The 57,671-nt window shown below is 53.0% G+C and carries 54 protein-coding genes (2 of these 54 cut by a window edge); 22 read left to right on the top strand and 32 right to left on the bottom strand.

Going from position 1 to position 57,671, the window contains the following annotated elements:
- A protein-coding gene (locus IE076_RS16230; RefSeq protein ID WP_189437836.1) for a serine hydrolase crosses the window boundary here: on the bottom strand, positions 1 to 382 show its 5' end (the start). It extends 833 nt beyond the left edge of the window; the window shows 382 of its 1,215 coding nt (coding positions 1-382); the start codon lies at positions 380 to 382; its stop codon lies off the left edge, out of view.
- A 281-nt stretch (positions 383 to 663) separates the two neighbouring features.
- Between IE076_RS16230 and IE076_RS16235 the strand changes: the two genes are divergently transcribed.
- Positions 664 to 1,761, top strand: a complete 1,098-nt coding sequence (locus IE076_RS16235) for a glycosyltransferase family 2 protein (RefSeq protein WP_189437837.1) — start codon at positions 664 to 666, stop codon at positions 1,759 to 1,761.
- 18 nt (positions 1,762 to 1,779) lie between these two features.
- On the opposite strand, the gene IE076_RS16240 is transcribed toward IE076_RS16235, so the two are convergent.
- The 12 genes from IE076_RS16240 to IE076_RS16295 form a co-directional block, all read right to left on the bottom strand.
- Positions 1,780 to 2,880, bottom strand: coding sequence for a DUF1217 domain-containing protein (locus IE076_RS16240; RefSeq protein ID WP_189437838.1), 1,101 nt, complete (start codon positions 2,878 to 2,880; stop codon positions 1,780 to 1,782).
- A gap of 201 nt (positions 2,881 to 3,081) precedes the next feature.
- The gene (locus IE076_RS16245; protein WP_189437839.1) at positions 3,082 to 4,413 is read right to left on the bottom strand and encodes a globin-coupled sensor protein; all 1,332 of its coding nucleotides are present in this window, start codon (positions 4,411 to 4,413) and stop codon (positions 3,082 to 3,084) included.
- 452 nt (positions 4,414 to 4,865) lie between these two features.
- A complete protein-coding gene (locus tag IE076_RS16250; RefSeq protein ID WP_189437840.1) occupies positions 4,866 to 5,774 on the bottom strand; it encodes an aminoglycoside phosphotransferase family protein in 909 nt (302 codons plus the stop codon).
- Between the two features lie 134 nt (positions 5,775 to 5,908).
- On the bottom strand, positions 5,909 to 6,505 hold the full coding sequence (locus tag IE076_RS16255; protein ID WP_189437841.1) for a HupE/UreJ family protein: 597 nt from the start codon (positions 6,503 to 6,505) through the stop codon (positions 5,909 to 5,911).
- Between the two features lie 234 nt (positions 6,506 to 6,739).
- Positions 6,740 to 7,570 (bottom strand): universal stress protein, encoded by an 831-nt coding sequence (locus tag IE076_RS16260; protein WP_189437842.1) that lies wholly within the window; start codon positions 7,568 to 7,570, stop codon positions 6,740 to 6,742.
- A 219-nt stretch (positions 7,571 to 7,789) separates the two neighbouring features.
- A complete protein-coding gene (locus IE076_RS16265; protein ID WP_189437843.1) occupies positions 7,790 to 9,031 on the bottom strand; it encodes an MFS transporter in 1,242 nt (413 codons plus the stop codon).
- Between the two features lie 312 nt (positions 9,032 to 9,343).
- Positions 9,344 to 11,374 (bottom strand): methyl-accepting chemotaxis protein, encoded by a 2,031-nt coding sequence (locus tag IE076_RS16270; protein WP_209009192.1) that lies wholly within the window; start codon positions 11,372 to 11,374, stop codon positions 9,344 to 9,346.
- A 522-nt stretch (positions 11,375 to 11,896) separates the two neighbouring features.
- Entirely contained in the window at positions 11,897 to 15,337 is a 3,441-nt protein-coding gene (locus tag IE076_RS16275; protein ID WP_189437845.1) for an indolepyruvate ferredoxin oxidoreductase family protein, read from the bottom strand.
- Between the two features lie 201 nt (positions 15,338 to 15,538).
- Positions 15,539 to 16,918, bottom strand: coding sequence for a glutamine synthetase family protein (locus tag IE076_RS16280; RefSeq protein WP_189437846.1), 1,380 nt, complete (start codon positions 16,916 to 16,918; stop codon positions 15,539 to 15,541).
- 209 nt (positions 16,919 to 17,127) lie between these two features.
- On the bottom strand, positions 17,128 to 17,355 hold the full coding sequence (locus IE076_RS16285) for a hexameric tyrosine-coordinated heme protein (protein ID WP_189437847.1): 228 nt from the start codon (positions 17,353 to 17,355) through the stop codon (positions 17,128 to 17,130).
- Positions 17,356 to 17,675: 320 nt separating this feature from the next.
- Positions 17,676 to 18,149 (bottom strand): DUF411 domain-containing protein, encoded by a 474-nt coding sequence (locus IE076_RS16290; RefSeq protein ID WP_189437848.1) that lies wholly within the window; start codon positions 18,147 to 18,149, stop codon positions 17,676 to 17,678.
- Positions 18,150 to 18,205: 56 nt separating this feature from the next.
- The gene (locus IE076_RS16295) at positions 18,206 to 18,559 is read right to left on the bottom strand and encodes a hypothetical protein (RefSeq protein WP_189437849.1); all 354 of its coding nucleotides are present in this window, start codon (positions 18,557 to 18,559) and stop codon (positions 18,206 to 18,208) included.
- A gap of 241 nt (positions 18,560 to 18,800) precedes the next feature.
- Here IE076_RS16295 and IE076_RS16300 point away from each other — a divergent pair, with 241 nt between their 5' ends.
- The 5 genes from IE076_RS16300 (at position 18,801) to IE076_RS16320 (ending at position 23,179) form a co-directional block, all read left to right on the top strand.
- The gene (locus IE076_RS16300) at positions 18,801 to 19,121 is read left to right on the top strand and encodes a DUF1330 domain-containing protein (protein WP_189437850.1); all 321 of its coding nucleotides are present in this window, start codon (positions 18,801 to 18,803) and stop codon (positions 19,119 to 19,121) included.
- A 230-nt stretch (positions 19,122 to 19,351) separates the two neighbouring features.
- Complete coding sequence (locus IE076_RS16305) at positions 19,352 to 20,947, top strand: ABC-F family ATP-binding cassette domain-containing protein (RefSeq protein WP_189437851.1); 1,596 nt, start codon at positions 19,352 to 19,354, stop codon at positions 20,945 to 20,947.
- A 177-nt stretch (positions 20,948 to 21,124) separates the two neighbouring features.
- Positions 21,125 to 22,225: an Ldh family oxidoreductase gene (locus IE076_RS16310; protein ID WP_189437852.1), complete on the top strand. Its 1,101-nt coding sequence runs from the start codon at positions 21,125 to 21,127 to the stop codon at positions 22,223 to 22,225.
- Positions 22,226 to 22,323: 98 nt separating this feature from the next.
- Complete coding sequence (locus tag IE076_RS16315) at positions 22,324 to 22,881, top strand: NAD-dependent epimerase/dehydratase family protein (RefSeq protein WP_189437853.1); 558 nt, start codon at positions 22,324 to 22,326, stop codon at positions 22,879 to 22,881.
- Positions 22,856 to 23,179 carry an NAD-dependent epimerase/dehydratase family protein gene (locus IE076_RS16320; RefSeq protein WP_189437854.1) on the top strand — a complete coding sequence of 108 codons (324 nt, stop codon included), beginning with the start codon at positions 22,856 to 22,858 and terminating at the stop codon, positions 23,177 to 23,179. The genes IE076_RS16315 and IE076_RS16320 overlap by 26 nt, the downstream gene beginning before the upstream one ends.
- Here IE076_RS16320 and IE076_RS16325 read toward each other — a convergent pair.
- Positions 23,165 to 23,743, bottom strand: coding sequence for a histidine phosphatase family protein (locus tag IE076_RS16325; RefSeq protein WP_209009194.1), 579 nt, complete (start codon positions 23,741 to 23,743; stop codon positions 23,165 to 23,167). The genes IE076_RS16320 and IE076_RS16325 overlap by 15 nt on opposite strands.
- Positions 23,744 to 24,004: 261 nt before the next feature.
- On the opposite strand from IE076_RS16325, the gene IE076_RS16330 reads away from it, so the two are divergent.
- Together IE076_RS16330 and IE076_RS16335 are read left to right on the top strand one after the other, a co-directional pair.
- The gene (locus IE076_RS16330; RefSeq protein ID WP_209009195.1) at positions 24,005 to 24,301 is read left to right on the top strand and encodes a winged helix-turn-helix transcriptional regulator; all 297 of its coding nucleotides are present in this window, start codon (positions 24,005 to 24,007) and stop codon (positions 24,299 to 24,301) included.
- A 96-nt stretch (positions 24,302 to 24,397) separates the two neighbouring features.
- The gene (locus IE076_RS16335; RefSeq protein WP_189437856.1) at positions 24,398 to 25,363 is read left to right on the top strand and encodes a D-2-hydroxyacid dehydrogenase; all 966 of its coding nucleotides are present in this window, start codon (positions 24,398 to 24,400) and stop codon (positions 25,361 to 25,363) included.
- Between the two features lie 12 nt (positions 25,364 to 25,375).
- Here IE076_RS16335 and IE076_RS16340 read toward each other — a convergent pair whose 3' ends face one another.
- Positions 25,376 to 26,284, bottom strand: a complete 909-nt coding sequence (locus IE076_RS16340; protein ID WP_189437857.1) for an EamA family transporter — start codon at positions 26,282 to 26,284, stop codon at positions 25,376 to 25,378.
- A 381-nt stretch (positions 26,285 to 26,665) separates the two neighbouring features.
- Here IE076_RS16340 and IE076_RS16345 point away from each other — a divergent pair, with 381 nt between their 5' ends.
- The 7 genes from IE076_RS16345 (at position 26,666) to IE076_RS16375 (ending at position 33,485) form a co-directional block, all read left to right on the top strand.
- On the top strand, positions 26,666 to 27,052 hold the full coding sequence (locus IE076_RS16345) for a hypothetical protein (protein WP_209009196.1): 387 nt from the start codon (positions 26,666 to 26,668) through the stop codon (positions 27,050 to 27,052).
- Between the two features lie 32 nt (positions 27,053 to 27,084).
- The gene (locus IE076_RS16350) at positions 27,085 to 27,810 is read left to right on the top strand and encodes a HupE/UreJ family protein (protein WP_189437858.1); all 726 of its coding nucleotides are present in this window, start codon (positions 27,085 to 27,087) and stop codon (positions 27,808 to 27,810) included.
- Positions 27,811 to 27,821: 11 nt separating this feature from the next.
- The gene (locus IE076_RS16355) at positions 27,822 to 28,586 is read left to right on the top strand and encodes a hypothetical protein (RefSeq protein WP_189437859.1); all 765 of its coding nucleotides are present in this window, start codon (positions 27,822 to 27,824) and stop codon (positions 28,584 to 28,586) included.
- Positions 28,587 to 29,174: 588 nt separating this feature from the next.
- Complete coding sequence (gene fbaA / locus IE076_RS16360) at positions 29,175 to 30,245, top strand: class II fructose-bisphosphate aldolase (RefSeq protein ID WP_054667114.1); 1,071 nt, start codon at positions 29,175 to 29,177, stop codon at positions 30,243 to 30,245.
- Positions 30,246 to 30,302: 57 nt separating this feature from the next.
- Positions 30,303 to 31,196, top strand: a complete 894-nt coding sequence (locus IE076_RS16365) for a sugar kinase (RefSeq protein ID WP_189437860.1) — start codon at positions 30,303 to 30,305, stop codon at positions 31,194 to 31,196.
- A 576-nt stretch (positions 31,197 to 31,772) separates the two neighbouring features.
- Positions 31,773 to 32,969: a YadA C-terminal domain-containing protein gene (locus IE076_RS16370; protein ID WP_189437861.1), complete on the top strand. Its 1,197-nt coding sequence runs from the start codon at positions 31,773 to 31,775 to the stop codon at positions 32,967 to 32,969.
- An 18-nt stretch (positions 32,970 to 32,987) separates the two neighbouring features.
- Complete coding sequence (locus tag IE076_RS16375) at positions 32,988 to 33,485, top strand: invasion associated locus B family protein (RefSeq protein ID WP_209009197.1); 498 nt, start codon at positions 32,988 to 32,990, stop codon at positions 33,483 to 33,485.
- 48 nt (positions 33,486 to 33,533) lie between these two features.
- Here IE076_RS16375 and IE076_RS16380 read toward each other — a convergent pair whose 3' ends face one another.
- Positions 33,534 to 34,316, bottom strand: coding sequence for an alpha/beta hydrolase (locus IE076_RS16380; protein ID WP_189437862.1), 783 nt, complete (start codon positions 34,314 to 34,316; stop codon positions 33,534 to 33,536).
- A 410-nt stretch (positions 34,317 to 34,726) separates the two neighbouring features.
- Here IE076_RS16380 and eat point away from each other — a divergent pair, with 410 nt between their 5' ends.
- From eat to IE076_RS22720, 3 genes are all read left to right on the top strand, one after another.
- Entirely contained in the window at positions 34,727 to 36,049 is a 1,323-nt protein-coding gene (gene eat / locus IE076_RS16385; protein WP_189437863.1) for an ethanolamine permease, read from the top strand.
- 357 nt (positions 36,050 to 36,406) lie between these two features.
- Complete coding sequence (locus IE076_RS16390) at positions 36,407 to 36,793, top strand: VOC family protein (RefSeq protein ID WP_244649707.1); 387 nt, start codon at positions 36,407 to 36,409, stop codon at positions 36,791 to 36,793.
- A 43-nt stretch (positions 36,794 to 36,836) separates the two neighbouring features.
- Positions 36,837 to 37,034 carry a hypothetical protein gene (locus tag IE076_RS22720; protein ID WP_209009198.1) on the top strand — a complete coding sequence of 66 codons (198 nt, stop codon included), beginning with the start codon at positions 36,837 to 36,839 and terminating at the stop codon, positions 37,032 to 37,034.
- 295 nt (positions 37,035 to 37,329) lie between these two features.
- Here IE076_RS22720 and IE076_RS16400 read toward each other — a convergent pair whose 3' ends face one another.
- Complete coding sequence (locus IE076_RS16400) at positions 37,330 to 39,339, bottom strand: acyltransferase family protein (RefSeq protein ID WP_189437865.1); 2,010 nt, start codon at positions 39,337 to 39,339, stop codon at positions 37,330 to 37,332.
- Positions 39,340 to 40,062: 723 nt separating this feature from the next.
- Between IE076_RS16400 and IE076_RS16405 the strand changes: the two genes are divergently transcribed.
- Positions 40,063 to 40,722: a hypothetical protein gene (locus tag IE076_RS16405; protein WP_189437866.1), complete on the top strand. Its 660-nt coding sequence runs from the start codon at positions 40,063 to 40,065 to the stop codon at positions 40,720 to 40,722.
- A 327-nt stretch (positions 40,723 to 41,049) separates the two neighbouring features.
- Here the strand turns inward: IE076_RS16405 and IE076_RS16410 are convergent, their stop codons facing one another.
- From IE076_RS16410 to IE076_RS16470, 13 genes are all read right to left on the bottom strand, one after another.
- Positions 41,050 to 41,640, bottom strand: a complete 591-nt coding sequence (locus IE076_RS16410; RefSeq protein ID WP_189437867.1) for a cytochrome c3 family protein — start codon at positions 41,638 to 41,640, stop codon at positions 41,050 to 41,052.
- 11 nt (positions 41,641 to 41,651) lie between these two features.
- Complete coding sequence (locus tag IE076_RS16415) at positions 41,652 to 42,113, bottom strand: nitrate reductase cytochrome c-type subunit (protein ID WP_189437868.1); 462 nt, start codon at positions 42,111 to 42,113, stop codon at positions 41,652 to 41,654.
- An 8-nt stretch (positions 42,114 to 42,121) separates the two neighbouring features.
- The gene (napA, locus tag IE076_RS16420; protein WP_189437869.1) at positions 42,122 to 44,620 is read right to left on the bottom strand and encodes a nitrate reductase catalytic subunit NapA; all 2,499 of its coding nucleotides are present in this window, start codon (positions 44,618 to 44,620) and stop codon (positions 42,122 to 42,124) included.
- Positions 44,617 to 44,955, bottom strand: a complete 339-nt coding sequence (locus IE076_RS16425) for a chaperone NapD (protein ID WP_189437870.1) — start codon at positions 44,953 to 44,955, stop codon at positions 44,617 to 44,619. The genes napA and IE076_RS16425 overlap by 4 nt, the downstream gene beginning before the upstream one ends.
- A complete protein-coding gene (gene napF / locus IE076_RS16430) occupies positions 44,948 to 45,466 on the bottom strand; it encodes a ferredoxin-type protein NapF (RefSeq protein ID WP_189437871.1) in 519 nt (172 codons plus the stop codon). Before napF ends, IE076_RS16425 begins: the two co-directional genes overlap by 8 nt.
- Before the next feature lie 9 nt (positions 45,467 to 45,475).
- Positions 45,476 to 45,655, bottom strand: coding sequence for a periplasmic nitrate reductase, NapE protein (locus tag IE076_RS16435; protein ID WP_189437872.1), 180 nt, complete (start codon positions 45,653 to 45,655; stop codon positions 45,476 to 45,478).
- Positions 45,656 to 46,319: 664 nt separating this feature from the next.
- The gene (locus tag IE076_RS16440; RefSeq protein ID WP_189437873.1) at positions 46,320 to 48,068 is read right to left on the bottom strand and encodes a SulP family inorganic anion transporter; all 1,749 of its coding nucleotides are present in this window, start codon (positions 48,066 to 48,068) and stop codon (positions 46,320 to 46,322) included.
- A gap of 146 nt (positions 48,069 to 48,214) precedes the next feature.
- A complete protein-coding gene (locus IE076_RS16445) occupies positions 48,215 to 49,099 on the bottom strand; it encodes an MBL fold metallo-hydrolase (RefSeq protein WP_189437874.1) in 885 nt (294 codons plus the stop codon).
- A 145-nt stretch (positions 49,100 to 49,244) separates the two neighbouring features.
- Positions 49,245 to 49,457, bottom strand: a complete 213-nt coding sequence (locus IE076_RS16450) for a YgaP family membrane protein (protein WP_189437875.1) — start codon at positions 49,455 to 49,457, stop codon at positions 49,245 to 49,247.
- A 236-nt stretch (positions 49,458 to 49,693) separates the two neighbouring features.
- Entirely contained in the window at positions 49,694 to 50,362 is a 669-nt protein-coding gene (locus tag IE076_RS16455) for a Crp/Fnr family transcriptional regulator (protein ID WP_189437876.1), read from the bottom strand.
- Positions 50,363 to 50,582: 220 nt separating this feature from the next.
- Positions 50,583 to 51,356: a crotonase/enoyl-CoA hydratase family protein gene (locus tag IE076_RS16460; RefSeq protein ID WP_189437877.1), complete on the bottom strand. Its 774-nt coding sequence runs from the start codon at positions 51,354 to 51,356 to the stop codon at positions 50,583 to 50,585.
- 81 nt (positions 51,357 to 51,437) lie between these two features.
- Positions 51,438 to 52,193 carry a transporter substrate-binding domain-containing protein gene (locus tag IE076_RS16465; RefSeq protein ID WP_189437878.1) on the bottom strand — a complete coding sequence of 252 codons (756 nt, stop codon included), beginning with the start codon at positions 52,191 to 52,193 and terminating at the stop codon, positions 51,438 to 51,440.
- 337 nt (positions 52,194 to 52,530) lie between these two features.
- Complete coding sequence (locus IE076_RS16470; protein WP_209009199.1) at positions 52,531 to 53,538, bottom strand: MFS transporter; 1,008 nt, start codon at positions 53,536 to 53,538, stop codon at positions 52,531 to 52,533.
- 242 nt (positions 53,539 to 53,780) lie between these two features.
- On the opposite strand from IE076_RS16470, the gene IE076_RS16475 reads away from it, so the two are divergent.
- Together IE076_RS16475 and IE076_RS16480 are read left to right on the top strand one after the other, a co-directional pair.
- Positions 53,781 to 54,635 carry a LysR family transcriptional regulator gene (locus tag IE076_RS16475; protein ID WP_189437879.1) on the top strand — a complete coding sequence of 285 codons (855 nt, stop codon included), beginning with the start codon at positions 53,781 to 53,783 and terminating at the stop codon, positions 54,633 to 54,635.
- Positions 54,636 to 54,881: 246 nt separating this feature from the next.
- Positions 54,882 to 55,568: a fumarylacetoacetate hydrolase family protein gene (locus IE076_RS16480; RefSeq protein WP_189437880.1), complete on the top strand. Its 687-nt coding sequence runs from the start codon at positions 54,882 to 54,884 to the stop codon at positions 55,566 to 55,568.
- A gap of 153 nt (positions 55,569 to 55,721) precedes the next feature.
- Here the strand turns inward: IE076_RS16480 and IE076_RS16485 are convergent, their stop codons facing one another.
- Both IE076_RS16485 and IE076_RS16490 read right to left on the bottom strand, forming a co-directional pair.
- Positions 55,722 to 55,946, bottom strand: coding sequence for a hypothetical protein (locus IE076_RS16485; protein WP_189437881.1), 225 nt, complete (start codon positions 55,944 to 55,946; stop codon positions 55,722 to 55,724).
- Between the two features lie 43 nt (positions 55,947 to 55,989).
- Positions 55,990 to 57,420, bottom strand: coding sequence for a C69 family dipeptidase (locus tag IE076_RS16490; RefSeq protein WP_189437882.1), 1,431 nt, complete (start codon positions 57,418 to 57,420; stop codon positions 55,990 to 55,992).
- 165 nt (positions 57,421 to 57,585) lie between these two features.
- Here IE076_RS16490 and IE076_RS16495 point away from each other — a divergent pair, with 165 nt between their 5' ends.
- Positions 57,586 to 57,671 carry the 5' portion of a GSU2403 family nucleotidyltransferase fold protein gene (locus IE076_RS16495; RefSeq protein WP_189437883.1) on the top strand. It continues 937 nt past the right edge of the window, so the window shows 86 of its 1,023 coding nt (coding positions 1-86); its start codon is at positions 57,586 to 57,588; its stop codon lies beyond the right edge, outside the window.

Genomic DNA, 57,671 nt, shown 5'->3' on the forward strand with positions numbered 1-57,671 from the left:
ACAGTGCAGGCTTGATAAGCAAGCTTGTGATCTTGCCGGATCTTTCCCGCTCCAGCAGCACGGTCATTTCAAACTGCGCTGTTTTGAGAAATAAGGCGTTCTTTTGCGTTTCTTCGCTGATTTCCTGCGCTGATCCGTAAGCCTCCAGCGCATCTTTCAGGGACTGGCGCAGAGCCTGCTCTCCGATCAAAGCGATGTACCTTTGCGTGAACATGGAAAGGTCCTCACCTTTCCCGTTCCAAACCTGAAAGAGAAGATCCGTATCCGATGTATTGCGCAGAGCTTCCATGTCCGGTGTGACCCGTTTGCCGGAGGAGAAGTTCTCCAGCGTGTCCTTCACGCTCAGGATCGGATCAAGGACCATCTGTTTAAAGATACGCATTTCAAATTGCCTCAATTCAGCAAGCAGTAAATCTTACCCCTCTCATAATGCGAGCGACCCGGATTGGCAAAGGTTGACTTCCTCTCCAGACAGAAAGCCACATGCAGTTTGCTACTGAATAGCCGTCAATGCTCGTTCAGGGCAAACGGGACTTTCTCTGAATAAGTCATACCTTGCGCAATAACCAAGCAGATCTGCCGGAATAAACCGGGATCGGAAGCTGGTAGATTTGACGCGCGTGCCCCATTGCAGATTCACGAATACTCGAAGAGGTTGGTATTGTGGAGATCAGTGTCGTTCTTCCGGTTCAAAATTGCAGCAAATATCTTCTGCCCGCCTTGCAGAGCATAAAGTACCAGAACTATCCGCATTTTGAGGTCCTGATGGTGAACGACCATTCCTCCGATGGTTCCGATCAGGTATGCGCTGGTATCGCCGCAGTTGATGAACGCTTCAAGCTACTGCAATCACCTCATCTCGGAATAGCTGCGGCGCTGAACTATGGCATATCGCAGGCCAGTGGCGTCTACATCGCTTGTATGGATGGCAGCGACCTATGCATGCAAAATCGCTTTGCCAGACAAATCGGATTCCTCAAGGAGAATCCGGATATCTCGTTTCTTGGCACGTTCGCCCACCACATCAATGAGACGGGAGAGATCGGCACATCCATTGAGTTTCCGGAGGATGATCTTGAGATCAAGGCCCATCTTGACCGCGGCCAGATCTCCTTCCTACATCCCTCCATGATGATCCGCCGCCGGGCACTTCTGGATCTGGGCGGATACCGAGTAATCTTCAGTATCTGTCAGGATTATGATCTTTGGCTGCGGGCGCAGGACAGATACTCCTTCGCCAACTTGCCCGAACATCTGGTGGCCTGCCGCAACTTCCCCCCAAAAGACAATCTGACCGACAGTTTCTGGAAGTATTTTTACGCAACCGAACTGGCGGAAATCAGCGTGCAGCAATGTCGGGCCGGGAAACGCGATCCGCTGGAGCAAATGCATGACGAGTTTGACCTGGATGCCATCGAGGATCAGTTCGTTCGCGATCGCTTGATGCCAATACGACAGGATTACTACTGCAACAAAAAGGCCTTTGTTGACCGTAAACCATTGAACTCCATGGATATCGAGCAGATCAAGGTATTCCTGCTGAAGCATAGGGAGAAGTTCAACAAAAAGGCGCTGGCCCATGCCTTCGGTGTGCTCTTTGATCAGGCCATGCGCATTGATGACACCGAAAGCGCCGCAACCCTTTTTGAGCTGCAACGCGACATCTCAAAGAGCCGTCACCTAAAATCCCTCCTCGCCAAGCCCAACAGGCTCGTCCAATACGCCGTTAGAAAGGGTCTGGAAGACGTTTGGGACCGATAGGAACTGTGTCGCGAGGGCCTAGCCGCCAAATTTGAGCGCGTTAACAGCAGTCAGAACACTTTCAGAGATTCCAGCAGCGGGATTGCCAGCAAAAAGTTGCACAGTCGGGACGTCAGCTGCGCCATTCAGGCCATCATACAAAACAACAAACTTTTTGACGAACTTCTCAACCTCTTCCGGATCCTGAAACTTCTCGATATCAAATTTCTCATTAATGACAGCAGCTTGCCTGTCGATATCTGTTCCAACCATTGATTCAGACATGCCAAGCACTGTCCGAACAACCTGATACAGCGCGGGAGATCCAAGAATATCAAAGGCGCTTGTGATATCTCCAGCCGTCCGTTGGAAGTTGAGCGCCATCCGGACACCTTCGTTCTGCTCCCCCTCCTCCGCTTCAAAATTCACCTGAATATATCGCTCAATAATATCCTTAGTGTTTTCTTCCGCGCGCGTTTCTACATTGTCCCGGTACTTGGCAATTGTATCCTTCAATTCTGCCGGCTTTTTTAATTCATCAAGATCGATGTTCTCTTCAAACCAAGCGATGCGTTCTTCTTTTGGACCATCAATAATCTCGGAGGGAACATCAAACGCGGACGCTACGACTTTATAGAGCGCGGGGTCTGCCAGGAGCTGTACGTGGAAGATCACATCTTTTCTCGGCATCTTTTGCTGAAAATAGTCCGCCAGCCGGTCGACGTCGTCTATCTCTTCACCCGGAACGTTGGTGTAGCGGACAATCTTTTCATCAAGGTTTTCATCGGTCCAATCCATCTTACCCTTGATGGTGCCATCCTTGTTGAAAGGGAAGGTCTCAGCCAACTCCTTGAAGCGACCATCATCCAACGTGTTTGCAAGTGCTTCGGGATCTTCCGTGCCTTCCACTAGAGCTTTTCGAACCATGCCCTTTGCATAGGCCATGTCTTCCATGCCCATGGTTTTCATCATGAAAGTATAAAGGCGGTAATCGTCGAGCAGATCGTCTACAGTCTCAACCTTACTGAAGTTCTCTTGGTAATATTGAACCTCGCGCGCAACCATTGGGTCTTTGCCCTTCCGGTCAATTGCGGCAGGAAGGTCGCGATTGAGCATTGAGAAACGAAGGTTGGTATCCATTGGTTTGCACCCGATTACACAGAAACAGTTCCGTACAGTCTGACTCAACTGTCTTGTCCGAAACTGGCATGGTGCTTTGGTCTGCCCCGCTTATGTGATGTGGGAAGGGAATGCCGTCATGAGTTGGTCATTCCCCTTCGCAGCAAGAAAGACCTATCGGTACACCACCTCAGGGCAGCGGTGTACCGATAGCATCATTTTCTACGCCGCTTTGATGTTTTCGAAGAAGCTGGAAATTTCCTGCCGTATGCTTTGCGCTTCGCGGTGGATTTCATCTGTCACTTCAACGGTGGCACTCACAACTTTGAGGGAGGAGTTGGTGTTGTTGAAGATACCAGTCACTTCCTCGGTGGTTCCTGAAGCACTCGTTGAGGCGGCCTGAATATTGTAGGAAATCTCGTTGGTTGCGGCGCCTTGCTGCTCGACTGCTCCGGCGATTGCACTTGCGATATTGCTTACTGCATCAATCTTGCTGACAATGGAGGAGATTTCATCCACGCACAGGGCTGTTTCATTCTGAATGGCGCCGATCTTGTTTGCGATTTCGTTGGTGGCCTGACTTGTCTGGCTGGCCAGCTCTTTTACTTCGCTCGCCACAACGGCAAACCCGCGACCAGCGTTGCCAGCACGTGCCGCTTCGATCGTGGCGTTGAGGGCCAACAAGTTGGTCTGCTCTGCGATGGCGCTGATCAGCTCGGTCACCGCTCCAATTTCGTTCACCGCTCCCTGAAGACCGAGCACAGTCTCGTTGGTGCGTTCTGCATCGGTTGAAACGGATTGCGCAGTTTCTGCTGAGTGGTTTGCCTGCATGCCAACATTGGAAACCGTGGCAGCCATTTCCTCAACGGCGGCAGCGCCATTTTGCATGTTGTTTGCGGTGTCAGAGGCGGACTGGTTTGCCGCTTGTGCGGAAACACAACTCTGCTCGGAGGTCTCCTTCAGCGATTTCATATGTGAAACCAGCTGGTCACTCAGCTCGCCGGAAAGTTCCAGATGCTGCGTGATGCGGTCTTCAAACTGCTTAATGGCCTGTTCCAGGTGCTGCCTGCGTTGCTCGCGCTCTTCCAGAATCGCTTCTTCATAGGCAGAAACGGCAAAGCTCATGTCGAGCAGGATCACTTTTTGCACTGCAGCCAGATCTCTCGCCAGTTTGGCAGAAGACCAACGGTGTTTCTTCGCAAGAAGCTGAGTGACTTCACTCATGACAAAGTTGTAGCCGCCAATATGCCAATCCGGTGGCAGGCCAATCTTGACGTGGACCTTACCAATGCGATCGATACTCTCAAAATATGCGTTGTCCAGATCACCTTTGAAGATCATCTTCCAGTGATTGGTCTGGGTTTTGCGGAGGTTGTCGGTTTTACCTACAATAAGCGGAGCGAGTCGGGGCGTTTTCTCGATATGCTTGTAAAATCGCGTTAAGATATCAGGGAAGTGTTCTTCCAGCAGTGGCCAGACTGCTTTCACCTGTGCCTTGGTCTCATCATCCCAACGGGAAAACTCGGCAATATCTTTAATATTCTGGATGTCCATCGCGTTTTTCGCTCCGCCCTTAATTATTGATCTTGTTGGCTTTTTATTGGGTTACGCTCGATAATCGGTATATTGCCTGCCAAGCGCCACACAGGCGAATGCCAGCCCCATGGTAAACCTCATATCAGCAGTATTCCTACCAGCAACAACCTCTTTTTACTCTACAACCCCGGTGTCCAATTGAAGCCTCCAGCCCGACATATCTGACTGTCCGCGGAAATTTCCGGACGAGATATACTTTAGCTATCTGAATGAATCGGACAAGTTAATTATATATCTTACATACATGTTAAGAGATCGTTCAGATCTGAAGGCCAGTCCCCATATAAATGTGGAGTAACGTGCGCAAAGAATTGCCAGCTTCAATTTCAGGCAGGTTCAGACCGAGGTAAGTTCAACTGCTACGTGTTTGACATAGCCTCTTCCGCCAACGCTTGCCTCAACACTCAGTCTCAGGTCAGCATGCCAAGATGCCGCGCATCACAAAAAACAGCCTCAATTACGGTTCTGGCTGCACGCTGTTGATGAGGGATATTCGCCTTTTTGGAATAGTAGAGAGACCGAGCTGCCTTCCAGAGAGACCACCCCATTGCGCGGTTCCAGGTTGCCTGATCCAAATCTATTGCGGTTTTGAAAACCTCACGATCATCGGCACTAAAGAACTTCCAGGCGATAACCAGATCACAGGCCGGATCACCGACTGCGCATAAGCCGAAATCAATAGCTGCACACAAGGCTCCGTTTTTGACGAGCAAATTGCCCGCGGAAACATCGCCATGTACCCATCTGGCAGGCTGATTCCATTTGGATTGCAGCGCTTGTTCCCAGATCAGCAACGCCGCCGCTGCATCAATTTCATCAGTTAAGCCAGACAGGCAGAATCGGGTCTCATCATCATAGATGATGAGACCACCACCGCGATGAAAGCTGTGTTTGCCAGCAAGCGGTGCACCCGTCACATCCGCGCTCCAGAGCGCTTGTAGATACGCCGCAACATCCCTCGCAAACTGATTAAGGTCGCGGATGGAACTATAGGAAGCAGGCTCTCCGTCAATCCAGCGATAGACGGACCACGGCCACGGATAGTCTGCAGACGGCCTACCAAGAGCAACAGGCGCGGGAACCATAATGGGCAGCTGATTTGCCAGCTTGGGCAGCCAGTTAAATTCCTTCTCTACCTGCGGAACATAACGCTCATCAGAGGGCAAACGCACCTTCAGGTCATCCCCCAAACGGAACGTGTTGTTGTCCCAGCCCTCTTGCCCAACGCGTTTAAGCGGCAGGCCTGCCCACTCGGGAAACTGCGCATCAAGCATCTTGTGCACCACATCTGGCGCTATCACCAATCGGCCACCGCTCATCACCAACTCGCAATCAATTTCGAGGATCGGCAAATAAAAAAGGTGCGGTCAGGACCGCACCTTCACTTAAGCAGAACGGGATGATCTTGAGAAGAGGAAGAGCCAGAAACTAAACTCTCCACTGAAAGCTCCGCCTACGCCACAAACATCAGATAAAGGCCGAAGAAGGCTGTGATGGCGCCAAGGGCACGCAGGATCATTTTACCGCTGCTCCATTCCGTCAGCGAGCCCAGACCAAGGCCGGACAGTCCAAGCGCGAAGGTGGAGACGGAGAAGCCGAAAGCGTAGATCAGCAGATTTCCTGCATTGGCCTCGTTGGCGTGTGCAGCCCCGTGAAACACAGCAAACACGCCAACAATCAGCGCACCCACCACAACGGGCAGCTTAAGGGCAAAGGCCACCAACAGGCCGATGACAATGACGGAGACAAGGATGCCGGTCTCAACATATGGCACAACAACGCCGATGTAGCGTGCCCAGAACGCCATGAACATGACCAGCGTAAACACCAGTGGCCAGACCAGACGTTTCCTATTTAAAACCAGCGCCGCCCAGACGCCAACTCCCACCATGGTGAGCACATGATCCAGCCCGCCAAGGGGATGCCACAGACCGCTCAGGAAATCCGCCTTGGCCTGCGCGGTCGAAAATGCAGCTGCCTGTGCGGGCAGCGCAATCAGCATCACCACTGCCAGCAGACCTGTTAAACCGGCAGTCTCTCTCAATTTCATCAATGCAATTTCCAAGTTTGAGCGCGTGGTGGAACGCGCAGCCTCAATCGTCAGTTTTGGTGCAGGATGCCCACACTAGGTGATGCCAAACTGACCTGTTTCCGTAATACAGGCAATCGAACCGCATTCTTTTGGGAAAAACACCCTGCATTGCCTGTAGAAAACATCACGGGAGATTTCTAGTGAGGCGTTTGCAACAAAAAAAGAGGGCCGAAGAGCCCCCTTTGCCTTGCCTTAATGGGTCATGAGAACCGGGATCTTCATTTCATGCAGCACCCGGCGCGTTGCCCCACCCAACAGGTACTGGGCAAGACGGCTGTGGCTGTAGCCCCCCATCACCAACATATCGGCGTTAAGCCGGTCAACCGTGTCGAGCAGGGCTTTTGAAACCGAACCCGTCACATTGCTCATCACTTCCAGATTGATGTTGACTCCGTGACGCCCGAAATACTTGCGAATGTCGGTAAGGTCGCTGTGCTTCGGTTCCTCGTGCGGTGCGATCATCACAACCGAAACGGTATCGGCGGCTTGCAGCATGGACATGGACGCATGGATGGCGTTGGAGGCCGGACCGGAACCATCCCACGCCACAGCGATGTTCTTTGGCACAAAGGCTTTTTCATAGCTGTGTGGCACAATCAACGTGGCAACACCGGTATCAAACACTAAAGCTTCAATTATCGCATCGCGCATGGGCTCAGGCTTTGACGGGTCATCCTGCCGGATTACGGTTATATCACTCAGCCGTGCCAGCTGCATCAGCTCGTTAAACGTACCGCCAAGGCTAATGTTGGTGATGCGGGTTTCGCCTTGCAGGCCCGAGGTATCAAAGTGCTTACCAAAGACCGCCTGCGCATTGTTCAATGCATCTTCAACTTGCTCCTGCAATCGCAGCTCATAATCTGGCGGCATCGGCCCTACTGCGCACAGGTACAACGTGGTCTCGAAGTTGGGCACCACGCCAATCAGATAGGCATCTGTCAGCTTAGAGAGTTCAACGGCCACGCGGGATGCAACCTGATCACCAGCAGTGTCGGTGAGGGTGACGACTGTTTTGATAGACATATCTGAACCTCCAATTGACTAGATTCATGAAGCATAGACTGCGGCAAAGCTGCCACTGAGTGGTCGGGCTATTCTGTTTGCAGGTCCTGCCTCATACATAGATAGTCGACCCGTAGCAGAGACAAATAAATTAGGTGCTATACTTAACTTGGCCCGAAATATTACAGGACCATTTGGGCCCACTCCTCTTGGAGAATGTTGGGCTAAAACTCAGCGCTCTCAGTCTACGATCTTGCGCAGATGCGGACGGCCCCAGGTGGCAAGCACAAGGAGCAGGGCCGAGATCGCGGCTACAAAGGAGATATAAAACGGCAGGTTGATGTCAATGCTCATCAGGACACCGCCCACCAGCGACATCAGACCGGAAACAAGCGCAATCAGCGACGTGGTAACGCCCATCACCCAGCCTTGTTCATACTCATCCACGCTGCTGGAAAAGATGCCGAGCAGGGTCGGATAAACGGTGCCAACGCACATGAAATAGGCGAACAACGGAATAAACGTGAGCACGGCGACACCCACTAGTGAAAACAGGATGGCGCTAGCGCCCATAATCGCAAAACCGATATAGACGATCTTTTTACGTGGGAACCAGCTCTGAAAGGGTTTCACCAGAAACGAGCTGGAAATGCCAAGCCCAATACCAACCACCAGCATGGCTACACTTCCGCCCACGACCCCGTAGCCGAAGGCACTGGTCAGGTAGTTGACCGTAAAGACAAAAAAGGTCTGCATGGAAATGAGAAAGAAGATGAAGACCGGTAACAGTGCAGCCACAAGCGGGAATTGGCTCACCCGCTGGATGCCGCTGATAAGATCACTCATGCGAAAGACAAAGGGTTCGCGCTCCTTCCTCACATCGTGGAAGAACACCACAGTGAGCAGTAGCGCGATAAGCACAAGCACGACAATAACGTAAAGCGGCAAGGTCAAACTCGCATAGTCACCAATGAAAGTACTGTCAGAGAAGAACGCACCGATGAGTGGACCACCCACCAGCCCGAAGCTACATCCGGTAATGATAAGGCCCATGTTCCGGTCGCGTTCCTGCGCGCTGTGGCTTGCATCAATCATGGCTGCTTGTGCAACGGCCTGATTGCCAGCGGCGAATCCCGTGATCGTCCTACCAAGAACAAGAAGCCAGAAGCTGTTGATGTATATAGCAAATATAGCGATGCCGTATCCTAACACTGCGCCGACCAGACAAATCACCAGCGCTTGCTTACGGCCAATGCTATCCGAGATCTTCGCGATATATAAAACGCCAACAAACCACCCCAGAAAGAACAGGCCAATCACAATGCCATAATAGATATGGCGCGTGGCGACAGAGGTATCCAGACTCAGGAAGGCAGCCTCGGGCTCCATAATCAGCGCGTTGAGGATGGGAAAGACGAGCCCCTGGTTCATAAGATCAACGAACACAACAAAAAGCAGAGTAAACTTTGCAATCCCAGACATAGTGCGCCTCGTGTTCTTCTTTGTTCTACCAGTAGCCCCTCCGGTGAGTTGGGTGTTCCTCTGGTATTTTCGGGCGAAATAACTCTCGGCGACAGCGATGGGTTTTGCCAAGAAATCAAACAAGTAGGAAATCGAATGCCTTAGGCGTCGTCTAAGAAGCCGAGATTAGCAGCAAAAATATGGCCGTCGTGGCTGGACAAGCGTACGTTTCGAATGCGCGGCGGCTGCGAATATCCTCCCGAGCAGCACAATCGGCGAAAAAAGGGCTGGCAAAACACAGTTGCCAGCCCTTTGGATGTATGAGAACCAGCGTTATACGGACTGGACCTTGTGCAGGAAGTCGTCGATCTGCGTACGCAAGCCAAGAACCTCCTGTCGCACGGAAGACGCGGTCTTGGAGACCAGATCAGAGGACTGGTTGGTCTGCTCCGCCGCCTGCGCCACCAGCACCATATTTTCAGAAACGTTTTGCGTGCCTGTAGCGGCCTGATGCACGTTCTCGGTGATCTCGGCAATGGCCGATCCCTGCTGCTCAACAGAGGCGGCGATGCTGGAGGCAAACTCGTTGACCTGCCGGATGCTGCCAGTGATTTCCTGAATGGCTTCAACGGCATCCTTGGAGGATCCCTGAATCGCAGCGATCTGCTGAGAGATCTCTTCCGTCGCTCTTGACGTCTGGCCAGCCAGCTCCTTTACCTCCGTTGCCACAACGGCAAAGCCTTTGCCCATCTCTCCGGCCCGCGCTGCCTCAATGGTAGCGTTCAGCGCCAGCAGATTGGTCTGCTCGGCTATGTCCTGAATGAGATTGACCACCTCGCCAATCCGCTGCGCGGTTACATCCAGATCCAGCACCTTGGCGTTAGTGGCCTCGGCGGCAGTATTGGTCTGCATGATCACGCTGTTGGTGCGGGCAATCTGCCGCGCGATCTCGGCGATGGAGGTTGAAAGCTCCTCGGAGGCTGAGGCGACAGTCTGCACGTTTGCGGTGGCTTCTTCAGAGGCCACAGAGGTCGCCGTCGTCTGCACATTGGTGTTCTCGGCAATATCCGCCAGCTGCTTGGAGGTCTGCTCCAGCTCATCAAACCGGCTGTGAATGGTGCTGAGCGTGGTTTCTGCAGTGTCGGAGAACGCTTCAATCAATTGTTGCGCGCGCTGCTGGCGATCCTGTTCCCGTTTGCGTTCCTCGTCCGCAACTTCCTGCAGGGTCTCCCGTTCGAAGACAGCAGCTACGAAAAACTCCAGCGCATTTGCCATCTGGCCGATTTCATCGGACCGGTCGGTATAAAGGACCCTATCGGAAACATTGCCCTCAGCCAGAGACTGCATTCTCTGTGTCAGGTCCACAATGGGGCTGGCGATGGAATTGCCCATGAACCAGAGGAAGAGACAGCCGACGAGACCAGCGCCAATCGCCGCCATCAGTGCCATATTGCGGATGTTGCGGGCACCAGCAGTCAGCTCATCAGAGGTAACAGACATGGCTGCATACCAGTGCTGACCAGTATTCCCGAGCTGGAATTTTTCCAGAATAAACAGACGGTTATCAACCTCCTGCACGTTGGCCTTGTCGTCGATACCATTCAGGATGTCCTCAACAATCGGCTCAACCTTTTTGCCAAGCAACGCTTGATCGATGTGGCTCACCCATAGCCCCCCTTCGCTGATCAGAGCGAGGTTTTCTGTTTTGTAGGAGCTGGCAGCGTCCATTTTCGCCTGAAGTTTGCTGAAGTCCACATCGACGACCATGACGCCAACCACATCGCCCCTGGCGTTAAGAATGGGGTCGAGAACAGAGACCGATAGCTTGGTTTTGCCTTCAACATCAGAGGCATAAGGTTCTGTAACGAACTGGCTTTTCTGCTCCATGGCACGGCGCATACGACGTTGAACGTCAGCACGGTTGATGTCTGCTGTCAGAGAATGGACACTACTGCCTTCCAGATAGAAGTAAGCAGCGAACTGCCCCATGTCGGTGGCATAGTCCATGCCGATGTAATCACTGTCGCTGCCTGCCACATCAGGCTGCAAAAACACTGCGATACCGAGAATGTCCGAGGTGCCGCGCAGGGCGGCTTCTGTCATGAGGGCGATGTTGCCGCGCGAGGCTTTTCCACTACTGATCTCCGCGCCGTAAGTGTTTGCAAGTGTTGTCGAAATGACTTGCGACTCCTTAAGCAGATCCTGCGCAGTCACGGCCAAACCGGACGCGACGGAGCTGAACAGCGCGCGGCTATCTTGCTCGGCAGACTGCATTGAAAGGTAGGTTCCAATCGAAATCACAAGCGATGAAACAACGAGGAGAATCGCTGCTGATGCGCCGACAATGCGATGACTTAATTTCATTTTTTGCTTCACCATACTGTAAATCCAGTATGGGTTCTGCCAGGCTCCCCCCATGATGCCGGAGGTCAACCACCTTGGGTTGACTGCCCTCTCCCCCCCACAAATACAACAAGCACTAATAAAATAGCTTCATAGTATTCAATTGGATACCGCACCATGATCTATGGCTTAGATAAACCTCAACCAGTTTTTTCCCCTGAGATAGAACCCACTTTTCTACAATACAGAAACACAAATGCTATCTCTATTAGGGTGTATCCATATATGTTATGCAATTAAGTTTACATTTACCTTTGCATGACCGGAATTCGCCCACTGATATACTAAATATATTTTTAGAGGCGCCAGAAAAACGGCGATAAGTTGCCAGTTTATCTTTCTCTCTCCACACTAGTCTTCCCCGCAGAGTATCGCTGCAAACCACTTGAGCCACTTTGCGTTACTATGTAAAGATCACCGACAAAAAAGGGGCGACACCCGAAGGATCACCCCAATTATGTGTGTCTCTTCAGCAAGTTACGACTAAGCAGGGATTTTCTTCTGCTCTGCGTTGGCGAGCGTTGATATGCGTCGTTCGCGCAGTTTCAGCGCTTTTTCCGCATTGCCGGCACGTACATAGCCATAGCCTCGCACTTTCTCAGGCCAGGTCAGCAGATCATGCGCCAGCTTTTCGCCTGCTACTGCAAGGTGCATGCAAACCATCTCCATGTCTGCTTCATATGCCGCACGCAACTTCTTCGCCAGCACCCGCTCCTCATTGTTGCGGAACGGATCAAGGAACGATCCACGCAGCCCTCGGAAGAAGGACATCACCGTAAACGCCTTCATCATCCACGGGCCGAACTCGGTCTTCGTGGGAAGACCGGTCACACGATCCTTTTTGGCAAAGGGACCGCCGCCGATGTGGAAGCGCACGTTCAGATCGCCCTCGAAAGTGTCCGTCAAGCTCTGCATGAACTGCGGCTGGGTGAACAGGCGGGCCACTTCAAACTCATCCTTGTGCGCAAGAAGGCGGAAGTATTGTATGGCGGCGGTGCGCAGGATTTGCTCGCCTGCACCGGCCTTTTTCAGCGCGACCAGTTTTTGCCGATAGAGCTTGCCAAGACCAGTACCCTGATAATCCTTGAGGCGGTTGACCCGATCCTCAATCAGCTCTTCCAGCGGCAACGGCCTGTCCAGCTTGATCACTTGCGCCACTGGCGCCCGCGCTTTGGCAACCCGTTCCGGGTCCAGCACCATCAGGCGGCCCCAGTTAAAGGCCTCGAAGTTTTTGTCGCGAGCTACTCCGTTCAGCTCAATGGCCTGACGAATGGAGCCAAGCGTGACCGGAATCAGACCGCTCTGCCAGGCGGCGCCAAACAGCATCATGTTGGCCATCACGGCATCGCCGCACAGCTCTTTTGCTGCCTGCGTGGTGTCAAAGTAGTCCAGCCGGTCTGCAACCGCTTCTTCCAGTCGCGCCTTCAGGCTTGGTGTGTTGATGTTCCAATCCGGGTTTTTCGAAAAGTCGATGGTCGGCACTTCTTCCGTGTTCACGACAACGCGGGCAGTACCGGGGCGCAGGGTGGTCAGTGCCTCATCGCCTGCTGTCACCACCAGATCACAACCAATCACCACATCTGCTTCGCCCACGGCCAACCGCGCACTTTGCAAATCATCGGCACTCTTTGCGATGCGCATATGCGTCATCACCGCCCCGTACTTCTGCGCAAGGCCCGTCAGGTCCAGCGTGGAAACGCGGCTGCCATCCAGATGCGCGGCCATTGACAGAATCGCACCAATGGTCACAACGCCTGTGCCGCCAATACCAGTCACCAGCAGCCCCGTAGAGCCGTTGATCGCAGGCAGCTCCGGCTCTGTCAAAATCTCGTCGCCAACGCTTTCTATCTCTCGCTCAGCAGGCGTAGTGGCCTTGCGCGGTTCGGCGCCATGAATGGTCACAAAGCTTGGGCAAAAGCCCTCAACGCAGGAGAAATCCTTGTTGCAGGTGGACTGATTGATCTGGCGCTTGCGGCCCAGAGGCGTTTCCAGCGGCTCAATGGAAAGACAGCCGGACTTCTCGCCGCAATCACCACAGCCCTCGCAGATCTCTGGGTGAATGTAAGTGCGGATCTTCGGGTCATCCCACTTGCTGCGCTTGCGCAAGCGGCGGCGTTCTGTGGCGCAGGCCTGATCGTAAATCAGAACCGTCACACCTTCCATCTCGCGCAGGTCCCGCTGCACCGCTTCCAGCAGGCGCCTGTGGTGCACCTCAATACCCGCCGGAATATGCTGGGCTTTCACCCGTTCCACATCCTCGGTCACAACCACCACCTTCGTCGCGCCCTCATTGAGCGACGCGGTGATCAGCTGTGGCACCGACAATTCCCCATCTACTGGCTGCCCGCCGGTCATCGAAACAAAGCCGTTGACCAGCAGCTTGTAGGTCATGTTGGCGTGGGCGGCCACCGCCTGCCGCATCGCCAGAAAACCGGAGTGGAAGTAGGTTCCGTCGCCCATATTGGCAAACACATGCGGCTCGTCCGTAAACGGTGCCTGCCCCACCCAGTGCATCCCCTCGCCGCCCATTTGTGAGGGCGCTTTGGTCTTCACCGGATCATTCATATACGCAATGGTGTGACAGCCGATGCCCGCCAGCGCGCGGCTGCCATCCGGCACCTTAGTGGAGGTGTTGTGCGGACAACCGGAGCAGAAGGAAGGACGGCGCACAGGACCGGGCCGAAGCTTGATCGGCACCGGCACCTTGGCCCGCAGCGCATCATCCTCCAGAAACTCAGCAATGGCGGAGGCCACCTGGTTGGCTGCCAGCACACCGGCAGTGGGCAGCAGCCCCTTGCCCTGCACCTTCAGCGAGCGACCGGCATCAAACAGGATGGATTTGAGCTGCTCCTCAACAACAGGGCGCTTTTCTTCCACTACAAGGATTTTCTTGAGACCCTTGGAGAAGGTCTCAATGATTTTTGGGTCCAGCGGCCAGACCATACCGATCTTCAAGATACGAATGCCGCGTTTTTCTGCTTCCAGAGAGGTCAGCCCCAGCTCATGCATGGCCTGTCGCAGATCAGAATAGGATTTACCCGAGGCGATGATGCCCAGCTCCGCCTCAACAGCAGCATGGGTGATCTGGTTGATATTGTTGGCTTGCGCAAAGGCCAGTGCGCGCGGGATCTTTTCTTCCAGCAGCCGCTTTTCCTGCTGCACCGGCATATCAATTTCACGTATCCAGACGCCGCCCTGCGGGTCTTTGAGGTCCGGCTTCACCACATTAACGCGGTCCAGATCCACCTCCACGCTGGAGGCGCTCTCCACCACATCTGTCACCAGTTTCAGACCCACCCAGCATCCGCTGTAGCGGCTCATCTCCACCGCGAGAATACCGTAGTCCAGAATGTCCTGAGGGTTGGCAGGGTAAAGCACCGGAATGCCGGAGGCGATCAACACATGATCCGATTGGCCCGCAACAGTGGAGGATTTCGCCGCATGATCATCCCCGCACAGCGCCACAACGCCGCCTTTGGGGTGGGTGCCGGCAAAGTTGGCATGGCGGAAAGCGTCACCGGAACGGTCCACCCCCGGCGTTTTGCCGTACCAGAAACCGACCACACCATCCTTGGTGCGCATCTTCATGTTGCCCACGTGCTGTGAGCCCCAGATGGCCGTTGCCGCCAGATCCTCATTCACACCCGGCTGAAACACGATGCTGTGCTTGTCCAGATGCAGTTGCGCCCGCCACAGCTCCATATCGTAGCGCCCCAGCGGAGAGCCACGGTAGCCAGAGATGAACGCACCCGTGTTCAGCCCCGCCAGCTCGTCGCGCATACGCTGCTGCAAGGGCAACCGCACCAGCGCCTGATTACCCGTCAAGAAGACAACACCACTGGTCTGGGTGTATTTGTCATCCAACGAAGGGGCGTTATGGGTTTTCGACGGGGTGGTCTCGATGCTTTTTTCCTTAGAAACCATCAGGTTACTCTCACAAATGTCTGGCGTTGCCGAAAACCGGCAGAAAATGATCTGCGAAAAATGGGCCTAGGTTTTTGGAGATTTCGTTCTGGAGCGTGGCCTACTCGCAATGTTACTCTGACGCATACTGCATGAAATATCAGCAGATGTACAATAATCCAGTGGGAGATTGTGCAAGCGAGGGGCTCCCAGCGATTGCAGCTAGACCTTGCGCAGGTAAGTTTGGCAGTCAAAATCGGTGACTGTTGAGGCATAGGTTTCCCATTCACTCTTACGCCCCGCCAGATACACCCGGAAGAACTCACTGGTCCCCAGCGTCTTAGCCTGCTCGCTCTTGCTCCAATCAGCGATGGCTTGCTTCCAGCTTTGGGTCAGGGGTGGGCACTCCGTAATTTCTTCGAGTTTTTCGATCGGCTTGCCCGGATCAAGCTTTTGCTCCAGCCCCATCAGAATGCCGTGAAGCACAGCAGCGGTCACCAGATAGGGGTTAGCATCCGCTCCGGCTATGCGATGTTCCAGACGGGCATTTGGACCGGACGTCTGTGGCAAACGAATAGCCACACCACGATGATCAAAACCCCAGCACTGGGTTGACGGCGCATAATAGGCAAGCTGGAAACGGCGATAGGAGTTGCCGTGGGGCGCAAAAATGAGGTGCATGTCCTTCATGGTCGCCATTAACCCGCCCACTGCATGCTTCAGCGGTTGGCTCAGTTCCTTATGCGAGCCGCTGAAGATGTTTTCGCCTGCTTGATTGAGTAGGCTTATGTGCAGGTGCAGACCATTTCCCGTGGATTCCGTATAGGGTTTGGCCATGAACGTGGCATCCATGCCGTGCTTGCGGGCAATGTTCTTGACGAGACGCTTGAACTCCACGCACAGATCCGCCGCTTTCAGGGCATCAGCAACGTGCACCAAATTGACCTCAAACTGTCCGCAGCCAAACTCGGCAATTGTTGTGTCCGCTGGAATATTCTGCTCAAGACAGCTTTGGTTGATGTCGCCAATCACCCCCGAAAACTGGCTTAGCACGTCCATATCAAAAACTTGCGACGAGCTCAGGCGCTCTGTTGTGTGCGGAATGATTGGCGGCTGCGGGTGGCCCGCCTCACCAAGCTTCCGGTCAATGAGATAAAATTCCAGCTCCGTTGCAACAACGGGTGTCAGCCCCGCCTTCGAAAAGCGATTGACCACGGCTTCCAGAACAGCTCTTGGATCATAGGGGCTAGGTGTTTTGTGGTCCGGCATGGTCAGGGTCACCAGCGCCTGCGCGGTTGGGGTATCTGCCCAGGGAACGCGCTTCAGACTGCCCGCAACCGGCAGCGCCACGCCATCCGGATCACCTGTGGCAATCGCGAGCGCCATCTCATCAACATCATGGCCCCAGATATCCAAACCAGCGGTCGCGGTCGGAAAGCTCAGTTCTCCAGAAATCAATTTAGACAGACTTTTGACTGGCACCCACTTGCCACGGAGAGGTCCGCAAAGGCCCAGATACAGAACCTCCAGCCTTTCAATATCAGGGTTTGCCGAAAAGAATGCCTGAGCTTCCGCTTCAAATATTTGATTTTGATCTGACATGTCCCACCCTTTTTCACCCCAGAATCTGCATTGCAGTACTCTGCGATTACAGCAGGTTAGGGCTTAAACGGCTTGTTATTCGTGTCCTTCCTGCCTCCAGCGCGCAGAGCGATGAGTGCAAATCGCGTCAGATAAAGGTGAATTTGTATGAAACGGTTCCCCCGAAGGCCATTTGGCAATCGGGGAAAGCTTTGGTACGCAAGCTGCCGCTATTTCCAATAGTCGTTAGCTGCCGCGATGGTCTGGAAGTGTTCCGCAATGGTTTGCGAGGCGCTGATGAGAGCCTGCGTATCGTACTCGTACATCAACCGCATGGCCGAGCGGACGTCGGCGTCCGGCTGCATGAATTTGATGGACATACGGGACAGCTTAACGGCAAGCTCATAGCCTTCCTGCGGGGTGTCCGTTTTCAGTGTTGGGAGCCAGTTTTCATCCATAATTCGCATCCTTATGATTTGGCGGTTTTGGAAGAGCCAGACAGGCAGGAGACCAGCACGATCTCCTCAAACTTCACTGGGATTTGTTCGCGGGCCGCCCTTCGTAAACACTCCCGAAAAGTGGTTCGGGTCTTCGGATTGCAAGTACGCAGGGAAGTTAGCCTTATCCCGAAAGTGGTCCCGGGTTTCCTACAGGAACAGGCAGGAAGGAAAGTGTATTCGTGAAAAGTGGTTTCGGTTTCCCTAAAAGAAAACGCTTAAAGCAACAGGCAGAAGCTGTGCGCTCCTGCCTGTGATTTTTTGGTATTACGGTCTAAGAGTTATTTGCCAGTAACCTGCTGGTACACAGTTGGCTGACCAGTCATCCCGTTTGGCATGGAGTAAACGGTGTAGTTGGTCTCTGCATCCGGCTCGCCCATACCCAGAGAGCCCATTGGCATACCCGGCACGCTCAGGCCCTTGATATCAGGACGCTCAGCCAGCACGCGTTTGACAGCATCAAGCGGGACGTGACCTTCCATCACATAACCATCCACCACTGCGGTGTGGCAGCTCTGCATGTTCTCCGGAACACCAGTCTGACGCTTGATGGTGTCCATGTCTTCTGTCGCATGAACGGTCACGTTGAAGCCAGCTTCTTCCAGCGCGTCAGACCACGCAGTGCAGCATCCACAGTAAGGAGACTTGTAGATGGTCAGGTCTTTGCTGCCCTCTGCGTGCGCAGACATGGAGAATGCACCAGTGGTGAGAGCAACAGCGAACAGGCCAGCGAGCAGGTTTTTCTTGGAGATCATTGTCTATCCAATCCAGATTCTGATTTTTAATTGAGGTAAGTACAGAAGTGTGCTGCTTACGCAGCCCATTGGATTGGAGGCCGGTCAATAGCGGCTTGTTGCGCGGCTAACAAGGCGTCTTGCGCAAAGAAATTCACATGCATCATGCCGTGGGATGGCATCAATGGCGCGGGTTCCGATGTCAAACTCATCACACCAATGCAGGACACAGCTGCCTCGGAGACTTCACCATCCTCGTCACAGCAACTCCACTGCATGGTCTGGTCAGCTGCTTCAGTCTTGTGCTCAGCATGCACCTCCATTGTCTGGAGGGCTTGCGCTGTTTGTTGTGCAGCAAGAGCTGCCGGCATGCTCTTGGCATGGGGCGCTGTTACGAACACAAGCAGCAAAATGGTGAGAACGCGAAACATGCTCGCAACCTAGGCAGAGACTGAGGCAAGATCAAGTTAAACTGCCGTAATCTAACTGAACAAACGCACACTGCGACACTTTGCATCAAAACTATCCCTTTTTCGAAAAAAAGCGCTTGACCTCAACTTAACTTGAAGAAGTACCCCTGTGTTGTCTCTTCACAGACAGGGTGAGGCTGTTCCCCCGACACCGGCGCAATCTTGCGCTTTTGCCTCACCCAACAACACTTGGAGAATTAACATGAGTGAACAAAAACCCGCCTACCTGGTCGCTAGCAGTTTCATGTCGCGGGGCCATGGCTCCCTTGACGAATACGCAAGCAAAGCCCGCCCTCTTCTGGAGGCCGCCGGTGCAGAGCTCGTCGTCTTTGGTGGACCGGACCAACCCTTGGAGCATCTGGAAGGCGCATGGAATTCAGATGCGCAGCTGACTGTCCTCCGGTTCCCGAGCATGGAGGCCCTGAAGGGGTTCTGGGACTCGCCAGAATACCAGGCAATCAAACACCTGCGCACCGACGTCATCCCACCCAACTTCACCGTGGCGGTGGCATCCAGCCTCTAACCCAAGTCCCCGCGCTCTGCTTCCCCAACACGCAGAGCGCCGACTTCCCCCCACTCGCCGTGATGTGAGGACAACACGGGCGAGGGGTGCGCCCGCCGGAACGACATGTGCCTTGACTTTCCGGGTAAACTGCATAGTGTTTGGCGCATTCGAGGCGTAAGGAGATAAAGCGATGAATCAGAACAGGACAACACATTCAATCTGCCCTGTTTCTGTGAAAGTTCATCATCATGCCTTTGTCTATCTCGCTCAACCAGCTGTCGTGGTCCCTACCTGACGGCACTGGCCTTTTTTCTGATCTCAACCTTCAGTTTGCCCCGCACCGCACCGGCTTGATCGGTCGCAATGGCACAGGCAAAACCACGCTACTGAGCTTGATCAGCGGTGCGCTTGAACCTGCCTCCGGATCTGTCACGGTCCAGGGTACCCTTGGCCTGCTCAAACAGCAGGTGCAAAACGGGCCGCGCGATACGGTTGGTGACCTGTTTGGTGTCTCTGATGCCCTGCACATTCTGCAAAAGGCAGAAGAGGGAACGGCCAGCATGGATGAGCTGGCGCAGGCCGACTGGACGCTGGAAAGCCGCATGGAAGCCGCGCTTGCGTCCATGGGGCTGGAGATCACGGCACGGCATCCTCTGGCAGCCCTCTCCGGCGGGCAGATCACCCGCTGCCGGCTGGCGGCGCTTCAGTTTCATGACGCTGACTTTCTGTTGCTGGATGAGCCCACCAACAATCTGGATGCGGATGGCCGCGAGGCACTCGGCGCCTTCCTTGCCAAGTGGCGCAAGGGGGCGATCATCGTCAGCCATGACCGCGCCCTGTTGGAGCAGATGGATTGCATCGTGGAGCTGACCACATTGGGGGCCTCCGCCTTTGGCGGCAACTACAGCTTCTACAAGGCGCAAAAAGCGCTGGAACTGGCGGCGGCCGAACAGGATTTGGCCTCTGCTGAAAAGCGCATGAACGATCTTAACCGCAAGATCCAAAACGTCGCCGAGCGCAAGGCCCGCAAGGATGGCGCTGGCACCCGTGCCCGTTCCAAGCGGGACCAGCCCAAGGTTCTGCTCAACGCCATGCGCAACAAGGCCGAGAACTCACTTGGCGAAAACAGCAATCAGGCGGCTCGCCTGCGTGCGGAAGCCGAGCAGCAATCACAGGCGGCGCGCGAGAAGATTGAGGTGCTGGAGTCCCTGCGCATCAGCGTGGCCTCCTGCGGTATTGCCAAGAGCCAGCGGGTGTTGACGGCGCAAGGGCTGAGTGCAGGTTATGACGCGCAACAGCCCCTGCTTCAGGACTTTTTCCTTGTCATGACTGGCCCGGAACGTGTCGCGATCAACGGGGCCAATGGGTCCGGCAAAACCACCCTGCTGAAGACGCTGGCAGGCCAGCTTAAGCCGCTTGCCGGTTCGTGCCAGTTGCACCCCTCAACGCGTGTTCTCGATCAGCAGGTCAGCTTGCTCAACGCCGAGCTTTCGGTGCTGCAGAATTTCCGTGTGCTAAACCCGGAGCAGGATGAGAACACCTGCCGCGCCATTCTGGCCCGCTTTCTGTTTCGCGCAGACGCCTCCACCCAGCAGGTTAAAACCCTCAGCGGCGGCATGATGCTGCGGGCGGGTCTTGCTTGCGTTCTCGGCGCGGCCCAGCCCCCCAAGCTGCTAGTTCTGGACGAGCCCACCAACCATCTGGACATTGAGGCCGTGGAAGCCATGGAATCCGCGCTCACCGCCTATGACGGTGCTTTGCTTGTAGTCAGCCATGATGCAGCATTTCTGGAAAACATCGGGATCACCAAGCGTATTGAGCTCGATGCATTGCAGCAGGCCTGACCACTCAGATTTTAGCAAATCTTTTAGGCAGGGCTTGATCCTCTTTTCTTATTCGTAGTTTTGACAATTCGCTCAAGATGCATCCTGCACCCCTTAAGTCCCTTGGGGAACATAACGATAGCCAAGAAATAAGAAGGGCTGTGGCCCTGTGTGCTCCCCATAAGAAGGAACTCTTTGATGTACAGCTTTGATGATCTGGTTCGTTTTTCATCGAAAATTCTACAAGCTGCCGGTTTAAACGAAGAGAAGGCCTCCGTAATTGCCCGATTGTTCGTAACCGCTGATGCCATGGGCCATGATACGCATGGATTAAAACTGGTAGCGTTCCATATGCCAGACATCGAAGATGGCCATATGCTTCTCGAGGGAGAACCTGATGTTCTTCAGGACCGGGGAGCGACAGTCGTTTGGGATGGCAAACGCCTCTCGGGAGTGTGGCTGGCACAAAAAGCTCTAAGTCTGGCGGCTGAGAGAGCCAAACAATACGGAACATGTTCCATCGCCATCCAGAGGGCACACCATACCGGTTGTCTTGAAGCCTTTCTCCCCGAGCTGACAGAGCAAGGGTTGATCGCAATGATCACAAACTCTGTTCCTGCTTCAAAACTCATGGCCCCATTTGGTGGGCTAGACCGGGCGCTGTCTACCAATCCCTTTGCAGTTGGAATCCCCACGGGGGACGTCCCCATTCTAATTGATATGTCATGTACGATCTGCGCTGGCACGAAGATAATGCGCTGGGTGGATGAAGGAAAAAAAACACCCGGATACTGGATACAGGACGCTCAAGGAAATCTGTCGAACGATCCAACTATTCTGTTTAGTGAACCAAAAGGAACCCTCCTGCCCATCGGCGGGCATGAGTATGGCCACAAGGGTTATAATCTGGCCCTCATGGTAGAGGCGCTCACCCAAGGTCTTTCCGGGTTCGGCGGTGCAGATTATTCCGAACACATCACTCCAGGCAGCACAAATGGCGGCAAGGCAGACCTTTCCGTTGATAGGCTAGGACCTGTCTTCATTCAGGTTACGGACCCCGAAGCATTTCTTGGTCTAGAGGCATTTGAGCGTCAAACCAAACATCTGGTGGACAGCTGCAAAAACTCACGCCCGATCAATGAGAATGAACCTGTGCGCCTTCCCGGTACCAAAGGATATCTGGGACTTAAAAGAGCTAAGGAGGTAGGGCTTGAGCTTTATCCTGGCATCATGGAAGACATAATTCCCATAGCCGAACGTTACGGTGTGGAGCTACCAGATCCATTGCCGGGGACCTGAAAAGACACGTGAGAATGGGTTCCACGGAGTTTACACTCATGCACGGTCGGTCATATCCTGTTTAGGCGGTTTTGCTGATTGCAGAAGGATTACCAGACATGCAGAAGGTTGTTGTTACAGGAAGTTCTGGCCGCATTGGTAGCGCGATTGTTCGTGCTCTCAAGCCAGCCTACAAACTCATCGGCATAGACCGCATCGCCGCGCCAACCACGACTCATGTTGCAGATATCGCTGATACCAACACCCTGCACCGCTGCTGTCATGGGGCAGTTGCAGTCGTGCATGTGGCGGCGCTGCATGCGCCCCACACCGAGGTCTTCTCTGACGCTGAGTTTCACCGGATCAACGTGCAAAGCACCGTCGCGCTGGCACATGCGGCTCTTGAGCAAAGAGTCCAACGGTTCCTCTTCACGAGCACAACAGCGCTCTACGGCTACGCCAATACGCTTGCAGATAAGGCCGCTTGGATCACCGAGCAAACGAAGCCGCAGCCGCGCACCATCTATCACCGCACCAAGCTGGAAGCTGAGGAACAGCTCGCACTACTCGCCAGTGATCACTTCAAGGTTAGAGTACTACGCATGTCCCGCTGCTTTCCGGAGGAGCCTGCATTGATGGCCGCCTACAGGCTTGCACCGCGGCATCGACGAACGTGACGTCGCCGCAGGCCATCTGGCCGCTCTGACTGATACAGGCAAGGGTTTCGAGCGCTTCATTCTCTCCAGCCAGACGCCCTTTCGCCCTGAGGATGTTGAGGAGCTGAAAGTCGCCGCCCCCGCTGTCATCACCCGCAGAGCACCTGAAATCGTGGAGTTGTTCCGATCCCATGGATGGATGCTGCCAAGGTCGATCGACCGCGTCTATGACCCCGCCTACGCAAGGCAAGTGCTCAACTGGCAAACTCGCTGGGATAGCTTTGACCTTACCCCAGCACCGATCCTAGCTGACGTATGATAGAGTACGCTGGTCGTTTTCGGACTTGGCTATCAGCGTTTCGACACCATCAGCGAGGTGGTAGATGCAGCCCTGTTTGCGGGGCAGTTGCAGCAGTTCCAGCTGATCCAGCCCCATGTAAATCCCGCGAAGAATGATGGAGGTGATGCCGTGGGTGACGATGATGGCCGGGGCGGTCAACTCATCCAGAAAACTCTGAACACGCGCTGAGATTTCCTCGAAGGTTTCGCCTTGCGGGCTCATAAAGTGCCAGAGGCCACTTTCGTAATCATCCCCGATCAGGCTCTTCAGTTCCGATCTGGCCTTCCCTTCCCAAGCACCGAAGTTGATTTCCTTCAGGCGGTCATCCAGTACTTGTTCAATCTGCGGCCCAAGCGCGATCTGTGCGGTATGCACGGTGCGATACTGCGGGCTGATAAACGCCTGCTTTGGCAACGTCTCAACACCGGAAAGCAGTTCGTATTGCAGCTGCGCCTGTGCTTTGCCTTTCGCGGTCAGCGGAGAATTCTTCTGCCCCTGAAACTTGCCCGCGACATTCCATTCAGTTTGACCATGCCGAAGCACAAAAAGTTCCGGATACTTTACCAAGAGACCACCCAACAAAAAAAACATCTAAAATCAAGAGATGGAGTGTGCCGACAACTGCAGAGTGTGTCCAGCCCAAACCAAGGAGGCGCCGAACCTTGCGACAAACTGAGGCCTTTCTAAGGCTATTCGGCTCCACCCCACTGAAACTCAATTGATTTTAACAATAAGCTGAGTTAGCACCGGTACACCTGCAAGGTATCCGCATGACGAGTATTACAAACAAGCGTGTAAGCAAAAATGAAAAGTGACAGTGCAGATCATATCGGCTCTGTAGAGACAGTCGCCGCAACGGTTGCCATCATCGGCGGCAAATGGAAACCGATCCTGCTTTACCATCTGGTGACCGGCTCCAAACGATTCTCCGAATTAAAGAAACTCATGCCCTGCACCTCTGACCGGATGCTCACCCGCTCACTGAGGGAGTTGGAGGTAGACTTCATCATACGCCGCGAGGTATATGCCGAAGTACCTGTGCGTGTGGAATACTCACTCACAAAAGACGGCCTGTCGCTCATACCGGTCTCAATGCCTTGAGCAAGTGGGGGCTGTCCCGCGCTGGAAAGGACGACGAGCCTGCAGAGCCGTCGTCTCTCTTTGACGCATTGCTTCCAACATTTTCGGGGTAGCCCTATGAAGATCGCATTTCTGGACCAGAGCACCATCGGGCCATCCGTCCGCATCTCCAAACCCGCTTTTGCCCATGACTGGGTAGACTATGACAACACTTCCCCTGACGAGGTGCTGGAGCGGTTACAAGGGGTCCAGATCTGCATCACCAACAAGGTTAGGGTTTCGGCTAGTGTGCTGAAGCAGCTACCGGACCTGAAGCTGATCTGCGTCGCGGCAACCGGTTTCGACAACGTCGACATCGCCACTTGCGACGAGTTGGGCATTGTGGTCTCCAACGTGCGCGGTTATGCGGTCAACACGGTACCAGAGCATGCCTTCGCACTCATTTTCGCCCTGCGCCGCTCGCTCGTGGGGTACCGGCAGGATGTGATCAACGGCGAGTGGCAAAAGGCCGGCACATTCTGCTTCTTCAACCACCCTATCAAGGATCTGGCAGGCTCGCGTCTGGGGATCATCGGCAGTGGTACACTGGGCAAGGGTACAGCCCGCATTGGTGAGGCTTTCGGCATGGACGTGGTCTATGCGGAGCGCAAGGGAGCCGCTGAGGTTCGTTCGGGTTACACCCCGTGGCAGGAGGTGATCACCACCAGCGATGTGATCTCCCTGCACACACCGCTGACGCCGGAAACCCGCGGCATGATCTCCACGCCGGAGTTCGAGGCGATGAAACAGAAGCCGATCCTCATCAACACCTCGCGCGGAGGTCTGGTTGATGAAGCTGCTCTGGTAGGGGCACTCGACAATCAGCAGATCGCCGCTGCGGGATTTGACGTGCTAACCACGGAGCCACCACAAACCGACAATCCGTTGCTGGGCATTTTGGACCGCCCCAATGTGATCGTAACGCCTCATGTTGGCTGGGCCTCAGAAGAAGCCATGCAGACGCTTTGGGATCAGCTGATTTCCCACATGGAGAACTTCCATAAAGGTACGCCGACGAACGCTGTTGGTAGCGCAGGCCGCTAAGACACAGTCTATTCAGCTGGCGGCGATGACAATCCCGACGCCAGCCAGCGCAACCAGAACGCAGCCCGCCAGCTCAACCGGCGTGATCTTTTCTCGGAAAAACATCCATGACGCAGCCAGCGTAAAGACCAGCTCGATCTGGGCCAGTGCGCGCACATAGGCGACCTGCTGCAAGGTCATGGCGGTAAACCAGCCGATAGACCCGGCAATGCCCGCCAGCCCCACCAGTGCGGACAAGCGCCAGTTTACGAACGCCGCACGCAGCTCTGATGGGCACTTCACAGACATCCATGAGGCCATAACCACCGTTTGGAACGCGGTCACACACACCAGCGTAAACGCCGCTTGCAAGAGGAAGGAGTCCGCCTCAACAGAGAGGGAGGCGGTGCGATAGAAGGCAGCGGACGCGCCGAAAAAAGCCGCCGAGGCCAGTCCAATCAAGGCAGGTTTGCCAACCAAGGACGACAGCACAACGGCGCGCGATGGTCTCTGCTTACCAAAGCTGATGAACAACACCCCGATGATACCAAGAGCAAGCGCGCCCATGCCAAGCGGGGTCAGCCGTTCCCCCAGCAGAATGAAACCAAACAGAGCGGCCTGCACCGGCTCCGTCTTGGAATAGGCCGTGCCCACCGCAAAGTTGCGAAAAGAGAACAGGTGCACCAGCAAGAACGTGGCAATGATCTGCGCCAACCCGCCGAGTACGGCGGCCCAATAAAAGGCGGTGCCCACACCGGGTATCCCCTCGCCCGTGAGCCGGAGGATGAGCGCCAGATATAAAACCGCAATTGGGAAGCCAAACCCGAAGCGAATGAAAGTCGCGCCTGTGGTTCCGATCTTGCCCTTCAGATACTTTTGCAGCGCAGAACGCAGGTTCTGACTAAACGCCGCCGCAATCGTGATCGGGATCCACAGTTCCATTTTGACATATCCTCAACTGCACCCAACCAGCATAGAGCGATCACCCCCATATTTGCTATAGTTTTCCTTATATTATCCTGTAAGCATACTCACCTTTTATTGAGGTATACAGAATATTCTTCAATCACATTGGGGGACTTGGCTTAGCTGGTACTCAGGCCCCCACAAACATCTCGGTGCCCCTAATGATGAGGAAGGAACGTTTGTTCTTTTGCGCCGAAAACGCATCCCCTCACACGATTGCGCGCAGTCCGTCTGTTGCAATTAGCGTTTTCCAAGCCATCAACTTTCCAGTCTTTTTCTCGGACTAAGTCCATGGTACTGCTATAGTCCTCTGACCTATCAGCGCCAATTACTGCTTGAGAGTTGACCGACTGCTGCATGTCGTATCGTCTTGTGACCTTGCTAAAATCTGTCCTGCTCACGTGCATCACCTTGATGCTCGTGTTTTCCGTCATTGGCCGCTCTTCGCCCTCGCATGACCTGCGTCTACTGGCGCAAACAACCTATCAGCAGCATGTGATGGAAGAGGCGCATAGTCAGGAGACAGACCACAGTCACGACGTGTTTGAAGATGATCAGGAAGTCGCAGGGCACGTGCACGGACATAACTCTTCTGATCATTCACACGAAGCATCGGCTGAACCTGTTCTTACGCGTCTGATGATCTCAGCGATTGCGGGCAAGCCCGCAGCTCTACCCATTAAGAGCCTACGATTTGACCTCGCCTCACGGTTGGAGCGCCCTCCCCGTCCAGTCCTTCTGTAGCACCAATCCTTTAAACTACAGATGGACTTTCCATGCTATTTCCTCTTCAGCGCGCAGGCGCTGAGCGGTGGACGCCGACACGTCTTCTGCTGCTCTCCTGCATCTTGCTGCTGGCATTCACATTGCCTGCAATGGCCCACGGCATTGCGACCGGTGACAAGGGCTATATTCAAGAGATCTCCGGGATCAACCTCATCCCCTTCATGTATCTTGGCGCCAAACATATGGTCACGGGATACGATCACATCCTGTTTCTGCTGGCCGTCGTTTTCTTCATCTACAAAAGCAGAGACATCGGCATCTATGTGAGTCTGTTCGCCATCGGCCACTCCACCACGATGTTGCTCGGGGTCTACTTCAACATCGGCATCAACGCATACCTCATCGACGCCATCATCGGCTTCTCGGTGGTTTATAAAGCGCTCGACAACATGGGCGCTTATCGGGTGTGGTTTAAGTATCAGCCCAACACCCGCCTCACCACACTGGTCTTCGGGTTCTTTCACGGCTTTGGGCTGTCCACCAAGATCCACGAGTACGACATCTCGCCGGACGGACTGGTGCCAAACCTGCTTGCCTTCAACGTGGGCGTCGAACTGGGTCAGTTGCTGGCCCTGAGCGGTATTCTCATCGTTATGGGCTACTGGCGGCGCACGCAGACATTCTGGCGTTACGCATACTCCCTGAACACCACCATGATGACAGCAGGCTTTGCGCTGGTTGGATACCAGCTCACCGGCCTCTTCCTATCTTTATAATTTGAGGCCCCATGTATAATACAACTCCCCCAAAGCGCTCCGAGCTGCCAACTTCGGCCCAGCTAATGCGCTCAACAATCATCGCTGCTCTTTCCGCACTGGTTCTTCTGGTCGTGGTGATCCTACCCTCTGAATACGGGGTGGATGCCACAGGCATGGGCCGCGTTCTGGGCCTGACCCAAATGGGCGAGATCAAAACCCAGCTGGCCAAAGAAAGCGCTGAGGATGCAACCGCAACCGCTGCTGCCACACCTGCCCCAACCCAGCCCGTTCCATCCGCTGCACCGGAACTCGCCGGGCGCATGGATGAGATCGAACGGAAGCTGACCGAGGTCATGCTAAAGCAACAGCTAGAGCAAACTGCGGAAGCGACTTTCGAACCGGCTGTGAACACAGCAACACCGCCGGTGAAAACAGTGGTCACGGCCCCTGTGGTGCAACCCGCTGCTCCAGCCCCTGAGATCAAAAGCGACCAGACCACCATCGAGTTGGCGCCCGGCGAAGGCGTTGAGGTGAAGCTGGTGATGAAGGAAGGCAAGACAGCCTTCTATCGCTGGACAGCAAACGGCAGCGTTCTCAACTACGACACCCACGGTGATGGGAACGGAAGATCCATCTCATATGTGAAGGGACGCGGCATCCCGCAGGACGAAGGCGAGCTCACAGCGGCATTTGATGGCAACCATGGCTGGTTCTGGCGCAACAGAACTAACAGCCCTGTCACATTATCACTGGAGACGCGTGGCGACTACGAGGCATTTAAACGTCTGAAGTGACCGACTCAATAAGGTAACCTGGTCGTCAATTCGGGTGGTTTTTTCATAGTTTCACCGTCAAAATATCTGTGAAAGAGAATAAATCACCCGGATTTGTCCCCGGATGCGCACAGAATCTGGCGACAATCTGTCATGGGTTTGATTACTTATTCGGTGGCACTGTCATGATATATTTGTCATAAAACCAAATTAGTACTCTCAAAATTGTAAGTAACCCCAACATTCCGCTTGGTCACTTTGCGATTTGTCATAGGAATGCGCCTCAAACCCCGGTATGGTCCTTAAATCAGCGCTCTCCACGCCCGCAAAGCCTACGTACTCCTACTTATTTCAATCTCCCCCATTTCGATGCACTTTCGCGTCAAATCTTTTGCACCCGGTGAAAAACTTTTCACCAGCAAGGTTTGCCGCCACCCTCGGCAAGCCTCATTCGGGGCCTTACCGCCTGCTATCCCCCCTTTTAGTAGGCGCGTAACAACCGAGTCATATGAGTAAAGGCGAAGCCCACACCCTGCTGTTCCTGACAGCATTCCCTCCTCCCGGGCTTCGCTTTTTACTCACTCAACATGTGATCGGGAGACCTTTAAGGTGACGAAGCTGCGTCCAGGCGTCATTTTTGGCGAAGAATACAAAACCCTCATTCAGGCCTCACGCGAAGGGCAGTACGCTCTTCCAGCAGTAAACGTGGTTGGCACTAACTCAATCAACGCAGTGCTCGAAGCTGCGGCAGCCAACAAATCCGACGTAATCGTACAGCTCTCAAACGGCGGCGCACAGTTCTACGCTGGTGCAGCCATGCCGGACAGCTTCCAGGCTCGTGTTCTTGGCGCGGTATCCGCTGCCCAGCACGTGCACCTGCTGGCAAAACATTACGGTGTTTGTGTCGTGCTCCATACAGACCACGCAAACCGTAAACTGGTGCCTTGGCTGGAAGCTCTTATCTCGCACGGTGAAGACTACTTCCGTGCAAATGGCCGTCCCCTCTTCACATCACACATGCTGGACCTTTCCGAGGAAACTCTGGAAGACAACCTGTCTGAAAGTGAGCGCCTGCTGAAGCGCATGGCTCCTTTGCAGATGAGCCTTGAGATCGAACTCGGCTGCACTGGTGGTGAAGAAGACGGCGTTGGTTCTGATGATGACATCGGATCTGACAATCCAAAACTGTACACCCAGCCAGAAGACGTGCTGGAAGCGTACAACCGCCTCAACCCACTGGGCCACTTCTCTGTAGCTGCCTCCTTCGGCAACGTGCACGGCGTTTATAAGCCGGGCAACGTGAAGCTGCGCCCTGAGATCCTGCGTGAAAGCCAGAAGCTGGTTCGCGAAACCCACGGTCTGGGCGAAAACCCACTGCCACTCGTGTTCCACGGTGGTTCCGGCTCTGAGAAAGCGAAAATTGCGGAAAGCCTCGGTTACGGCGTGTTCAAAATGAACATCGACACTGACACCCAGTTCGCATTCTCCGAACAAGCAGGCGCTTATGTGTTCGAAACGCCAAATGCGTTCAAACATCAGATCGACCCGGAGACCGGTGTCCCTTATAAGAAGGTCTACGATCCGCGCAAATTGCTGCGGGAAGGTGAAAAAGGCATTGTCACTCGTATGACAGAAGCCTTTGCTGATCTTCGCAGCGCTGGTAAATCCCTAGCGCAGTAAGAATGACCTGACAGACCACACGTTGGGGGTGTGGTCTGGTTTTTGATGGAGTACAGGATGAAAGCGCTATTCATTGGCCAGTCCTATATCGACGTAACCTTTTTGTCAGAAATCATGCCGGAAGGCGATGAAAAGGCAATTGCGCAGGATTATGCCGTCAGCTTTGGTGGCAACGCTGTAACTGCAGCTTTTGTCTGCGCAAAGCTGGGCATTGCACCAGACCTTCTGTGCTCCATGGCAGATGACTGGCTGTCCCGCATGTTCCGCGATATGGCAGCCAAGTACTCCATTCCGATCCACAGCTGTAAGGTGAAGGAAAGCTCCCTTTCCTTCATCATGCCAAAGGACGGCAAACGCGCCATCGTGCGTTGTCGTGACAACGATTTCCTGCACCCGTTCCCAGAGCTGAACCTTGCTGGCTGTCAGGCGTTGCACGTGGATGGTCACATCCCGCACGCAGCGCTGCACTACGCCAAACTGTGCCGCAAGCACGGTATCCTCACTTCGCTGGATGGCGGCGCTGTGCGTGAGAACACTGAAGAGCTTCTCGATTACATTGATGTGGCGATTGTCTCTGAACTGTTCTGCGAGCAACTGGGTAAATCCCCGGAAGACACGCTGGAATACCTGCGTGCCAAGGGCGTCAAGGTGGGCGGTGTGACACAGGGTGAACAAGGCCTGCTCTGGTACGAAGACAAGTGCCCGATCAAGCGTCTGGCTGCTCTGAAAGTACCGGGTGATCGCGTCCTCGACACCAACGGTGCGGGTGATACCTTCCACGGTGCTTATGTTTACGCTTATCTGGCGGACCCTAAAGGGGCTTGGGAAGACCACTTCAAGCTGGCCCGTGCAGCATCTGCCCATGCCATTCAGTTCCTCGGCAACGAGGCGTCTCTACCAACCGTCCTTGATCTGGACAACGTGCAGAAAAACTTTCCTGCGAGCGACTAATTCTGGAGGGCTTTGCTGATGCTTAACTGCGCAGCGGTTGAGCCTTCTGGTGCCAAATAAAAACAATAAGAACGAACAAAAATAATAATAACAGGCCCCACTTGGGCACTTGTTCATGTGGCGCTCGCACACTCCAAAAAACCCCGTCTCTTCATGAGGCGGGGTTTTTATTTTGCCCTTCCCCTCCCAACGCCAGAACTCCACAGCAGGCGATGACTCACTGATAGCTATACCCCGGTTATTTAGGCGGGCTAAAAATGTGGGAGAGCGGTCAAGAACCTTCAATTTTCTCAAATTCACTTCGTTAAAAACCGAGAATTCACGGGCTTCTCATTACCTAGATATAGCCCTCTGAATTATTACTGGCATTGTTTTACTAATATTCCTCCAAAATTCCTACGAATATAAGTAGGCACATGATGAGGCCGATTGATCACAGGCTTCTTTCACAAGGTCACAAATTGTATTCCAAGAACTGCTCGCCAGATGCGACAGAACAATTTCTGCATGCCAAATCAATGGTTTCCGGCAGCAGTATTTAGCTCAGTTTTTATTGTTTCAAACAGGGTTTTTACGATGACTCATCTCAAGTACTCATGTGCATTAATCGCTTTGTTAGCGGGTGCAGGCATGGCACACGCAGGCACAATCACCATCACCCCAGGCGACGCTAGTGCGGTCACTCATTACAAAGGCGAGACAGACAACCTCGCAACAGCCTATGATGAGACTACAGAGACACCCATTGGCGAGCGCAAAAATGTAGACCGCATTTTTGCCAACGAAATTAACGATAATGCAGCAAGCATTGCTGACTTCGAAACTCTGTTTGGAACAATTCAGACCACAGCAGCAAACCCAATCCCGACAACTGCGACAGATCCCCTCATCGACGCGGGCAGCACAGCACTTGCTGATGCAAGAGCGGCGGTTGACGCGATTGATAACAATCAGGCACTGAAGGATGAGTGGACCACATATCTCGACCATGTGAAAGCAAAAGCTGCTGCTGGCGAAGAGGTTACAGAGACCAGACCCGCTGATCCAACCGCAGGCGACTATACGGGCGGAGCTGTACCAGCGACTGCACTAGCCACTCTGGGCGATTTGGATACCGCAGTAGGTGATTACTCTGGCGCCTACGACACGTTCGTAACCGAAAACGCCGCCTACAATACCTACACAACAGCGAGTGCTGATGGTGCTTCCGGTAGAGCAACCGCTGAAGCGCTTGAGAACGGCGAGGGGCTGGCAACCGGCATTCTGGCGTCCTTCAACGCAGTAGACGCAAAGATTGGTGACATCAGCACCCTGCCAAGCGACTTGCAGGCGGCGGATCCGGCAGAAACCACCATGGTCTCCGCTGTGACCGCGCTGAACGAGAAGGTTGGGTCGCTGGATGATCTGAACTCATCCTTCACCGGCACTGCCCGTGACAATGTGGTTGCCGCCGTTAACAGCAATGCTGATCGGATTACCGCGAATACGGATGCAATTGCTAGCAACAGCTCGCGCATTGTTTCGCTGGAAGAGGACGTGGATGAGCTGCAGGCCGGTGTTGCCATGGCGATCGCGATTGCCAACGCGCCAATCATTCAGGGTGGCATGAACGGTCTGTCACTCTCCGGTGGCTTTGGGCACTTCAAAGGAAAGTCAGCTGGCTCCATGAAAGCCGCGTTCATGCCCATGGAGAACGTTGCCATCACAGCCTCTGTCGCAACCGACTTTGATGAAAACGTCGCCGCCGGTGCCGGTATCGGCTTCTCGTTCTAAAATTCTCAGGAGAGGCACATGAGCCGACTTCTCTCAATCTTCTTTGTCGCCTTCGCCATGGTATTCCATGGCGGGGGCATTGTCGCAATCTCCTCCGCTCAGGCAAAGGAGGAATGGTCCGTTCAATGCAGCAGGCAGCAGTGCCAAGTTTATGCAGAGATCCGACTACAAAACGGCGTTTTATTCAACAACATCGCCTTCCGCAAGCTCAACGCGACCACCTATGCAGGCATCCTCAAACTGCCGTTGGGCATTCACATCCCGAGCGGCATCAATATCGGCATTGACGATGCAGCGATTATTCAGGCCAAGCTGATCACCTGTAATCCTGAGGGCTGTGAGGCCGCCTTTACCGCGAACAAAACGGTCGTGGACTTCCTCAAGCGCGGCGATCAAATGTCGATTCTCGTGCGCAAGGCAGGCGACAGAAAGCAACTGGCCCTCAACTACTCTCTTATCGGCTTCACCCGCAACTGGAACGAGTTCCACCATCGCATGGAAACCATGACGCCGTAACATGAGGGGCAAGGGGGTAATCTGGACGGTTCAACACCCTCTCAATTTCTACGTTTCCGGGAAGATCTGGTTCTCGGCAACCCACTGATCAAACGCACGCAATGTGTTCTCCTGCTCTTTACCAACCATCACCAGATGGTCAGAGTTGGGGAGCACGACGAGCGTTCCGTTGTTTTTGTAGCGGTTGGCGGTAAGGTGAGCGATGCGTGGGGATACCATTCGGTCTTTGGCACCCGCTATTGTGAGCACGGGCACGGTGATGGCATTCACATCCACCCGTGATGAGCGATGCGGATCAAGGAACCAGAAGGCCATTTCGGCGTAAGCGCGGCCGGATTCCACATTGAGCTTTGCAAAGAATTCGCGGGCCTTTTCCTCCGACTGTTCGTTCGCCGCACAGGCGCGGAACGCCGCCCAATCCGGATAGAGCGGTTTCCGCCAGAACCCCCACTGCAAGAAGTGCTTATAAAAGGCTCGCGTCGTGGTTGGGTAGAACGGGTACATACCCCATGCAGGTGCCGTGGAGAGTAAGAGCAGGCCCTTGCTTTCCACGCGAGCGCCAACGAGCTGGGCTAACAAGCCGCCCATGGACCCACCTCCGATGATGGGCGGTTCCTCCAGTGTTTTGACCAAGTCCACCAGATCATTCACATAGTCCAGCAGCCGCACACGTGCGACTCGTGTTGCGGCTTCCTGAACAGGCAGATCATGGTAACGCAACGTGGGTGTGTGCACGGAGTATCCGCGCTGTTCCAGCTCTACCCGTATTTCATCCCAGTTGGAACCATGCCCGCCTGTACCATGGATGAGAACAATCTCTTTCTTCGCCATCTGTTTGTCCTTCCCGGAGCAAAAGAATTCGATCAAAAACAAGGCTCACTTTGAACGGCTTCTCAAGGTCCATCGTGTAGCTACAAGAAGCCTTAAAACGTAAATCTCTTGAGGAATTGAGCGCGGTTCACGATCAAGGGAGAAGGTTCGAAATCGCTACTCGCACTCATAGTATTAGGAAATAGGTCATTTCTGAATGAATTCTCTTAATGCGGTTAAAGTTTGCTTCATTGGCATTGTTTTGGCGAGCTGCGCTGCAGTGGCCATGGATGCCATCTCCAAAGTGACCGGAATTTGCCGATGAGCAAAAATTCTGAGCCTCTAATCCGAGGGTATCAGGCCGCCTCAAGAAGTTTGTAAGATGTTTTCAGCGAGAGAACGCTGTCTGGTGAAAGTGCAGTATTGAACCCATGAGCACAGAAGAAAATCCTCAGCTTAAAAAGGGCGTAGCTGGCTGGTTTTTACTAGCAACCCTTGGTGTTTCCTACGTGATTTCAGGAAGTTTTGCCGGTTGGAACTACGGCTTCGCGGTTTCAAGCTGGTTTGGCATGATGATCGCGGTAGGACTAATGGGCATCATGTACTTTGGCCTCGTTCTCTGTCTTGCGGAGATGTCTGCCGCACTGCCAAGCGCTGCCGGAGGCTACCGGATTTCGCGAAAGGTGATGGGCGATACCGGCGGCTTTGCAACGGCGCTGGCCGTTCTGCTGGAATACTCCATCGCCCCTGCGGCTATTGTGATTTTCATCGGCCAGTACCTGAATGCGCTCTGGGGCATTGATGGGCCGTTGGTGTACGCCGCGTTCTATCTATTCTTTATCGGCATTCACCTCATCGGCGTAGGCGAGGCCCTGCGGTTTATGCTGGTGGTGACCGTACTCGCTGTATTGGCCATTGTCGTGACGCTGGTGGCGTTGGTTCCCAGTTTCAGCATTGCCAATTTAGCCATATCCTCGCAGTCTCCCGCTGATCAACAAACGCTTTTTGCATTCGACAGCTTCTCAATCTGGGCTGCTCTGCCTTTCGCGATGTGGCTGTTTTTGGCGGTGGAAGGAGTGCCTCTTGCAGCCGAAGAAGCCAAGAACCCTGCGACAGACCTTCCCCGAGGCATCATCGCCGCCATGGTCTTTTTGCTGGTCAATGGGTTCTTGATTGCGGTGATCATACCGGGCGCGGTGACCTCCGGAGAGGTGGGGGGCTATGATGCGCCGCTGGTTGATGCTCTTCATCACGCATTTGGTGGAAGATCCGCTTTGGCAGCCTTCGTCAACGTGGTTGGCCTTGCCGGGCTGATTGCCTCGTTTTTCTCCATCATCTTCGGCTACAGCCGCCTGGTCTTTGCCATGTCGCGCGAGGGCTATCTGCCACGCTTCATGTCTGCCGTCAGCTCGCGCAAAGTGCCCCATTGGGCGCTGATCATTCCCGGTGTAATCGGCTTTATCTGCTCCCTGACCGGCGAAGGTCAGCTGATGATCAACATCGCGGTGATCGGGGCAACCCTATCCTACGCATTGCAAAGCATGAGCTATATCCTGTTGAAGCGGAACTACGCCGACCTGCACCGCCCCTACAACGCACCGGGCGGGCAAAAGACCGCTTACGTCACACTGACCCTTTCAGTAATCGCCCTCACCTCCTGCTTCGCCTACGACCTCGTAGCCGCAATAATCGCCTCAAGCCTTCTGGGTGTGGGCGTTATCTATTACGTACTGATGGGTAAACAGGCACAATAGCAGCGTGTTGAGCCTGTTGTGTTGGGATGTGGCCGCATAACATAGTCTTGTAGTGAGTAATGATGTTTCAGGCTAAGCCTAAGAGATCGCCTCAATGATTAGCAACTTGGCCAGCCTTCCCGCCCTGTGTCTGGTCATTTTCGAGGTCTGCGATGCTTTGGTTGCAGAAAAAGGAATTGCCTTATCATGTCAGACTGTTTTCCAGCACCTCGTTGTTTTAGAGAAAGCCGGACTGATCGTAAAATCATGGAAGTAGTGGACGAAAGCCCATTCGTTGATCACCAACGAAGATCACATTACTGCTGCATCATGGCTCATGAGGCACAAACATAACATAGAGGAAATATGAGGATTTACGTGACTAACGTCTTTGTCGATGATCAGGACAAAGCAGAGAAATTCTACACTGATCTCCTCGGGTTCAAGGTGAAGAACAATATTCCTTTAGGTGAAAACCGTTGGCTGACGGTCGTATCGAGTGAAGATCCTGAGGGAACGGAGCTACTGCTTGAGCCAAGTGACCATCCTGCCGTGAATCCCTACAAAGAAGCACTGTTTTCCGATGGCATCCCTGCACACTCTTTTCAAGTGCAGGACCTTGATGCGGAACGAAAAAGATTGGGCGATCTGGGAGTAAAGTTTACTGTTGAGCCGATGGATGCAGGGCCGGTCCGCATGGCAGTTCTCGACGACACCTGTGGGAATCTGATTCAGTTGATTCAGATGACTAACGCCGCCCAATAGTTAATGCAGCACTGTCAGCTCACGTAAGGTGCGCCATTGGGCCTTGATCATTCCGCGTGTCACCGGGTTTATCTGCTCCCTGAGCGGCGAAGGACAGCTGATGATCAACATCGTGGTAGTCGGGGCAACCCTATCCTACGCACTTCAAAGCATGAGCGATCTCCTGCTGAAGCGGAATTTCGCCGACCTGCACCGCCCCTACAACGCACCGGGCGGGCAAAGACTGCACACGTCACACTGACCCTTTCAGCAATCGCCCTCACCTCCTGCTTCGCCTACGACCTCGTAGCCGCAGTCATCGCATCAAGCCTCTTGGGCGTGGGCGTCATCTACTACGTGCTGATGGGCAAAAAAGCAGCATAGGCAGCGTGTTGAGGTCGTTGTATCAGGCTCAGCTTATGATGCGGTCTGAATGATTGGCAGGATGGCGGACAGAGCTGCCGACTTTACTCAGAAAGCATAGCTGGAATACAAACCGGCCAGATCCTAGCTCACCTAAAACCAGGCTCAGTGTCCACTAGCGATTTGAGAAGCCGTCAACCTTCTGCTGAGAACCCTTGCCGATCTTGGGGCCGTTCTGGTTGATCCGGCAGTAATCTTCTGTTTTGGCTTTGTGAATTTAGAATCTGTTTTTTGAAATCATCCACCAGCTTGACCGATTGATGTTGAGTAATATGATTGGAGTCCAAGTAACGATATTTTCCCTCAGCATCAAAAGCTGATATTATTTTGTTGCCCTCAAAAACGGCCTTAGCCGCGTCCCAAACTGCAACATTTTCATTCAATCCCATAACTTTCGTGAAAGCACGCTCTTGGCGAGTACGTGTGTGAATAGTTTGGTCAATATCTACCCTACAATCATCAGTATCAAATAATCTTTGCTGAACAGCGCAAGATTCAACGGATCCTTTTTCTAAATTAAGCAGCGGAACATCCAAGGCAAGAATCAGTTTCGCTTTCCTTTCTCTCAATTCTTGCGCAAAATTGTTTAGTGATGAAATTAGGTTTTCCTCCCTCTGATTTGGCTTAACCTCTACATCCAAGGGAATGTTGGACACCAGTTTGTTGTTTAGATGCCCGCTCAGAAATGTAAAAAATACTATATCATTTTCTTTTACTTTCTCTAAGGTTGCTTGATAGACTGAAGAGTCCTTGCACGTTTTATCAGAGAAAAAGCAATATGGCGGATCTAACCGGTCGGCCGTATTAATGAACCGAACCTGATAAGGTGTTGTCTGTGAAGCTTCCGACAGCATATATGTCAATTGTGCTGCATGACTATCGCCAAGCGTGAACAAGATATTTGGCTTTTCATCAGATCTATCAGAAGATAAACAGGCTGCTATAGGGTCAGAATATTGACTTGTGGCTTCTGGTCCATGACATAGAACTGGATCATCTCGTTCCGGCTTTGGCGCTCCCAAAAATTGGACTAGGTTGGTCGTGTTACGTTTCGCCACTACATACGCTTGCGTGCCCACAACATGGAAAGTGGTAGCCATTAAAGCAACGCCAACCAAGGCTATTTTTTTTGGGGAAGCAAACCATCTGTACTTCCGCAGTGGCGTTTCTAACGCCTGATATGCTAGCTCAGAAAGTAGTATAGCGACAAACAAGCAAAGTAAGGTCGCTTGTATGCTGTTACCAATAGTCCATCTTCCCAAGACTAGAATTGGCCAATGCCACAGGTAAAGTGAGTAGGAGCGCAGTCCAATAAGGATAGCTGTTTTGCTATTAAACAGTCGACCCAAGACGCCACGATCTGCAAATAAGATGAGTCCAGAGGCAGAGAAAACCGCGATTATCGTCGGCAATGGCGATGTGCTGGCGCTGAAGTTTATCGTGCTTCCAAGGGCGACGATAGAAGCCACCGCAATCCATGAATGCGGAACACTCTTAAATCGCAAGAGTCTCTCTCTATGAATTGCCAGAAGTGCACCAAGCCCAAGTTCCCAAAATCGAGTTGGTAGCAAGTAAAAAGTAGCTGCATGAAAATGGCTAAATAACAAGACATAGGCAAGCAGGGATAGGGCAGACGTAACGGCGATCACCTTCGCCAGGTTGTTTCTAAATATGAAGATAATAAACGGAAAAATAATATAGAATTGCTCTTCAATACCTAAAGACCAAGTATGCGTAAATGGATTCAACTGCGTGCTGGTGGCAAAGTAGTTCTGACTAGAGATGTACAAAAATATATTGGATGTACCAACGGAAGCAAAAGCAGCTGTTTTAAATATATCTTTGCTGCGCCAATCCAAAAGAAATGCAAATATCAAAGAAACTATTAAAAGCATAAATAATAGAGCTGGAATTATTCTTTTAACTCTGCGTGAATAGAAATAAACAACGTTTTCTAATATCAATTTTTTATTTAAGTATCCATTTAGTAAAATACTTCTCGTTACGACAAATCCAGAGATAACAAAAAAGACATCTACCCCTAATGACCCACCAGGCAATAGAGGGGGAAACGCGTGAAAGATTAAAACAATCACAATAGAGATGGCCCTGAGCCCATCAATGTGCGGGTAATAATAGTTCATTGGGATTTTTCTTGGGGCCTGATTAAAGTATAATCATACTAAATAAACGACGCTATCATGTAGAAACAGCTCGTTTAATTTGGACACTTGAGCGTTGTTTATAGGTCGAACCGCTCCGTTCATGCCTCGTGCCGAGGTCGCGTGTAATAAACCTGACATAGCCTGCGAGTCAAGCGCTGAATGTGGTCAGGTGCTAAATCCATCATTAGGCTCAGGACTCATAATAGTATCTGGCTCGTAAACTGAGTTGTGATGCAAGCTCTCTAACAAGAGAATATCATGTCAGGTTCCCATTTTCGGGCTTTGACAAGAGCAGAGAGATGGTCCCGTTTGTTTGGGCCGTCATCTTCCAACTCTAGAACGGACGACATGCTCACAGATGTAATAGCCAACATTTTCCGGCCACTGTGTCATACTGCGGCGGATCGACTATTGGACCACCCGCTTTGAGGCATATGCATCCCTACAAAAGAAGGCTGTTGCCATAAACAACGCTCGCGAGGGCCTTTGCAATGGGGTTTCTTTTGCTCTGCGACACCTGTTCATCTGGGAAAGAGGCTCTTTCAGGTTAAGACTATTTGCTCACCCCAAGTTCGGCTATGTAAATTGCCACAACTTTTGATAGTTATTATTGGTATACCTCAACTGTATCGAAGGCTATGCAAAAAGCAAACAATCACCTTTAACAATGCAAGACTAATCTATCACCGGAAGCGTACTTAAATGATAAATTTTCGAGTATGGACAAAGAGATTAATTGGCCTCTATCTCTTACTTGTGGTCGCTGCTTTTTTGTTCTCTTTTGGGGCAATGAGGTTTAGCAGTTTGGCGATCTTGGAACGGAAACTCAATCCTTCCACGTTTGTCTTTTGGCAGGGTGGCGAACTATATAAAAACCCGCCTTTGTTCACTCAAATGATGGCTGATACGAAGGGGAAACTCGCTTCTCGCGAGCCCAGTAGCTTTGAGGATGTTGATATTTGGGTGCTATTATTAGACGGGTTCGATGACATTAGAAATGTAGAGTCGGCACCGCACCTTGGTATTGATATCGAAGATATCGCAAACTCTAATCCTGAGGTAACACGGAGCCTTTTGCAAGCTAGCATACACGTGCGACTGCACCCAATACCCATCATAGTTAAGCGACAACACGTTGCGTTATTGAATGCGAAATTCCTTCGTGAGAACTACAAGGCTGATTGTCTCGACGAGATGATTTATGGTTCCATGATAGGACACCACGATCAGGAACTTTGGGATCGATACCGGATCTCCGAAACGGCAACAAAAAAAAACACTCCCGCTGAGGTCACCTCTTTAGATCAACACCAGCTTGAAGAACTTCACGATGCGCCGCGCTTACGAAAATCAACAATCTAAGGAATGTCCGCAAAGGTCTCCAAGCAGTAGTTTGTTACAACCTACGAATGCCGGAAGCGAGACGAGGATAGCGCGCCAATGATATATCACTAAACTCATGGGCGCGGCAATCAAGCAACCACCCCCCTTTGCGATCAGCATGATATCTCGTTTCGCTCCCAGGCAGGCACGAAAAACCCCGCAGTTTCAAACTGCGGGGTTTTTTATCCTGAGCCTTGCTGGGTCGTGGAGCACGCCGGACGCACTTGATTTTCGTGCGGTGCGCTCTCTTTATTGCTTGAGCGGGTTTGTGGTGATTGACCGTAACCAACCAAACACGCTTCGCTCTTAGTGACCTTCTGCTAGCAGGCTCAGATCTGGTAATCTGTGCGCGATGCCTTTGTGGCAGTCGATACAGGTCTTCTCGCCGCTCACGAGGAACTTCTCGTGTTGCTCGGAAGCCCTCACACTCTGGCGTGTAAAGTCCATGGACTCTTCACTGTGACAGTTACGGCACTCAAGAGAGTCGTTGGCTTTAAAGCGAGCCCATTCGTGGCTTGCCAGCTCCAGACGCTTGTTCTCGAATTTCTCCGGCGTGTTGATGGTGCCGAAGATCTTGCCGTAAACCTCTTTAGATGCCTGAATCTTACGGGCAACCTTGGAGGTCCAGTTATGAGGCACGTGACAATCAGGACAAGTCGCACGCACACCGGACCGGTTGGTGTAGTGAATGGTAGACTTGAGCTCCTGGAAAACCGTGCTTTCCATTTCGTGACAGCCAACGCAGAACTCTTCTGTGTTGGTGACTTCCAGGGCGGTGTTGAAACCACCCCAGAAGATGATGCCGGCGACAAATCCGCCAAGTGTCAGAAAGCCAAGGCTGTAGTGAACACTAGGTTTGCGGATAACCTGCCAGAACCGCTTGATCGCTGAAAACATGCCCGGCGCTCCTACTTCTTGGTTTCGCCTTTGAGCACATCATCAATGTCAACAAAGGTGTTCTCAACCAAAGGCTTAGCTTCGGTCTGAGGCACGTGACACTGAGTGCAGAAATAGCGGCGAGGGGATACAGACGCCAGGAACTGGTTATCACGGTTCATGAAGTGCGTGATAGAGATCATTGGAGCCTGTGACTGCTCAATTGCGCGACGGTCGTGGCAAGTCATGCATTTGTTCAGACGCTTGTCGATCTGGTAGCCATCGATCTTGTGAGGGATCAGTGGTGGCTGCTCAGGGTAGTTACGCACCTGACGTTCATCACTATTGACGACTTTCGGCATGCGCGGTGCGGTATCCTCGGTGAGGATATCCGCGTTACGCATTTGAGAGATGGAGTCTGCGGCAAAAGAACTAGCTCCGCCGAAGACTGTGAGTGCAAGGAGGCTTGCGACAACAAGGTTTAGAAGTTTCATGGCGTACCTCACACAGCTACGATCTTGACCGCACACTTCTTGAAGTCGGTCTGTTTAGAAAGTGGATCAGTTGCGTCCAGTGTCACCTTGTTGATGAGCTGGCTTGCATCGAAGAACGGTACAAACACGAGGCCTCTTGGCGGCTTGTTACGGCCACGGGTCTCAATGCGAGTTTTGATTTCGCCGCGACGGGAGATCACGCGCACTTCAGAGCCACGACGCAGACCTTTCTCCTTCGCATCATCCGGGTGCATAAAGCAGACCGCATCCGGGAACGCTTTGTACAGCTCAGGAACGCGCTGGGTCATGGTGCCGGTGTGCCAGTGTTCGATCACACGGCCCGTGGAGAGCCAGAAGTCGTACTCTTCATCCGGCATTTCTGGCGGTGCTTCGTATGGCAGTGCGAAGATGCGGGCCTTACCGTCTTTGTGGCCGTAGAACTCGAAGCCTTTGCCCTTACCAACGTATGGGTCAGAGCCTTCGCGGAAACGCCACTGGGTTTCTTTGCCGTTCACAACCGGCCAACGCAGACCGCGCTCTTCGTGATACCGCTCGAACGGTGCCAGGTCGTGACCGTGGTCACGGCCAAATGCTGCGTATTCTTCGAACAGACCTTTTTGAATGTAGAAACCGAATTCTTTCGCTTCCTGGTTCTCGTAGTCCGGGTTCAGCTCAGACAGCGGGAACTTATCAACCTGACCGTTGGTGAACAGGATGTCGTAAAGGGTCTTGCCACGGAATTCCGGAGCTTTCGCAAGCAGGTCTTCCGGCCAAACGTCTTCAACCTTGAAGCGCTTTGAGAATTCAACGAGCTGCCACAGATCGGACTTTGCATCGCCCGGTGCGTCAACCAGCTGATTCCAGAATTGGGTGCGGCGTTCCGCGTTACCGTAAGCGCCTTCTTTTTCCACCCACATTGCAGTTGGCAGAACCAGATCGGCCGCCATGGCAGAAACGGTTGGGTATGGATCAGAGACAACAACGAAGTTTTCCGGGTTTCTCCAACCAGGGTAGATTTCCTCTACCACGTTTGGACCCGCGTGCATGTTGTTGGTGGCCATAGTCCAGTAGAAGTTCAGCTTGCCGTCTTTAAGCATACGGGACTGCAGAACAGCGTGGTAACCTGGCTTTGGAGGAATGGTGCCGTCAGGCAGTTTCCAAACCTTTTCCGCGTACTTGCGGTGCTCTGGGTTTGCCACAACCATGTCTGCTGGCAGACGGTGCGCAAACGTACCAACTTCACGAGCCGTACCACAAGCAGATGGCTGACCAGTCAGAGAGAATGGACCGTTACCCGGCTTGGAGATCTTACCGGTGAGCAGGTGGATGTTGTAGAACATCTGGTTGACCCAAACGCCGCGGGTGTGCTGGTTCGCACCCATGGTCCAAAGGGACATAACCTTCTTGTCCGGGTCTGCATAAAGCTTCGCCAGTTCGAGCAAGCGGTTTGCAGGAACACCAGACATCTGCTCAGCGTATTCGAGCGTGTATGGCTTCACGAACTCGGCATACTCTTCAAAGGAGATCTCTTTTGAGCCGCCAGCTTTGTCTGCGTTTTTCGCAGCCTGCTGCAGTGGGTGCTCAGGGCGCAGACCGTAACCGATGTCGGTGTTACCGAGACGGAAGTTGGTGTGCTTGCTGACGAAGTCCATATCCACGGCTTCGTTCTGGATGATGTAGTTTGCGATGAAGTTCGCAATCACCAGATCGGTCTGTGGGGTGAAGACCATCGGAATGTCAGCAAGGTCGAAGCTGCGGTGTTCGTAGGTAGAAAGAACAGCAACTTTAACATGCGGGTTGGACAGACGACGGTCAGTCAGACGGGTCCACAGAACCGGGTGCATTTCGGCCATGTTGGAACCCCAGAGCACGAAGGCGTCTGCGTTCTCAAAGTCGTCATAGCAGCCCATTGGCTCATCGATGCCGAAGGTGCGCATGAATGCACCCACAGCAGAGGCCATGCAGTGACGTGCGTTCGGGTCAATGGTGTTGGAGCGGAAACCGGCTTTCCAAAGCTTTGCAGCGGCGTAGCCTTCCCAAACGGTCCACTGGCCAGAGCCAAACATGCCAACAGCGTAAGGGCCGTTCTTTTTGATCGCTTCTTTGGCTTTGTCAGCCATCACGTCAAAAGCTTCATCCCAGGAAACCGGAGTGAATTCGCCTTCTTTGTCGTACTTGCCGTCTTTCTTACGCAGCAATGGCTGCTCAAGACGATCCTTGCCGTACATGATCTTGGAAAGGAAGTAGCCTTTTACGCAGTTCAAACCGCGGTTAACCGGGCTCTTCGCGTCACCATGTGTTGCAACAACGCGGCCTTCTTTGGTTGCCACCATGATGGAACAACCGGTGCCGCAGAAGCGACAAGCGGCTTTGGACCATTTCAGGTCGGTTTTGCTGGCGTCAGTAACGAGGTTAGACGCTTGTGCCGGAAGGCTTGCCCCGGCCGCAGCGGCTGCAGCAGCAACAGCCTGCGCCTTGATGACAGCGCGTCTTGTTAGATTAATCATGAGCAAGTCCCCTCGGGTTGCATTTCACCCTGATCAGAAATCACAATTGAATTAAGGTCGGTGGTGTCGGTTTGATGGAAGATGAGCGACGCGGTGATCACATGATCCAGCTTCTGGATCTCGCTCAGAGCATCTGCAATGGCGCGCTCGCTATCTGTTTCCAGCGTTACGATAATTTTCTCGGTATCAGGCACATCCGCAATCTCAGCCGATGGCATCTGTTCGATGGCCGCGCAAACCTGATCCCGCTTCTCCGGGTGGGCCTGGATCAGCACACTTGAGATGTGCCAGACCCCGGCAGGTTCTTCGCGCTCAACGGTTGTTGCATTACGCATTTGCTAAAGTTTCCTGGTTCATGTTGCTTTGGTCGTTCAAACTGATTGCATCCACCGGGCAGGCGACCAGACAGGCTCCGCAGCCGTTACATTGGTCTGCATCCAGTTGGATCTGTCCCACTGGTGCTGCGCGCAAATCAAAGCGGAGAGCCCTTGGATCACAGCAATCCGTGCACGAGCGGCAAGACACGCCCTTGTGCAGCAAGCAGGCCTCTTGCTTTAGCTCCGCTGTCAGTCTCCAAGGTGTCTGCGTCAGATCGAAGAGACCTTCCTCAGGGCACGCGCTCGCGCAGGCTTCACAAAAGGTGCATTCGCCAACACCAGGCTTGAGGTAGGGCCGGTTATCATCGCTGAACAAAATGCCTTCCGGGCAGGCTTTGACGCATTCAAAGCAGCCGGTGCATTTGTCTTCAATTCGCTGTTCGCTGGTCCAAGGCGGACGAAACGGGTTCGCCACCTCCGGTGTCGCTTTCAGACGGGTAAAGAATGCTCTGCGGGATAAGTTGGCCACGACCACCTCTTAAAATGATGGCGGACCAAACAGGATCTGGGTCATCCAGATAATGAAGCCGTATCCGGCAACTGCTGTAGTCATCAGAATAGGTGCAAGGACAACAGCCAGAAACAGGAATGCTGTGCGCTCACGACCTTTGCTCACGTCTGGCGTGGCAGTCTGTGTGTTTTGGCTTATGTCAACCATGTGCGTACTCCGGTCTAACAGCCGCATCGGGCAGCTATTGATTGGAGCAGACACCGCAACGTTATACGTGCCTGCTCGTACGTCACGGAAACTAGAGGAAATCTAATTTAGCTAAATTGAGTGCAATCAATTTAGAGTTAGCAGATTATTTCAGTTGGACTTAGCGCAATATATAAGAATATTCTACATATCTAATATGGGACTATAATTGGGGGCCGGACGGACCTCCAAAATTAACATTCCAGATCTCTCTTTAACTAGCATTTCTGCGCATAAAACCAATATTTACAATGGTTTAAATGATACATTCCGCGATGTCATTTATTAACAAAAATACGCGATGCCCGCAGAAAGCCAATTCCACAACTACCCTCTATGAGAGAAATCCACAAACTCTACAACTATGTCATTCTCTGGGGATTTTTTTTAAATTGCGTCCTTTTTCCTAGTCCCGATCCCCTCTTTTCCTGCAAGTCACTCCAATCCCAACGCCTTACCGCAAGCATGCGGGCAACACATGCACCAGCTCCAACGGGAAGAGACACTGAACCACACCTCCAGCTCATCGTTCCAACACCCGTTCTGAGGTTTGTCCAGCAAAAGAACAAAACCCCGTGGAGGGGATCCACGGGGTTTCTTGGTCCTGCCTGTTTCGGGGGGAAAATCAGGCGGGGGCCTTGGCGGTTTGGCGGGTGCAGACGGAGGCAAGCTCTTCCTGCGCCTGATACTGGGAGAGGAACACGTCGCCGGTCATCTCATCAAGAAAGTGGGAGCGTTGCAGGCGGTCCATGACGGGGCCCTTCACCTCCGAAAGATGTAGCTTGATGCCCGCATCCTTCAGGCGATGGTTGATGGCTTGCAGCGACTCCAGCGCACTCAGGTCCACCTCGTTGACCGCAGAACATTGCAGCACGACGTGCTTGAGCTTTTCGTCATCAGATGCGCGTTCATATATATAGTCTTCCAGAAAGCGGGCATTGGCGAAGTAGAGACTTTCATCAATACGGATGGTCAGCAGCTCGGGGCTCGTCAGCACTTCATGCCGGTTGATATTGCGGAAATGCTCGGTCCCCGGCACCAGACCAACCTCGGCAATATGAGGCCGCGAGGTCTTGTAAAGATGCAGCAGGATGGACAGGATAACACCAGCAGAGACACCCGTTTCCACGCCCAGCCCGAGGGTCAGCAGAATAGTGGCCGTTACTGCTGCAAAGTCAGGCTTGGAGTAGCTCCAGCTGTGCTTGAGGATGCTGAAATCCACCAGAGACAGAACCGCTACAATGATCGTTGCAGCCAGCGTCGCCTTGGGCAAAAAGAAGATCAGCGGCGTTAACGAGACCGCAGCAATCGCCAGCCCAACCGCCGTATAAGCTCCGGCAGCAGGGGTTTCTGCGCCGGCATCATAGTTGACCACGGAGCGGGCAAAGCCACCGGTGACCGGATAACCACCGGTAAACGCCGCGCCCATATTGGCAGCGCCAAGGCCGATCAGCTCCTGATCCGGATCAATGCGCTGCCGCTTTTTCGCGGCCAGTGTCTGCGCCACAGAAACGGATTCCACAAAGCCAATGATGGAGATAAGCAGCGCTGGCACAAACAGAGCGCCGATCAACTCAATAGAAAAGCTTGGCAAGCTGAGTGGCGGCAGGCTCTGCGGCACCGCGCCAACAATACTGACGCCCGCCTGCTGCAATCCAAAGAGCCACACCACAGCCGTTGTCACCACAACCGCAGCAACTGGGCCAGCTTTAGTGAGCACATCAGCCAGACGCGGCTTCAGGCCCATGCCAAGCAGCATCGGCTTCATGCCCTTGCGCACCCAGAACAGGAACAGCGTGGCGGATACCCCAATCACGAACGTTGCCAGATTAACATCACCAAGCTTCTGCCAGATGGAAACCACGATCTCCACCAGCGTATGACCAGAGGCATCCACACCCAGAATATGCTTGAGCTGACTGCTGGCGATCAGAACACCCGAGGCGGTGATGAAACCAGCGATCACCGGATGCGAAAGGAAGTTGGCGAGAAAACCCAGTTTGAACACGCCCATCAGCAGCAAAATACCGCCGGAGAGCATCGCAAGGGTAAGCGCGGCAATGGCATAGCCAGCGGTTCCCGCTTCTGCCACCTGCCCGATGGCCGCAGCCGTCATCAGCGAGACAACAGCAACCGGACCAACGGCCAACGCGCGACTGGTGCCGAAGATGGCATAGAGGATAATGGGAAGAATAGAGGCATAGAGGCCAGCCTCTGGCGGCAAACCTGCCAGCAACGCATAGGCAAGCGATTGCGGAATCAGCATGATCGTCACGATCACCGCCGCGATCATGTCATTGGAAAAATTGGTTTTATTATAGGTTCTGCCCCAATCAAGAACGGGCAGGTATCGCCGTAAGGCTGAGGAGAACATGGGTCTGCCTTCAAACTGCTTTGATTAATCCGGTGAAGTGTTCTTCCCGGTGTTTCTGTTGTGCTTCAGCAATAGTCGCGGGCGCATCACAACACGCGATGCGCTTATCGTTTCGTTAGGTGTGTCGCCCCCCTCACCTCACTCGATCAAAGAGCATTAACGGGAACTTTGAGCATGGGCACGCCATCCTCGTCAGTCGGCACCTCGCCTGCTCGCATGTTGACCTGCAAGGACGGGATGATCAGTTTGGGCACATCCAGCTGCGCATCACGCTCTGTACGGAACTTGATGAAGTCCTCGCGAGTGTGACCGTTGCCCACGTGGATGTTGTGTTTCTTCTCCGCACCAACGCTGGTTTCCCACTCAATGTCGCGGCCATTGGGGCCGTAATCGTGGCACATGAACAGGCGCATCTCGTCCGGCAGGGCCAGCACTTTCTGGATGCTGTCATAAAGCGTCGCCGCATCACCGCCAGGGAAATCCGCACGGGCCGAGCCGCCATCAGGCATAAACAGGGTGTCGCCGACAAAGGCTGCGTTGCCAATCACATGTGTCATGCAAGCCGGTGTATGGCCCGGTGTGTGAATTGCAAACGCAGGCATTGTGCCGATCTGATAGGTATCACCATCCTTGAACAGCCGGTCGAACTGGCTGCCATCGCGCTGGAATTCGGTGCCTTCGTTAAACACCTTGCCAAACGTATCCTGCACGGTGGTGATGTGCTCACCAATGCCGATCTTGCCACCCAGCTTCTCCTGAATATACGGTGCAGCAGACAGGTGATCTGCATGCACGTGGGTTTCAATCAGCCATTCGACGGTCAGATTGTTGTCCTTCACGTACTTGATGATCGCATCCGCATTTTCGTAGGAGATGCGGCCCGCTGCATAGTTGATATCCATAACGGAATCCACGATGGCAGCAGAAGATGAGGCAGGATCTTTCACTACATAGCTGATTGTGTTGGTGGCCGGGTCAAAGAACGCTTTGACCTGAGGCTGGACTGCCATGTCCACGGGGTGATTAGTCATAGGTCCCTCAATACATTAATGTGCGCACAGTGGCGGCCAATGGAGCGTGCACTTGTTTCGTCTTTCAGGCTTCGGCCACCAGCGCAGCTGCGCACTCGTTGTTCGTGTCATATGTGCCGAACCCGGTTTACGAGCCCGGAAAAGGCTAAAGGCGGCAAGTCTTGATGCCGAAAATGGAGTAAAACGGGCAAGTCCGCGTGACCGAGACCAGCAGCATGGCAGCACCAACAAGCAGAGCGCCGTAGAAGAAAAGCGGCTGCGCAAACAGTGGGATATTGGTCGCCAGCGGCAGCGCAATCAGCGCAGCGCCGATAACAAAACGAAGAATGCGATCAAGTGTTCCAACGTTAGCCGTCATAGTCTCGTTCTCCAATTACTTAGCCAAACCACTTAAGTAGCCTAACGGATAACGAGTCTTCCCGAGCACTTCAGTGACCAAGTCACCAAACTCCCCCCAAAGCGCGTTTTTTCTTTGAAGCTCCTCAAAAAACAAAACAAAATGCCGTGATTTCATAATGCCAGCCAGCCGTCCAAGAACAATCCGTAGGTTTCTAAGGCTCAATTTTCTGCGGGTAGTCTGAGCCCCGCCCCACATCAGGCTTTGGCAAGTGTTTCCAGTCCGGCGCGGTCGATAATTTCGATGGTGCCGCGGGATTGGGTGATCCAGTCGCGACGTTGGAATTCGCGCAGTTGGCGGGAGATCACCTCGCGGGCGGTTCCCAGTTCTGCTGCCATTTGCTGGTGAGTGGAGGCCACATGGGAGCTGCCGCCTGCAAGCTCCAGCAGTTTTTGGGCAAGGCGGATATCCATGCGCTGGAAGGCAATTTCCTCAATCACCAGAAACAGATCGGTGATGCGCTTGGAATAGGCGGAGAACACGAAGCGGCGGAAGGTCTCGGACTGGGCGATCAGATCGTCAAACACCGCACGGGGAATGGCGACCGCCTGCACATCCGTCTCGGCAATGCCTTCGGCGGAATAATCCTCATAGGCCAGCAGACAAGCGGTTGTCAGCACGCAGCTTTCACCGGCATGCACACGGTAGAGAATAATCTCACGCCCACCTTCAGAAAGCTGCTGCACCCGAACGGAGCCGGAGAGCAAAAGGAGCAGGTTTTCCGGTGCTTTGCCTGGGCCGAAAATAACCGTGTTGGCTGGCACGGAAACGATGGTGCTACGATTGACCAGAATGTCTCTGATATGCGGTTCCAGAGAGGACAGACCCTGAAACCGGTCAATCCAGTTGGCAGCAGCAGTTGTCATGGTCCTCTCCCAAAAAGCCAAAAAATGCGCGCGTTCATGGCATAGTGCATAAAATCGTTTCGCGCAATTAGGATCTGGGGCAGAAGAATAATCTATCGACTACCTTTAAATCGCAACAATCAGGAATAGATTTTCAAGGCAGGGCTATTTGGGAAGTTCACCGAAGAAGCTGCGTTCCTGTTCCGCAGTCAGGACCGCACCGGCAAAGGGAGCAGGCTTGTCACCGCTCCACACCAGACCCATGCCGCCCTTTGCCATGACTGAATGCCGTTGCGCCGGAAACCGTCTCGCCGCTGGCGACCACAGATAGCCCGCGCCGCATCTCGTTTTTGATCGCGTCGGCCTCCGTCATGTCCCACTGCTCAAACATGGAAAGCCGGTCACTGCGCATGCACATTTGCGGAAACTGGGCGATATGCGCGGCCAGTTCTTTCGCCTTGGTAAGCGCCTCGCCATCTTCCACGAGGCGGTTGACGAGGCCAAAGGTTTCAGCCTCCTGACCGCTCACACTGCGCCCGGTCAGGATCATATCAGAAGCACGGGATTGGCCGATCAGGCGTGGCAAGCGGATGGTGCCCATGTCAATCAGCGGCACGCCAAAGCGGCGGCAATAGACGCCAAATACGGAAGACCGTCCGGCAACACGCATATCCGCCCAAAGCGCCAGCTCCAGACCACCTGCAACCGCATGGCCCTCAATGGCCGCGATCACCGGCTTGGAAAGCCGCATACGCGACGGGCCCATTGGGGCGAAGCCGCCTTCTTCTTTCAGGGTGTTGAGGTTGCCTTCTGAAAGGGCTTTGAGATCAGCCCCCGCGCAGAAGGTGCCTTGTGATCCGGTGAACACAGCGACGGAAAGCGCCTCATCCGCATCAAAGCGGGTGAAGGCATCCACCAGTTGCTGCGCGGTCTCTCCATCCACCGCGTTGCGCCGATCGGGCCTGTCCAGCGTGATAATCGCTGTGGTGCCTTCAACCTCAAAATGAACTGCCATAGGTGGCTCCCCTGAACTTCAGGGGAAGCCTAGCAGAACTTGAAGAGTGTCGTCAGCCAGTCAAAGGTGGCGTGTGGGGCATTAATCCTGAGAGTTTTCGGTGGTTACGTCCCGTCCGAACCATTTCTCGGAGATTTCTGTCAGTTTGCCATTTTCGCGTAATACCTGCAAAGCATCGTCAAACTTCACGCGCAAGGCTTCGCCTTCCTGGTCTTCAGCAAAGGGAAAACCATTATACATCGGCGCAAACGGCGTTCCGGCCAGTTTAAGGGGGAGCTTTACTTCATCTATGACTTGGATGGCGCTCATCTGGTCCCGAACATAGGCATCAATCCGGCCCATAACAGTTTCCTGCTCAAGGATGTTTGTGTCGTAAGTTCGGATATCAATTTCATCCGCATAATCAAGTTCTCTGAGCAAAGCTTCAAAATTAGAACCGAGAATAACACCGACGCTCCGCCCCCGAAGGTCCTCTACGCCAGTGATCTCATTTTCATTTCCATCGCGAATGACGACTTGTGCCCCATCGATCACATAAGGGTCGGAAAATAGATACTTGTCTGCCCTTTCAGGCGTGATTGTTATTTGATTAGCGATTGTCTGAACCTTTTTTGCGTCCAATGCGCCTATGAGGCTCGAGAGCGACATTGTGACAAATTCAACGTCATCACCAGTCACGTCCGCAATCGCGTTTATCACATCAATATCAAACCCTTGAAGCTCATCATTTCTTGTGAACGTCATGGGATAGATTGTTCCTGTGGTTCCCACAGTGAGAGTTGCAGCATTTGCTGAAACAGCAGAAAATAATACAGTCGCGAGGATCAGTGCACGCATTTGTCAGTCATCTCTTTTATGAGGTTTTTATTTTGCACAAATACTAAGCCGAAACGCCGCTGGCACTCACGGCAATTAAGGCTTCAATCGTTCGCATAAGGGAAAAGTTATTCTAAGGGGCATTCTAAAACGACATTATAATGCTTCACATGAAGAATGACGGTTCTGATGCCATGTTCAAAATACCATCTCCCTGCCCGAAGAATAACCTTTCCCTAAACTGACGATACTTGAACTCTGGCATTGCACGGGCTCATTCAGGCAAGGCCGCAAACGCGCAACGGAGCGAAGTGTTGTTGTATCCGAAAATAATAAGCGCGCCCGCGATGTCCTATTCTCAATCGAAGTTGCGTAGATCGCGATGGGTGAGCCCCCACCATGCAAGAGTAAATAGGGCTCCCAGAGCTCCTATAAGCATTGAGCTATATGGCAAGGGTACAGAACGCATGAGAAGTACGGTCAACCCCGCTCCCAGACCGATGCAAATCTCTTTGACAAACATCGTCTTATGCTGAACGGAGTAGTAATCAATATGCCCAAACGCGCACTCCGCAATCGAGACAAGGACAACCCATATGATCGCGCCAACCAGCGTGTGAACGTAGAGCACATCAGGGAATGCAAGTAGACTGAAGCCCATAAAGATAAAGCCGAGAATCATCAGCATTCGAAAGCGACCGGCTTTCTCAATTAGCTTAAGACTGGGCACCTGAGCGAAAACAACCACCGCACTGTTAAGAATGATCATCGAACCGTACCAAACAGGAAGTTCGATGCCGGACTTCAGGATGGTTTGGGGAAGAACCGAGAAGACACCAAACAGCATCATACCCATGGCCATTCCAACCAATATCCACGCTATCAGCGTCACCGCGCTTTGGTTTTGAAAGACTTTCACATGAATGTTGGCAGTGTCAACTGGACGTGGAACTGCTAGAAGAATGCACAAAGCCACAACAACTGCGGCAAACCAAAAAAACATAGTCGGGGTCAGGAATGGAATCATGATCACAAGGCCCGCGATTAATGAGCCCACATTCATAGCCACCCTGTTGTTCGCCGCGCCCCGTTTACTTTGTGCGGCAACGTTCTTGATCAGATATCCACTGACAGCCGCGCCATACGCGAAAAAACAGGCTGCAACCAACGCGATCATCACTCCATCTTGTAATGAAAAAAGCGCTGCCCCAACAGCCATCGCGGTGAGGGAAACCACCAGAGACTTTGCGCCAAAAGCATAAAGAGTAAGAGGCAGGACAACCAAGCCGAAGCGGTATCCAAGAGCTAGCAAAGTATTTGTTGTTGTATCCAGCCACACATTTGCTTTTCCAAGTACAGCAAACAATGTAACGGCTGTGATTACGCGGATTAGTACAAGGTTTATGTTGTGTTCCGCCCGCGCTTCCCTTTTTGTGGTGGCAGCGGAGTCATTCAGTAGTTCGGTCACTTGTAACCTTCCTTTAGACCGTTACTTTGAATAACCGGTCTAGTTTAAGTGATATGTCGCGCGCCTTGTCTACGATGATCCCGAAACTGCAAAAACAGGAGGAAACAGATTTCAATGATTGCGGATGGAAATAAATTCAGATGATTATGTTGGAGTCAGAGGCCGTCCTCACATTCATTCTGGTGAGTGAGCAAAAGAGTTTCACCAAAGCCGCAGCTATTCTCGATACCACCCAGTCGGCTGTCAGTTCCCGTATTCGTCGATTGGAAAAACAGCTCGAGACACAACTGATCGAGCGAACGACCCGATCCATCAAGCTATCCGCAGCCGGGGAAGCCTTTCTCCAACCTGCCCGGGATTTTATGAGGGCTCATGATCAGGCGGCTGCAGTGTTTTCTGTCGAGCGTTCCCATCTTAGGATCGGTATCAGCCATCACCTTATTGGCGCCGATGCCTCCCCCTTGCTTTCAGAGGTTGCAAAGAGAGCACCCGATCTGAAGGTGAGCCTCACCGTGGATGGATCCTATGGCCTCATGTCGCGCTACGAAAAAGGCGAGCTAGACGCGGTGATACTCCTCAAGCATGGAACCACCAGACGACACGGGGAGACGATCGGTATCGCCCATTTTGGATGGTTCGGCAACGCCGATGCACTTTCAAAAAATGACGCCCCCGTTCGGCTAGTCACCCACCCGCCGGGCTGCAACATAAGGGCTATGGCAATCGCCGCACTGGATGAGGTTGATCTTGCGTGGCAAGAGGCATTTATTGGTGCGTCGTCAGCAGACCTACATTCAGCAATTCTGGCGGGTTTCGGTATCGGCGCGCTTAGTATCAGCAAAAATAGCGCTCACTTGGCGAAACTGCGGATCCACGACAAACTCCCCGTATTACCCGAGAAGGAAATCGTCTTACTCTCTCAAATTGGGTCTCCTCAGGCTAAACTTGGTTTGGATGAGATCAAATCGTCGATTGCTCTTCTCAATACCGCATAAAGACAGCTGGAATCCGTTTTCTTGAGCACTCTCTATATTCAAAATCCTTAATGGATGCAGCCGCTGGTCGCGTCGATTGGAAGCCCTGCATTGATTATTCTTTTCTGCGCTCTGACCCTCAGCTCTCTCCAAACGGTCTTGCCGAAACCGAGTCAATATGTTTGCACATTGCCTCGCAAGCTAGATTGACATGAAGATTGGTTGCCCACACTAATCTGGAAGATACGTAATGACCGGAAGAATGAAATGCCGAAGTATGTAATTGAAGCGCCACAGATTGTTAGTTTACCTATCGTTGGCAATGATGCCGCCTTCCCTGTTCACCGAGTATACTGCATTGGGCGAAATTACGCTGCTCACGCGATCGAAATGGGCCATGATCCAGATCGTGAACCTCCATTCTTCTTTCAAAAGAATCCCGACAATCTGGACCCGTCAGGAGAGTTCCCGTATCCACCGCGGTCCTCCGATGTTCATTATGAGGTTGAACTGGCGGTGATGTTGCATAAGGGGGGCACGAACATCTCGCCAGATAATGCCATGGAGCATGTCTACGGCTATGCATTATCATTGGATATGACCCGGCGCGATTTGCAAGCTAATGCAAAAAAGATGGGGCGCCCTTGGGAAATCGGCAAGGCTTTTGAACGATCTGCTCCGGTTGGTCCGATCCACCCGATCAGTGAAACCGGCTCTCTGGATCAAGGTCGTATCGCTCTGAAGGTCAACGGAGAAACCAAGCAGGAGGGCGATCTGAATCAGCTGATTTGGAAAGTGCCTGAGATGATTTCCTACCTTTCTGAATACTTTGAGTTGGCCCCTGGTGATGTGATCCTCTCTGGCACTCCGGCAGGAGTCGGCCCTATTCAAAAAGGGGACGTTATGGAGTTGTTTATCGAGGGCCTCGGGTCAATGCAGGTCAACGTGACCTAGCACCAGAACATTCCATGTTGAGAAGGACGTAACAACCGCTGTGGAGCCATCCACCTCGAAATGAACCGCAATAAGTGCCTCCCTTGAATTACGGGGGAGGCCTAGCGGAGCTTGTAGAACGCCGTCAGCCAGCCAAAGTTGGTTTGTCGGAAGCTAATCCTTGGAGTTTTCGTTGGGGAATTGCTGCTTTGGCTTTCTTCTGAATATGCGACCAAGCAAGACATCAAGAATCTTTTCGAGAACGTAGAAAACAGCGCCAACCATGATGGGGATGAGAGTAAAGAGATTAATCCACTCCAGGATAATGACTACCCAGCCCAATAATCCTGTAAAAACAAGTGTTTTACTCGGCCTCTTCTTTTCACCTGTATTCGCCAACGGCGGTTCCCCCTTTGCCCCATTTAGCAATTATCCGCGCTACTCACCAGATTTGATCGTATTTCTTCAGTTCATCAAGCCGATCCGATCTTCCAAAGATCCGTGCCCGAGGCTCAAGACTTGTACAAAGCGCCTGAACCAAGCCTAGCCCAGCCAGCAGCTCTTGAGAACTGAAATATGTGCAAAGCGAGGTCGCCAAAGTTGCCTCTCCTTGATCAATAAGGATTTCAGTCGTTCGGAGCATTTCGACTGCCTGTGCAGCGACACGAGCTTCATGGTTTTCGAAGGCTTCAGTAACTTCCCTTGTAAAGCGCTCCGTATCTTGCAACATCAAATATAAGAGCCGTTTACAATCTGCCACTGCGCTACGCGATGTCTCATTCCATTGGGAGGTGGAGGAAGGGGCATTCAACTCGGTCTCGTCGATTTTTCGGTCATCGAGAAAGCAATGCGCCTCACCCGCCGTCAGGTAACGGTGCTTGCCAAACTCGGGCGGTACGCCCGTTTGCCCCATGAAAACCGGCGAAAACGGAGCTGCAATGGCGCCAATTGGAGCGTGCCACAACATGCGCAGATCGTTGTGGGCAGGTTCCATAAGTGGAACGATCTGCCCATATCCTGCTTTATCACCCGTCAGCTTTGACGTTCGCAGCGCCCAGATCATGTCATTGAGGCCAATTTTCTGACCCGTTTGCGCGCGTTCTGCCATCTGGCCTTCAATCCACTGCACGCCCGCCCAACGGCCTTTTCCGTCTCCATACACGGCGTTGGCATCGAAGACTCCATCCGTGTACCAGCCCTTCGTCTTTGCGAAACTGACCAGATTGTCGGAATAAAGAAAATCAGGGTGATCCGGCTCATCTATTGGAATTTCACAGATGTAACCGGGTCTGGAAGCACGAACGCTATCAGGACCTAGTCTCTCGGCTGCCCATAACCCTTGGCCGCCAGAGAACTGGACCATCACCCATGCTTCGTTTGTATCAGCGATGATATGGGAATTGCCTCCGTAGCTGCATTCCCCATATTGGGCGATCAGCTTCGCTATCAAATCCACACCCTCACGAGCAGTCGTCGCCCGTTCTATGACCAGTCGTGCAAAATCGCTGTAGTTTGGGCCACTCTGGTCTTTTGGGGTTAAGGCGACGAGTTCGGGGCGTGAAGGCGACCAGATATTACGTACTGCAACGCCAAACTCATTTAAGCCGCCGTTCATTATTGGGGCGGGAATTCCCTTGTAGCTTGAGTAACATACACGCAAGTTTCGGTGTGTCACGCTGGCCTGCGGAATTTGTGACCTTTGCCCCGGCAAATCCGCTTGCTCAGTCACCCCGACAGTTATTGTTGCATCCGCAAGATGACGTGCACGGGGCACGATCTCAAACCAGTGGCTTGAGGGTTCATCTCCGTACCCAGCCAACCATGCATTTCCATCTGAAGTAAGGTTCTTACCTATATATAGTCCGTAGCTCATGGCAAATCAGTCTATTCCATAAGAGTCTTAGGACAAAGTCGCTTACCCCAACAATGCATGGCATAGCTAATGAACTTGTACTCATACAATCGCAAAGTGGGATCCATCTTTGGTGAAGCCCAATCGGTATAGACATTTTTCAGACAAACTGTCTATACTGCCGGAATGACAGATCTTCCTCTTGCTTATCAGAATCTCGCTGCGGATTATATTCAGAAGACGCATGATGATAGCAGGGCTCTTCGGGGCTC

The organism is Pseudovibrio japonicus (assembly GCF_014651595.1).
In the GTDB taxonomy this organism is placed as follows: Bacteria; Pseudomonadota; Alphaproteobacteria; order Rhizobiales; family Stappiaceae; genus Pseudovibrio; species Pseudovibrio japonicus.

Coding starts and splice junctions, on each gene's coding strand:
- IE076_RS16240 (WP_189437838.1), bottom strand. CDS start 2,880: ATGGATACCAACCTTCGTTTCTCAATGCTCAATCGCGACCTTCCTGCC.
- IE076_RS16245 (WP_189437839.1), bottom strand. CDS start 4,413: ATGGACATCCAGAATATTAAAGATATTGCCGAGTTTTCCCGTTGGGAT.
- IE076_RS16250 (WP_189437840.1), bottom strand. CDS start 5,774: ATGAGCGGTGGCCGATTGGTGATAGCGCCAGATGTGGTGCACAAGATG.
- IE076_RS16255 (WP_189437841.1), bottom strand. CDS start 6,505: ATGAAATTGAGAGAGACTGCCGGTTTAACAGGTCTGCTGGCAGTGGTG.
- IE076_RS16260 (WP_189437842.1), bottom strand. CDS start 7,570: ATGTCTATCAAAACAGTCGTCACCCTCACCGACACTGCTGGTGATCAG.
- IE076_RS16265 (WP_189437843.1), bottom strand. CDS start 9,031: ATGTCTGGGATTGCAAAGTTTACTCTGCTTTTTGTTGTGTTCGTTGAT.
- IE076_RS16270 (WP_209009192.1), bottom strand. CDS start 11,374: ATGAAATTAAGTCATCGCATTGTCGGCGCATCAGCAGCGATTCTCCTC.
- IE076_RS16275 (WP_189437845.1), bottom strand. CDS start 15,337: ATGGTTTCTAAGGAAAAAAGCATCGAGACCACCCCGTCGAAAACCCAT.
- IE076_RS16280 (WP_189437846.1), bottom strand. CDS start 16,918: ATGTCAGATCAAAATCAAATATTTGAAGCGGAAGCTCAGGCATTCTTT.
- IE076_RS16285 (WP_189437847.1), bottom strand. CDS start 17,355: ATGGATGAAAACTGGCTCCCAACACTGAAAACGGACACCCCGCAGGAA.
- IE076_RS16290 (WP_189437848.1), bottom strand. CDS start 18,149: ATGATCTCCAAGAAAAACCTGCTCGCTGGCCTGTTCGCTGTTGCTCTC.
- IE076_RS16295 (WP_189437849.1), bottom strand. CDS start 18,559: ATGTTTCGCGTTCTCACCATTTTGCTGCTTGTGTTCGTAACAGCGCCC.
- IE076_RS16300 (WP_189437850.1), top strand. CDS start 18,801: ATGAGTGAACAAAAACCCGCCTACCTGGTCGCTAGCAGTTTCATGTCG.
- IE076_RS16305 (WP_189437851.1), top strand. CDS start 19,352: ATGCCTTTGTCTATCTCGCTCAACCAGCTGTCGTGGTCCCTACCTGAC.
- IE076_RS16310 (WP_189437852.1), top strand. CDS start 21,125: ATGTACAGCTTTGATGATCTGGTTCGTTTTTCATCGAAAATTCTACAA.
- IE076_RS16315 (WP_189437853.1), top strand. CDS start 22,324: ATGCAGAAGGTTGTTGTTACAGGAAGTTCTGGCCGCATTGGTAGCGCG.
- IE076_RS16330 (WP_209009195.1), top strand. CDS start 24,005: ATGAAAAGTGACAGTGCAGATCATATCGGCTCTGTAGAGACAGTCGCC.
- IE076_RS16335 (WP_189437856.1), top strand. CDS start 24,398: ATGAAGATCGCATTTCTGGACCAGAGCACCATCGGGCCATCCGTCCGC.
- IE076_RS16340 (WP_189437857.1), bottom strand. CDS start 26,284: ATGGAACTGTGGATCCCGATCACGATTGCGGCGGCGTTTAGTCAGAAC.
- IE076_RS16345 (WP_209009196.1), top strand. CDS start 26,666: ATGTCGTATCGTCTTGTGACCTTGCTAAAATCTGTCCTGCTCACGTGC.
- IE076_RS16350 (WP_189437858.1), top strand. CDS start 27,085: ATGCTATTTCCTCTTCAGCGCGCAGGCGCTGAGCGGTGGACGCCGACA.
- IE076_RS16355 (WP_189437859.1), top strand. CDS start 27,822: ATGTATAATACAACTCCCCCAAAGCGCTCCGAGCTGCCAACTTCGGCC.
- IE076_RS16365 (WP_189437860.1), top strand. CDS start 30,303: ATGAAAGCGCTATTCATTGGCCAGTCCTATATCGACGTAACCTTTTTG.
- IE076_RS16370 (WP_189437861.1), top strand. CDS start 31,773: ATGACTCATCTCAAGTACTCATGTGCATTAATCGCTTTGTTAGCGGGT.
- IE076_RS16375 (WP_209009197.1), top strand. CDS start 32,988: ATGAGCCGACTTCTCTCAATCTTCTTTGTCGCCTTCGCCATGGTATTC.
- IE076_RS16380 (WP_189437862.1), bottom strand. CDS start 34,316: ATGGCGAAGAAAGAGATTGTTCTCATCCATGGTACAGGCGGGCATGGT.
- eat (WP_189437863.1), top strand. CDS start 34,727: ATGAGCACAGAAGAAAATCCTCAGCTTAAAAAGGGCGTAGCTGGCTGG.
- IE076_RS16400 (WP_189437865.1), bottom strand. CDS start 39,339: ATGAACTATTATTACCCGCACATTGATGGGCTCAGGGCCATCTCTATT.
- IE076_RS16405 (WP_189437866.1), top strand. CDS start 40,063: ATGATAAATTTTCGAGTATGGACAAAGAGATTAATTGGCCTCTATCTC.
- IE076_RS16410 (WP_189437867.1), bottom strand. CDS start 41,640: ATGTTTTCAGCGATCAAGCGGTTCTGGCAGGTTATCCGCAAACCTAGT.
- IE076_RS16415 (WP_189437868.1), bottom strand. CDS start 42,113: ATGAAACTTCTAAACCTTGTTGTCGCAAGCCTCCTTGCACTCACAGTC.
- napA (WP_189437869.1), bottom strand. CDS start 44,620: ATGATTAATCTAACAAGACGCGCTGTCATCAAGGCGCAGGCTGTTGCT.
- IE076_RS16425 (WP_189437870.1), bottom strand. CDS start 44,955: ATGCGTAATGCAACAACCGTTGAGCGCGAAGAACCTGCCGGGGTCTGG.
- IE076_RS16435 (WP_189437872.1), bottom strand. CDS start 45,655: ATGGTTGACATAAGCCAAAACACACAGACTGCCACGCCAGACGTGAGC.
- IE076_RS16440 (WP_189437873.1), bottom strand. CDS start 48,068: ATGTTCTCCTCAGCCTTACGGCGATACCTGCCCGTTCTTGATTGGGGC.
- IE076_RS16445 (WP_189437874.1), bottom strand. CDS start 49,099: ATGACTAATCACCCCGTGGACATGGCAGTCCAGCCTCAGGTCAAAGCG.
- IE076_RS16450 (WP_189437875.1), bottom strand. CDS start 49,457: ATGACGGCTAACGTTGGAACACTTGATCGCATTCTTCGTTTTGTTATC.
- IE076_RS16455 (WP_189437876.1), bottom strand. CDS start 50,362: ATGACAACTGCTGCTGCCAACTGGATTGACCGGTTTCAGGGTCTGTCC.
- IE076_RS16460 (WP_189437877.1), bottom strand. CDS start 51,356: ATGGCAGTTCATTTTGAGGTTGAAGGCACCACAGCGATTATCACGCTG.
- IE076_RS16465 (WP_189437878.1), bottom strand. CDS start 52,193: ATGCGTGCACTGATCCTCGCGACTGTATTATTTTCTGCTGTTTCAGCA.
- IE076_RS16475 (WP_189437879.1), top strand. CDS start 53,781: ATGATTATGTTGGAGTCAGAGGCCGTCCTCACATTCATTCTGGTGAGT.
- IE076_RS16480 (WP_189437880.1), top strand. CDS start 54,882: ATGCCGAAGTATGTAATTGAAGCGCCACAGATTGTTAGTTTACCTATC.
- IE076_RS16490 (WP_189437882.1), bottom strand. CDS start 57,420: ATGAGCTACGGACTATATATAGGTAAGAACCTTACTTCAGATGGAAAT.